The organism is Pseudohongiella sp., assembly GCF_011050365.1.
Lineage (GTDB): Bacteria > Pseudomonadota > Gammaproteobacteria > Pseudomonadales > Pseudohongiellaceae > Pseudohongiella.
The window spans coordinates 230,317-287,457 of the sequence record NZ_DRFV01000015.1 but is presented as its reverse complement, the minus strand read 5'-3'; the positions used below and the strand labels follow the sequence as shown (position 1 = coordinate 287,457).

Sequence of the window (57,141 nt, the reverse complement as noted above, 5' to 3'; positions counted from 1 at the left end):
GTCTCTTCGCGCAGCGCGGGGCTTTTTTTCAGGGCGATAGCACGGTGAATGATGTCGCGCAGTTCAACCGGGCTGAGATCCAGCAAGGTCAAAAAATGTCGTGTTGCCATATCGATACGGGTTTCCCGGGGAACGTGGTCCCGGCTGCATGCAACCGGTGACGGCGCGGAGTCTGGGTTCTGTAGAAAACGCTCAGTGCTCAGCGAAAATTAAAAAAGGGCAGCGCCTGCTACCCTTCGACCAAGCTCCGTATCTTATATTACTTTACAGGATGCGGGCAATTATCGGATAGGGCGCTAATCATGTAGAATATGCCATCTTTTAGCACGGTATCCTGATCTCCCTTAACAAGCAGGGTCCCGATCAGGGTCCCGATATACCAACGCAGTTTGCACAGCACAGGAAACGGCATTATGAGTAATGAACAGTCGAGCATCGAACAGACCATTCGCGATCAGATCAGCGCCAATAGCATTCTGCTATATATGAAGGGTTCGCCGGATCAGCCCCAGTGTGGCTTTTCTGCCCAGGCTGTCCAGTGTCTGATGGGTTGCGGCAAGCGCTTTGCCTACGTGGATATCCTGGCCAATCCGGAAATCCGCTCAACCTTGCCAGTGATTGCGAATTGGCCAACATTCCCTCAGCTCTGGATAGACGGTGAGCTGGTAGGGGGCTGTGACATCATCACAGACCTGCACCAGAAGGGTGAGTTGAAAACCCTGATTGATGCCGCCGCAGAAGACGCGGCAGAGTAACTGCCACAATGCCGGACAGTCAGTCAGGGCAACAAGTTTTACCGAGACGTTAGGCAGACAGGCAGGAGGGGTGACATTTTGCCGGCAAAATGCACCCCTCCTGCCTGTCTGCCTAACTGAACAACTGTCAGTAGAAATGCCCTGACTGACTGTCCGGCATTAACGCAAGGGCCAGCCGCCGAGCTTCTGCCATTTATTAACAATGCCGCAGAACAGTTCGGCGGTTTTCTCTGCATCGTACTTCGCCGAATGTGCCTCATTGCCATCAAACTCGATGCCGGCCACTTCGCAGGCTCTTGCCAGCACCGTCTGACCGTAGGCCAGGCCGCTCAGCGTAGCGGTGTCAAAACTGGAAAAGGGATGAAACGGGTTGCGCTTCAGATCATGCCTGGCCACCGCAGCATTAATAAAACCGTGATCAAAGTGAGCATTGTGCGCAACCAGAATTGCCCGTTTGCAGCCATTGGCCTTCATTGCCGAGCGAATTACCTTGAACAGATCCTGAAATACATCGCGCTCACCTCGCGCTACACGCAGGGGATGCCACGGGTCGATGCCGGTAAACTTAAGTGCCGCGTCTTCAATGTTTGAGCCCTCAAAGGGGATAACACGATGGAAGTAGGTTTGCTCCACATCAAGTACAGACTTTTCGTCCATGCCCAGAATAACCGCAGAAATCTCCAGAATGGCATCAGTTTTGGCGTTGAAACCACCACATTCAATGTCCACAACAACAGGCAGATAACCGCGAAAGCGTGACGCCAATAGACTTTCCGTAGCATCGTCATCGTCATAATCGTACATCAGGCAGTGACCCCTTTGATCCGCCAGTGAATTTGTTCTCCTGCACGCAATGGCACCAGAGTGCTGTCAGCGAGTGGATAGTACGCAGGTACATTCCAGCTTTCGCGGTGCAGGGTGATGGTGTCGGTATTTCTTGGCAAACCGTAAAAGTCGGGTCCGTGAAACGAGGCAAATGCTTCGAGCTTGTCGAGCGCACCCGCCTGATCAAAGACTTCGGCATACAGTTCGAGCGCCGCGTGGGCGCTAAAACAACCAGCGCAGCCACAAGCGGTCTCCTTGTCGGGGCGGGCATGTGGCGCCGAGTCGGTACCCAGGAAGAACTTTTTATCGCCACTGGTCGCCGCGTCAATCAGGGCGCTCTGATGGGTGTTACGTTTCAGGACCGGCAGACAGTACAGGTGGGGGCGAACACCACCCACCAGCAGGTGGTTGCGGTTGTACAACAGATGTTGCGGCGTAATGGTGGCGGCAATGTTGTTACCGGCCTGGCGCACAAAGGCGACGGCATCGGCCGTTGTGATATGTTCGAGTACGATTTTCAGGGTCGGGAATCTGGCGCACAGTGGCAGCAGGGTCTGTTCAATGAAGACTTTTTCCCGATCGAAAATATCCACCTCAACGTCAGTGACTTCACCGTGAATCAGCAACGGCATGCCCAGCTCCGCCATGGTCTCAAGGGCCGGGTATGCGTTGGCAATGGCGGTAACGCCACTGTCGGAATTGGTGGTGGCACCGGCCGGATAATATTTGACCGCTTGCACATGGCCGGACTGGTGTGCCGTGTGGATCTCGTCCGCCGACAGGGTGTCTGTCAGATACAGTGTCATCAGCGGCTCAAAGTCCAGCCCCGCAGGCAGTGCATCAATAATACGCTGACGATAGGCCAGCGCCGCCTGGGTTGTGGTAACCGGCGGTTTCAGGTTGGGCATGACGATGGCACGGCGAAAAGTGCTGGCGCTGTGGGCGACCAGTTGGCTCAACACCTTGCCGTCGCGCAAATGCAGGTGCCAGTCATCGGGCCGGGTCAGGGTCAGGGTTTGTTCTGTCATGAGGCGGGTGTACCTGTTTTGTGAAATACGGATCTGTTAACTACGGGTCAGCCTGGACCGTCTGCCGGCCAGATCGTCAATGCTTCCGGGTGCGATATCGGGATAGCCTGTTGCCGGTAAAGTTTGTTGGCCAGTGGCCGACCTATATGTGTGACAGGCTTTCATCAAAGGCTCAACAAATTCTTTATTCAAGACGGAATTCAAATCCAGGAATGAAAACACGGTGTAAGTTTACCTTATCTTGGCTCTTGATGCTCTCTGTGACTGGTCTTACGCAATCAGCAGCAGGGGGCTCGGTGTCGTCGTACTATGCCGATATCGATGTGGCCGGCTGGCAAACAGATTCATCCGTCTTTGAATGCCGGCTGATGCAACAGATACCCGGGCTGGGTCAGGCGGTGTTCTATCACCAGGCCGGGGCGGCGCTGAGTTTCTATCTGCAGACCCCCGACACCCCCATGCAGGCGGGCAGGGCTCTGTTGACGTCACAACCACCGGTCTGGCGTCAGGAGCTCGGCGTACGCGACCTGGGTTACGTCGACGTGGCGATCAGCAAGCGTCCGGTGACACTGGATGCCCAGCGCAGTCGCCTGCTGATGGCCGAGCTGGAACGGGGCATGGTGCCAACGCTGATGCGTCGCGCCTGGTTCAGCGACCAGGAGTCTGTCCATGTCGGGCTGTCCCCCGTGCATTTTGGTGGCGCCTACGCTGAATACCATACCTGCACGGCATCGTTGTTGCCGGTCAATTTCGGCCAGGTTGAGCGCAGCACCGTGTTCTGGCAACCCAATCAACGTGAGCTCAACGACGAGATCACAGCCCAGCTGGATGACATCGTCACCTATGTCGAAGCCGATCCCGCAGTCTACGGTTTCGAGATCAATGGTTTCACTGATGGCGCCGGTAATCCGCGGGAGAACTTTGAACTGTCCAGGATCAGGGCGTTTGCAGTGCACCAGTACCTGGTCGATCAGGGTATCAATGAGGACATGCTTAATACCCGTTTCTTCGGATCTGCCCCCCAGTTCCGAATCGTGGAGCAGGAGCGCTCAGCCGCCGATCGCGATCGCAACCGGCGAGTCACCATCCGGCTGTTGCGCGACTGATCCGCATTTCTGTTGCCTGACCCGACTGTCACAACATTCACGGTGACATTGCGCTAGCTGTCGAATTCGCAGGGCGGAACGAGTACAATAACCGCCTTTTTACAGACTCGCAGACAGGAGCAAACATGTCGGGCATCAATAAAGTTGTGCTGGCCTATTCCGGCGGACTGGATACATCAGTCATTGCCAAATGGTTGATGGAGACTTACCAGTGTGAGGTTGTGACCTTTACCGCGGACCTGGGGCAGGGCGAGGAGCTGGAACCAGCGCGAGCCAAAGCCAGGGCCATGGGGATCAAGGAGATCTACATCGAAGACCTGCGCGAAGAATTCGTGCGTGACTTTGTCAACCCGATGTTTCGTGCCAATGCTCTGTACGAGGGCGAATACCTGCTGGGCACCTCCATCGCCCGGCCTCTGATCGCAAAGCGCCTGGTAGAAATTGCCAACGAAACCGGCGCCGATGCCATTTCCCACGGCGCCACTGGTAAAGGCAATGACCAGGTGCGTTTCGAACTGGGTGCCTATGCCCTGAAACCGGGTATTCGTGTTATTGCTCCGTGGCGCGAATGGGATCTGAATTCCCGCGACAAATTGCTGGCCTATTGTGAGCAGCATGACATTCAGGTGGAGAAGAAGCGCGGCACAAAATCGCCTTATTCCATGGATGCGAACCTGCTGCACATTTCCTATGAGGGCGATATCCTGGAAAATCCGGGTGTCGAGCCGGAAGAAGACATGTGGTTGTGGTCAGTATCGCCAGAAGCGGCACCGGATACGCCCACCTACATCGAGTTAACCTATGAGCGTGGCGATATCGTTGCCATTGACGGTGAAAAAATGTCACCGGCGACCGTGTTGGCGTACCTGAACAAAGTGGGCGGCGCCAATGGTATTGGTCGGGCCGATATTGTGGAAAATCGCTATGTCGGCATGAAGTCGCGGGGTTGTTACGAAACACCCGGTGGCACCATTATGCTGAAAGGCCACCGGGCTATCGAGTCGGTAACGCTGGATCGTGAGCTGGCACACCTCAAGGATGAACTGATGCCGCGTTATGCTTCACTGGTATACAACGGTTACTGGTTCTCGCCCGAGCGCAAAGCACTGCAAACGTTGATTGACTATTCTCAGCAGTACGTCAATGGTACGGTGCGCCTGAAGCTCTACAAAGGTGGTGTGGCGGTTGTCGGGCGCGAATCTGCAGATTCCCTGTTCGATGCTTCCATTGCAACGTTTGAGGATGACGCCGGAGCCTACGACCAGGCGGATGCCGGTGGTTTTATCAAGCTCAATGCGTTGCGTCTGCGCATCGCGGCCAATAAAGGTCGCAAGATCTGATAGGTCTGACCTGATGGTTCGCTGCTGGTAAGAGAGGATCGCTGATGGACCACCAGATGATGAACATGTTTGCGGTGCCCCTGTACAGGGCGGCGCTGGGCAGAGCGTTTTCTGACGAGGAAATGCAGTTCTTCAAAGCTGAGCTCAGCGACCCGGTTGCAGCCATCACCAACTACGCCTCCCGCAACAAGAAGGTACTCGACACCGCCCCGATGCAATCCATCCGGGCGGTGTTGCAGGCGCATCTGGATCAGTTTTTTAAAATCACCTTCAATACCACCAACAATGTCAGTCTGCAGATTACACAGTCCTGGCTGACCCGTTCACAGCAAGGTGATGCGCACCATACTCACACCCATCCCAATAGTGTGGTCAGCGGCGTTCTGTACATAAATCTTGCGCCCAAAGACGGGATCAATTTCTATCGTAACGAAGATAACCTGTGGTACGAACTGATCCGGCAGGAAGACAGTTACTACAATGCTCTCCGCTACTTTGTCCAAACCGGCATCGGCGATATCATACTTTTCCCCTCCAACATCCGGCATGGCGTCAATGCGGTCACGGAAAACATCGACCGTGTCAGTCTGTCGTTCAATACTTTCTTTTCCGGTGAGCTGGGCCGTGAGGAATTCTCGAACCAGCTCAATATCCGCCTGCTTTAGATCCGGCTTAACGCGCGAAGCCGTGCCTGGCATCCGTTCTCAGGCAAGTCCGCTCAGTCGTCGCTCTGTTTGCGGCGTCAACAACCCCACGCTGTTCATATTTAACATCAGTTGCCGGAACAGGTCATGACGAGGTTGGGGCTGCCTGATCCGGTTTTGCCTGAGATGGAAACGCAGTGCCCGCACGTCCCAGTCAAACTCGTTGGCGATTCGGGTATAGATGTTCATGGCATCGGCCAGGCCGAGCAGGTGATCGACGACAAAATCGCTACGAGTCTGCAGCTCGCTGGCGTTGAGCGACGCCAGGTGACGGCGCAGGATCTCCGTGCCGAACTTGACGTGCCGGGCCTCATCAGCGCTGATAAAGTCGATGGCATGGGCAAGTACGGGCACCAGGGTGGCGCGACGTATATCCTGCAGACGCGCCAGTGCCAGACTTTCGATCAATATCTGGCAGGCTATGAATTTATAGTCCCAGCGCGGATCATTGACCATCGCCTTGATCAACGCGGCAACAGCATCGCTTGGCGGGTGTACATCACCAACGACCTCAAGCAGGTAACGGGAAAAGAATTCGACATGCCTTGCTTCGTCCGATACCTGCGAACTGGCAAACAGCTTGGCTTCAATATCCGGCATACACGACACCAGCTGTGAGGATACCAACAGGGCACCTTGCTCACCATGCAGGATGTCACTGATTTCCAGTCCATGGCGATACCAGCTACAGTCAATCCTGCGCGACGAGGGTAGCGCATCAAACGGTGCGAAGCCTGCCAGGGGTTCAAACTGGTGTCGACTGGGTGGCAGGCTATGATCCACGAGCGCCTCCCAGGGAGCCTCGCTGGTCTTCCAGACTTTACTTTTTGCCAGTTCATAAAGACTGTAGACCCGGGTTTTTTCCTCGCGGTAATCCCAGCGAATCTGGCCGTGCAACTGAGTATCAATGGTACTGACGGTGGCTGTCATGTCATCGGTCCTTGATGGGGTAGTCGGTGCCGTCGTAACTGCAACGGTGTCTGAACCGGAAATCCTGTTCCTGTCAGAAGAACCTGATTTTTACATCATCTGGTGCCTTGGCGCGCGTTTTTTTCTGATTATTGCAATCCGTGTGTTTGGGTTGTGCGCCGGCTCACAGATTGGTTCTCGTTTTGCGCAATGTGACGCCAGAGCCACGCCTGACGACTAAAGTAATGATGGACACGCCAGGCATACCATTAGAGGACGGTGATACCATGGACGGTACGTTGCTGGACCTGTTGGAACAAAACGCGGCCCTGAACGCTGACAGGCCGCTGTATTCGTTTCTGGACAGGCAATCACAGATCAGTTGTACCCTAAGCTTCAGGGCTCTGTATGAGCAGGCGAAACGGTTTGCCGGTGTTTTGCAAAACCGACAGTGCGGGGGCAAGCCAGTACTGGTGATGTGTCCTCACGGGCCGGAATTTCTCATCGCTTTTTTTGCCGCCATACTTGCGGGTGCCTGGCCAGTGCCGGTGACGCGGCAGAGGGCGCGATCAGGGACTGGCCTGAGGGCGTTGTTCAGGGCAAGTGGTGCAGCCACAATCATCAGCACATCGGCGCAGGCAGCTTCGTTACCAAAGAGCGCTGCCAATGTCCCACTGCAGGTGCTGCTGGTGGACAAACCCGCCATTGACAGCAATCCCTATCTACGTCCCGCCATCGCGGAATCTGATACGGCGTTTATTCAATATACTTCGGGCTCCACTTCGTCCCCGAAAGGGGTAGTGATAAGTCATGCCAATGTCTTGCACAACGCTGAGCAGATCAGACGTGTGTTTGCCTGCACGAAATCAGATATTGGTGTTTCCTGGTTGCCTTTCCATCATGACATGGGGCTGATCGGCCATGTCATAGCGCCGCTGTATGTGGGGCTGCATAACTACTTTCTGAATCCGGTAAATTTCATGGCCAGACCTGCCCGGTGGCTGCAGGCGATATCGGCTGTGGGCGGCACGCTCAGCGGCGGACCTGATTTCGCGTTTGCGATGGCAACAGAAAAGGTGTCTGAGCAGGACGCGGCAGTTTTGTCGTTGCAGCAGTGGCGGCTGGCGTATTGCGGGGCAGAGAAAATCAGACCCGGTACGCTGGCGCGATTTGCGCACCGGTTTTCAGTGTCTGGATTCCGGCGTCGTTCACTGTTCCCATGCTACGGTCTGGCTGAGTCGACACTGTTTGTCAGTGGTCAGCACGGGCTCATTACGCGATCATTTCCTGGCCTGAACGTGAACAGGCCGGTGGTGTGTCTGGGGCAACCGGCGCCCGGCAGTTCTGTCATTGTGGTAGATGCTGACTCCGGAAGCAGACTCGCTGCAGGCAATATAGGCGAGGTCTGCGTCAGTTCTGCCTCGGTGGCCGAGTGCTACTTTCACGACCCGGCTGCCAGTAGTCATGTCTTCAACGGCGTGCATGACAATGGCAAGCAATTTTGCCGAACAGGAGACAGGGGGATTTTATATCAGGACCGGCTGTTTTTGCTTGGGCGATATAAAAATGTCATCAAGTGCCGCGGCTGTAGCTATCACGCGGAGGACCTGGAAGCAGGCATCCGGGAGGGCCTGGTTCAATATGGGGTAACAAGATGCGCGGCTTTTGCATTCACTGACCGTGACTCGGAAAAGCTTGTGATTTTGCTCGAAAGAGGTCGCGGAACTGAAAGCAATGGCAAAGTCTCAGACCAGAACAGGATTGACCGGGCGGCTGCGCTCATTGTAGAGGAATTTGGCATCGTACCTGATGATATTCGGGTTCTGCCGGTGCACGGTTTGCCGCTGACCAGCAGCGGCAAGATTTGCAGGGGCCAGTGCCCCGACGTATATCAACAGCTAATCGGGGGACATAATGACAGAGTTGGCAGACAAGGTATGGCATCAGGTGTCGCATGAAATAGCCCGGGCGCGGGGCGAAGCCGGTACGCCAGTACGGCAGGCGCTACAAACGCCGTTGAGTGAGCTCGGCCTGGATTCGCTGAAGCTGATTGAAATTGTTTACGAGCTGGAAACATTTTATCAGTTGGATGTTGATGAAGAGAAACTGGCGGAGCTGACTAACGTGGGTGATCTGATTGAACTTTTTGTTGACGATATGGCTGTGCGTGCCAATGGAGCCGGTGATGAATAAGCGCCTTATGCCAGCTTACAAGTCTTCGGTGCAGAAAGCTGAAGGCGACGCTTGTGAATCAGGCAGTCGCGTAGACAAAGTGGCAACGTTCTCCGGGCTCTGCAGGACATTTGAGGCCATATTGGCGTCGCGCTCAGAATCAGTGGCGGGAGAGGCGCTGCGATGCCTGCCGGTTCCGGTTCAGGGCGTGAGGGTAGTACGCAGCGAGCATGGTCTTAAAGTCATCGAACTGGGCAACGCTGATACCCGTGAAATATCCGTGGCGCTGGCGAGTTTTATAGTGCATTTTGCTGAGCGCCTGCCTCGTTTGTCATGGGCTGAATGTTTTGAGGTGTGGGCGCGCAAGCGGGCGCAGCAATGCATGAAAGGCGAGTCCGTCTTGCGCAACAAGCGCCGATGGCTTTGGGTACTCAGCAGCCTGCAGCTCCGGTTTCAGCAGTGGCAACCAGCAAACAAAAAATGGCTGCAAAATCAGCACCTGTTTTTATCCTGTTTATTGCATGAGCCGCAGGCCCGGATTGAAGAAATGTGGCGTGAGCACTTGTTCTGGTTCTACTACAATTACGCCAGACGTCTGCTGCACCTGCATAACCGTCCGGAGAGCACCGGTTACCTGGCCAACTTTGTGTGGCCGGAGAAAAACGACTACCGTCGGCTGACACACAACAGCGATGCCTCCCGGGTGGTGGTCAGTATTCATATGGGGGATTTTTTTGGCGCATTCAGGGCGCTTTCGGGTCTGTCGGACTTTGGCAGACAAGTGATTTCCCTGCGCCGGGACACCATTGCCGATCACGGCATGCAACACTTTTCGGCAGACCGGATCAACCACCGCGTAGTCTTTCATCATCAGCTTCAGCCATCTGCCATCGTCAGTGCATTGCGACGTGGGGGCAGTACGCTGGCAACGCTCTTTGACCTGCGAGAAGATTTCGGCCGTACAGTGGCTGTCGATTTTTTTGGCCATCGTGCCCGTTTCGTCAAGGGACCGGCGCAACTGGCGATCATGGGCAGAAGTCCGATTTTTGCATTCGTCTGTTATGAGCGTCAGGGGCGTAACTGCATCGAAATGGCGCCGGCAATTGACACCCGGCTTAATCCCGGCGAGAGCCTGCAGCAGGCAACGGTGAGAGTAACGCAGGCGTTGGTTAAGCTCGCCGAATGCTGGATCAGAAGATGGCCGGCGCAATGGAAATATTTGACCACCTTGCCAGCTTACTTTGAGGCAGTGTCCTGATATGAGTACCGGCTTGTTTCGACCGCAGGTACTGACAGCGCAACATGGTGTGCGATTTGGTCAACGCATTTTCTATCAGCCGTTAACTGTGCGTCTGATGGTGCTGATGCTGCTTGTCCTGTTTGCCTGCCTGCTCACGTTTGCTGCCAATGCGGAGATCAAACAGACAAAGCGGGTGCGTGGTCACCTGGTGCCGGCCGGTGGCGAAGTCAAGGTATATGCTGGCAGCCCCGGCGTGTTGACTGAAATATTTGTCAGCAACGGCGAATTTGTGCAGGCGGGAACCGTGTTGGCGACGGTGTCTGATCCTCAGTACAACCAGCAGGGACAGGCCTTTGCGGATCTGGCTCTGCAACAGATTGATACTCAGCTGCAGCAGTTGCTACGCCGGCAACGTGTCGTGAAGACACGCTTCAACGCACAGGCGTCGCTGATCCGTCGTCAACTGTCCGGTATGCAGGCGGCGCTGGTTCTGCTCAGAGAAGAACAGGACATTCTGCAGCGCCGGGTCGCACTGTCAGAACAGGATCATGAGGCCAGCAACAAGTTGTATCGGCGCAGCACTATCTCGCAACGCGAATTCAGACAATCAGCATCCGCGCTGTATCTGCTGCAACAGCAGGAAAAATCCAAGGCGCTGGCCATTGCCCGACATTTGCAGGCCATATCGGAAACCGAACAGCAACTAGGCATGCAGCCTCTGCTTGCGCAGGAAGAAAGACTGGTGCTGGATAATGCACAGTCACAATTATTGGCGCGGAAACAGGAAATTGAGGTCCGGCGCCGTTCTACCATTATCGCTTCGCGCGACGGTACAGTGAGTAATCTGCTTCTGCGGGAAGGTGACGTGGTTGATCCCGGCGAACCGGTGCTGACGCTATCGCAGATCGGGGAAGAGTTGGAGGCATGGTTGTATCTACCGTCCAGTGCCCTGGCCAAGGTCGGCAAAGGCGTGGACGTCATGATCTCCTACGATGCGTACCCGGCCCAGACCTATGGCAGTTTCCCGGCACAGATCCTGAACGTAGCTGATTCCGTGATGGACCCTCGTGAATATCTGTTCCTCGTGGATGTGCGCGAACCGGTTTATCTGGTCAGGGCACGTGTAGCTGATCAGCGCCCGATCGGGCAGGAGGGTAGCCGTTTCAGGCCCGGCATGCAGTTTTTTGCCGACATTGTGACCGGGGAGCAAACAGTGTTGCAGAAACTTCTTGCGCCGCTTAGCGGCCTTGGGAGGCGCATGTAATGTACGAGTTGTTTGCCAGGGGTAACCGGTTACCCGCGATATTGCAGGCGGAACGGACAGAGTGCGGACTGGCTTGTGTTGCCATGGTGGCCGGGTATTTTGGCTACAAAATCGACCTGAACTGTTTGCGTCGTGAGTTTCCGGTATCGGCCCGCGGAGCAAGCCTGTCGGACGTCATGACGACCGCCCAGAGTCTGCAACTCACCACGAGACCTCTGAAGCTCGAGCTGGAAGACCTGCAAAGTCTGCAGCTCCCGGCGATACTGCACTGGGATATGACACATTTTGTGGTGCTCAAAAGTGTCGGACGCAAACGTATTGTTATTCATGATCCTGCTGTGGGAGCCCGGCGCTATTCAATGGCAGAGTGCAGTCGGCATTTCACCGGTGTTGCTCTGGAACTGACGCCGGGCCTTGAGTTCAGCTCACGATCCGGTACACGAAGGTCGCGACTGGCTGATCTGTTTCGTACATACCCGGGATTTTATCTCGCAATCGGGCAGCTATTTGTTTTGTCGCTGTTTCTGCAACTGGCTTCTATCGGTAGCGCGTTCTACATGCAACTGGTGATTGATGAGGGCCTTGCCAAGCAGGATCGCGATATCATCGGCGTTCTCGCGATCGGTTTTTTGCTGCTGGCCCTGGGCAATGTGGCAATGACCTTTGCGCGCTCTACCGTGCAGTTGTATTTTTCCAATCAACTCGGGTTCCAGATGGCGGGCAATGTGTTTCAGCATTTGCTGAGTTTGCCCGTTGATTTTTTCGCTAAACGTCACGTGGGTGACCTGGTATCGCGATTTGGCTCCATACGTGAAATTAGGCGCATCATCACCGAGGACCTGGTGACAGTCGTGCTTGATGGTGTTTTTGCCCTGATCACGTTGGCGGTGATGTTCTATTTCAGTGTCCTGCTGGCGTTTGTGGTGCTCGGGTTTGTCGCTCTGGTCACTGTCCTGAAACTGGCATTGATACCAAAAATTCAAACCATGCAGGAGCAGATTATTGTTGCTGAAGCCAAGACCAGCACCGGACTGATGGAGAACATGCGAACCATTGAGATCATCAAATTTTATTGTCGCGAGCTTCAGCGTCTGGCCCTGTGGCGTAACCTGTATGCTGAACAGATTAATACCCAGGTGGCGTTGACGCGGTTTACCATGAATCTGGATGCAATCTACGGTCTGCTGTTTGCGCTGGAGAATATCCTGGTGATCTATCTTGCAGCGCTGCTGGTGCTGGACGGTGAGATCACTCTGGGTTTTCTCACCGCATTCATTGCACTGAGGAGTAATTTTTCAGCCTCCATCCGCTCATTTGTGGAAAAGCTGGTGCAGATCCGACTGGTAAAGCTGCAGCTGGAACGGGTGTCGGATATCACTTGTGCGGAAAAGGAAACCGACACCTTGCAATTACCGGTGATTCGCAAACCGGTGGCCGGTCGACTGAGACTGGCGCAAGTGAGTTATGTCTACCCGGGGATGAACGATGCCGTTTTGCGCAATATCAGTGTCGATATTCGTCCGGGCGAACTGATTGCCATCGCAGGTCCGTCCGGCTGTGGCAAGTCGACCCTGATGAAACTCATGGCCGGTCTGTTGCCTGCCACCAGCGGATCGGTGTACCTCGGTGACACGGACATCAGGCATTTCGGTCTGCGCCAGTTTCGGGACGGCTGCGCGGGAGTGCTGCAAGGGGACCAATTGCTGTCAGGCACTATCCTCGACAATATTACCCTGTTTGCTGATGACGTTGATCACAAGCTGTTGCAGCAGGTTGCCGGGATGGCACAAATTGCTGATTTTGTCAGTCGTCTGCCCATGGGGTTCAATAGTCTGATCGGTGACATGGGGTCGATCATGTCTGCCGGGCAGGGTCAGCGCATATTGCTTGCAAGGGCGTTTTACAAACAGACCCGTTTTGTTTTCCTTGACGAAGCCACTGCTAATCTGGATCCTGACACCGAGGCGAAAATACTCAGTCAGCTTCGTGATCTGAACGCTACCGTTGTGTTTGTCACCCATCGGCCAGCGCCGTTGGAGATGGCCGACCGGGTAATCCGCCTTGCCTGAGCAAAACAATACCAACGCCTCTGAAAGAGACCCCGATACCGTGAAACGCATAAATGAAAACCTCACCATCCGACCGGCACTTGCCAGCGATGTGCCCGTCATTCTGAAGTTTGTCCGTGAGCTGGCGATCTACGAAAAATTGCTGCATGAAGTCGTAGCGACCGAAGCGTTGTTTACCGAATATCTGTTCGGTCGACACCCCGTGGCTGAGGTTATTATTGCTGAATGGGAGCATAAACCCGTGGGCTTTGCTCTGTTTTTTCATAATTTCTCCACATTTCTCGGTCGCCCCGGTATCTATCTGGAAGATCTCTTTGTACTCACTGAGATGCGCGGCAGAGGCATCGGCAAGGCACTGCTGTCCTATCTCGCTGCGCTCACCCGGGAACGTCATTGTGGCCGCCTGGAATGGTCGGTACTGGACTGGAATGAGCCTGCGATCCGGTTCTACCGCTCAATCGGTGCGGTACCGATGGATGAATGGACCGTGCAGCGCCTGACCGGTGAAGCCCTGGAGGCACTGGCTCAACAGTCAGCATGATGGCATCTGGCCGATGACTGAGCTACGATGGCTTTGACATATTCGTCGCGTGTTGGTCACTGCCGGTTTCGCCGGGGATCGCATGCGGACAATGGAAACGTTAAACAATGGAGCAGACATATGGACAATAAACACAAACCAGTAAGATCGCGGATTATGGCCGGCCTGTTAGGGCTTGGTATTGCCGGTCTGGTCTCGCTGGCACCGGCCAGTCCTGCATCCGCGCAAAGCGCCGAAAATCAGGGCGCGATGCCGATGCCGGAATTTACCATCTACCATCTTGAGGGACGCCGGTCAGAGCGCCTGGTATGGCTGATGGAAGAGCTCGGTCTGCCATATACCCTGGCCTTTGAACGCGGTGATCTAATGGCGTCGATGGCTGCCATTCGCGCTATCAATCCGAGCATGCCGGTCGCACCAACGGTCACCTACGGGGATCAGGTGCTGGTTGAGTCAGGCGCCATCATTGAGATGATTCTGGCGCGCCATGGCGAGGGTGAGCTGGTGCCGCCTCTGACGTCGCCGGATTTTGCCACCCACCTTCTGTGGATGCATTACTCTGAAGGTTCACTGGCAGCGCGCGCAATCGCTGACTATCGGGTCTGGCAGATCCAGCCGCCAACACAGCGCTCGCCATTGGTTGACTCCGAACAGGTTGTTCAGTTTGCAGAAAATTTTCTGTCGGAAAAGCCATGGTTTGGCGGTGATGAGTTTTCGGCGGCAGATATCATGATGTTATTTCCACTGAACTTTGCCTTCCAGCTCAACATTGTGGATGCGAGTCTGTTCCCTCAGCTCAGTGCCTGGATGGAGAAAGTACAGGCGCGCCCGGCATATCAACGCATGCTGGCGAAGGCACGACCAGACGGCATGGTAGGGTCGTTGCCGGCATTGCCGGCGCATGCCCCGTCAGGTCCGCGAAACCGCTAATACGCGGTTAGCGCGTCAGTCGACAGGTGTTTTCTGTCGGTATTCGCATAAATCATAAATCACGCAAGCTGCGCAACGCGGCTTGCGTGATATACAGATATACCTGCCATGCAGTATCAACCAATGATGTGCATCCAGCAGATAGTCTGCGGGCACCATGCGCATCAGTCTTTTTTCTACTTCCAGGACATTTTTGCCGGGTGCAATGCCGGTTCGGTTTGAGACTCTGAAAATATGAGTGTCAACCGCCATGGCCGCCTGCCGAAAAGCGGTGTTGAGCACTACATTGGCGGTCTTGCGTCCGACGCCGGGCAGTGCTTCCAATGCTTCGCGCGTATCCGGCACTACCGAATCGTGTCGTTCAATCAGTGCCGCGCAGGTTTTGATAATATTTTCCGCCTTGGTGTTAAACAGGCCGATACTCTTGATGTAGGACTTCAGGCCATCCACGCCCAGCGCCAGAATCGCCGCTGGCGTATTGGCATCCCGGTAAAGCTTGCGGGTAGCCTTGTTAACGCCCACGTCGGTAGCCTGTGCTGACAGGATAACTGAAATCAGAAGCTCAAATGTTGAACTGTATTCGAGCTCTGTCACCGGATTAGGGTTCTCCGCGTGCAGTCGTCTGAAAATCTCCAGACGTTTTTCCCTGTTCATGAGATTTTACCCGTCACCCGCACACGTATGTCGGGATCAATACTGTTGTTGACTGGAGGAGAAATTTTCCTGGCGGCAATCAGGCGATACCCGGCTAACAGGGTGCCCGCCATGATAAACGTCAACGGTATTAACACCATTATCAGATCGCCAGACAAGGCAGTCATTGTGCATTCTCCTGCTGCTGTTTTGGTTTTCGCGCTGGCCTGAGAATATGATCCAGTGCCGGCACCGCCGCGTTCATCAGCAGCCCTGCTGCGGCAACGGCAACGGGGTAGGTCAGCCATGTGCCAAGGGCCACGCTGATAGTGGCTATCATTAGTCCGAACACCAGTTTGCCGGTTCGGGTGCCAGGTGAAGTTACCGGATCAGTGGCCAGGAAAAATGCGGCAAGCATGGCGACACTGCCGCTCAGTGCCAGGTCGAACACATAAGATAGCAGGCCCGTTGCCAACAGCATTGTGGCCGGGATGTGCCAGCTTATGATGCCTCGCAATAACAGATATACGCCGCCCGCCAGAAGCGCGAAGGTCAAGGCGTACAGATGAAATAGCGCGCTGTCGGACATTGAACTGATATCATTGCCCATGTGATCCGCGAACAGCACCGATAGTCCCAGGTATGCCAGTAATACCGGATTGAACAGGTTCTGTCCCAGGCCGCCGTAAATATGTTTGCCCACGACAACCGCCAGGGCGATACCGGATGCAGTGAGCCACCATGGCGCCCAGATTGGCAAGAAAAGCGATAACAACACTGCGGTCACCAGCACACTGCCATCCTGCAAATGATACCCGACCGGGCGACCACGAAGACGCAGAGCCACAGCCTCCAGCAGCAGCGCCAGCGCGCAACTCATACTCAGTGTCAGCGCCCAGGCTGCGCCGGCAAACCAAAGCTGCAGGGCGACGGCGGGCGTCAACGCAATCAGGGTCGTTACCATGATGCCGGCTGTACTGAGACTGCGTGTCGCCGTTGGTTTGGGGGCCATGACCGTGCTCAAGACTTTTTCTCCGGTGACTCATTCTGCTTTTGCAGTGCGGCCTTGCGGGCACGTGTCCGCGCGACGGCAGCGGCTATCTCAGCCTGGATTTGCTCCGGAGTTTTGGCGTTTACCGGTGTTGTATCGGGGTCAGCTTGCTGAACCGGCCTGGAGATGGCTTTGCCAGCAGCCAAATCGTTGCCCTTGGCCTGCAATTTCTGCAATTTGCGCTCCTGCTGGGCTATGGCCTCATGCTGGTTTCGAGCCTGGTGGCGCTGGAAGCGTTGTTGCCAGTGTGTGGCTTCCGCATCGGCCTGTTCTTGCGCGTGCAATGCGGTTTTCTCCGCGCGAAAAAGATCCAGCAATGGCAAATGACTCGGGCAGACGGTTTCGCAGGCGCCACATTCCGAACACTGCAGCAGGTCAAACTGTTTTGCCTGTTCATGTTGCTGAAACCGGCTGAAGGCATAGAGTTGTTGCGGCTGCAGTTGCTCCGGACACACGGCAGCGCAGAAGTCGCAGCGAATGCAGTCACGCACTGGGTTGCTCATGACGGCCTCCAGGTCAGGGGCTGGAAGGTGGCCGGCGCCGGCAACATGTCAATGCAGTCGACCGGGCAGGGCGCCACGCATAAATCACATCCGGTACAGTCTCGCTCGATCACCGTATGCATACGTTTTGGCGCGCCGATGATGGCGTCTACCGGACAAGCCTGAATACATTTGGTGCAACCAATGCACTCTGCCTCACGGATAAACGCCACCTTGCGGGGAGTTTCACTGCCATGACGCGAGTCCAGCGGCAGTTCCCGTTGCTCCAGCAGGCTTGCCAACCGCGTGATGGTATCGGCGCCACCGGGCGGACAGCGATTGATGGCGACGCCAGTGGCTATCGCTTCGGCGTATGGACGACAGCCGGGGTAGCCGCACTGCCCACACTGAGTCTGTGGTAGCACTGCGTTAATTCGCTCCACCAGTATCTGCTGACTGTTGTCACTGTCTGGTGTGACTGCGAGTCGAATGCGCAACACCAGACATACTGAGGCGAGCAGGGCCACACATGTGGCCACGATGGTGATAGCCAACGCCGTCATATCATGGCCCCGACAGGACTGAGTAACGCCAGTGCCAGAATACCGGCGGTCACCAGTTCCTGTGGCAGTCCCCGCCATGCTGCAGGCGCATCGGACACTGCCATTCGCAAGCGCAGACCTCCGAAAATCGTTATCATGAGGATAAGACCGGCGCCAGCGCAAAGTGACCATAGCAGTGTTGCGCCGAGTCCGGAGTCGGGGTGGGCGAGGATCAGCAGACTGGTCAATATGGCACATTCAGCCCCGGCAACAGGCAACAGGAGCCTTAAGCGGCGACCGGGTTGCGGATATCGACGACCAATCCAGGTGGTCAGCGGTAACAACATCAGCGCTGTGCTGATAAAGCCGAGGGTGACGATCAGCAGCGGGGGCATGCTGAGCCCGGTGACCATCGCTGTCATGGTCAGGGTACCGGCGGTGAACAGGGTATTGGCGACCAGCAACGCGGCCATGCTGACGGTAAATACCGTCACTGCGCCCGGATTACTGACAGAGGGGCGCCATTGGCCGGGACGTCCTGACCAACTGGCAGGGCCGGTGAGACGACTGAGACTGATGCAATTGACCAGTGAGATTGTTACCAGCACCACATAGAATTCTTTCACGCGTTGATCGCTTTAAGCCGTTTAGCAGGGGAAGCGCGCAGTTTAGCACGGACAGGGCTTTTGCCCATAACAGCCCACTTAAAGTATCATCTGCCCCCGATACCCGTATGTGGGTAACCAGAGACCGATTAACAGCAGGATTGACGCGACAACATGAAAAAATGGCAGTGTATTGTATGTGGTTTGATATATGACGAAGCCGAAGGCTGGCCGGATGATGGTATTGCGCCCGGAACCGTCTGGGAAGACGTGCCTGAGGACTGGATGTGTCCGGAGTGCGGCGTCGGTAAAGAAGATTTTGAAATGGTTGAATTGGCCTGAGCACTGCAACGCCCGGCTGCGATAAAAGGAAACTACTCTGTGTCAAAACGTAAAATTCTGGTCACCAGTGCCTTGCCCTATGCCAATGGCCCGATTCATCTGGGTCACGTCCTGGAGGCGGTGCAGACCGATATCTGGGTGCGCTTTCAGAAACTGCGGGGTGTGGACTGTGTTTACGTCTGCGCTGATGATGCCCACGGTACGGCAATCATGTTGCGCGCGGAAGATGAAGGCATTACACCAGAACAGTTGATTGACCGGGTACGATCCGAGCACAAGGCTGACTATGATGGGTTTCTGATCGGCTTCGACAATTATCATTCGACACACTCACCTGAGAATCGCCAGTACTCGGAATCCATTTATACAGCGCTGCGTGCCAACAATCGGATCAATGTCCGCACCATCAAACAACTGTTTGATCCCGAAAAGGAATTGTTTCTCGCCGATCGTTTTGTTAAGGGCTGTTGCCCCAAGTGCCGTGCGCCTGATCAATACGGCGACAACTGTGAGGCTTGCGGGGCTACTTACAGCCCGGCGGAGCTGATTGACCCGCGCTCTACCTTGTCCGGTGCGACGCCGGTGGAGCGTGAGTCCGAGCATTATTTCTTCCGGTTGCCTGAATTCACCGATATGCTCAAGGCCTGGACGCGAAGTGGCAGCCTGCAACCACAGGTGGCCAACAAACTCAGTGAATGGCTTGATGCCGGCCTGCAGGAGTGGGATATCAGCCGGGATGCACCGTATTTCGGTTTCGAGATCCCGGACGCGCCGGGCAAGTACTTTTATGTCTGGCTGGATGCGCCTATCGGATACATGGCAAGTTTCCAGAATCTGTGTGATCGCAGCGATTACAGGTTCGACGATTACTGGAAACCGGGCACTGATACCGAGCTGTATCATTTCATCGGCAAGGACATTATCAACTTTCACGCGCTGTTCTGGCCGGCCATGCTCAGCGATGCCGGCTATCGAACCCCGTCAGCCGTGTTCGCCCATGGCTTCATGACGGTCAATGGCAAAAAGATGTCCAAATCGCGCGGCACTTTCATCAATGCCGGTACCTATCTGCAACATCTTGACCCGGAATACCTGCGATATTTCCTGGCCTCACGCCTGGGTTCAGGCGTGGATGATCTGGACTTGAGCTTTGCCGAGTTCAGCCAGAAAGTAAATGCGGACCTGGTTGGCAAAGTAGTCAACATCGCCAGCCGCTGTGCCGGCTTCGTTGTCCGCGGCTTTGATGGTCAGCTCGCGGAGCAGCCGTCGAATCCGGCGCTGTTGGCGGAGTGCCGGGAGGCTGCTGACGAGATTGGCAACGCCTTTGAGCAACGGGAATACAGCAAAGCCATTCGCCAGATCATGGCGCTGGCTGACAAGGGCAATCAGTATATTGCCGAGCAGCAACCCTGGGTGCTGGCGAAACAGAATCCGCAGGATCCTGCCGTGCAGGCGATCTGCACCACCGGTATCAATCTGTTCCGGTTACTGATGGTTTACCTGAAACCGGTAGTGCCGGCGATGGCAGCAAAAGCGGAAGCGTTTCTCAATGCGGGTGAATTGACCTGGTCGGATAGCCGCAATTTACTGTTGTCGCACCGGATCAATGCGTTTTCACCCATAATGACACGCGTCGACCCGGCCAGTATTGACGCTTTGCTTGCTGCGAGCCAGGCCGAAGTAAAACAGGCGGTCAGCAGCCCTGAGCCCGCAAACAGCCCTGAGCCCGCAAGTAGCCCTGAGCCCGTAAGCAGCCCTGAATCTGAGGCAAGCCCGGTTAGCAAAGAACCCATTGCTGATGAAATCGAATTTTCCGACTTTGTCAAAGTTGACCTTCGTATTGCCCGTATCGCTGCTGCAGCATACGTCGACGGGGCTGACAAGCTTCTGCAGCTCACCTTGGATCTGGGCCTGGGTGCTGATGGACAGCCGTTTCAGCGCAATGTTTTCTCGGGCATTCGCTCGGCTTACAAACCGGAAGAGCTGGAGGGCCGATTGACCGTGGTGGTGGCAAACCTCAAGCCGCGCAAAATGAAATTCGGACTCTCCGAGGGCATGGTGCTGGCAGCAGGCCCAGGCGGCACTGATATCTGGTTACTCAGTCCTGATCAGGGCGCCGAGCCCGGAATGCGTATTTTGTAAAAGCATTTGACGACAGAGCAATTTTTCAGGTTTACTCGGTCTTCTGTCCGAGACCTAATAACACGAAGTAGATAAGGGGACACTTGATGGTTGCAGCAGGCTTTGCCGTTACGCGTTGGCGGTATTCACTGTTTGCTGCGCTGGCTTTTTGCGGAGTGCTGACGTTCAGCAGCGCAGCCAGTGCGCAGATCACCGAAGAAATCCGTGAAATCGAAAGCTCGATTGTCAAAATTTACACAACCTCCGCTGCGCCCGATTACTTCACCCCCTGGCGGTTGATGACACCGTCGCAGAGTAGTGGCTCCGGTGCTGTCGTTGCTGGCAACCGTATTCTGACCAACGCGCATGTTGTGGCGAATGCCAGCTACGTTCAGGTGCAGAAGCACAATGATCCGGAACGCTATCTGGCGCAGGTCCACTTTATTTCCCATGCCTCAGACCTGGCCCTGCTTGAAATCGAAGATCCTGCCTTCTTTGACGATACGCCCGCGCTGGCTATCGGTGATTTGCCCGAACCCAATACTGAGGTGTTTGTATTCGGGTATCCCGTTGGCGGCAGGACGCTGAGTGTTACCAAGGGCATTCTGTCGCGGGTCGAACAACAGGTTTACGCGCATTCCGGCGAATATCTGCTGGCGGGTCAGATTGACGCTGCCATCAATCCGGGTAATAGCGGCGGTCCGGTGATTGTTGACGGCAAGATTGCCGGTGTGGTCATGCAATCAGTGGCGGGCGGACGTACTGAAGCGCTGGGTTATTTTGTACCGCCGGATATATTGCGCCATATGCTGACCGATGCCAGCGATGGTAGTTATGACGGATTTCCGGATCTGGGATTTCGCAGTCAGGACCTGGAAAGCCCGGCAGCCAAGGCGGCCTACGGTCTTCAGGAAGAGCAAAGTGGTGTGTTGGTAATAAAGGTATTCAGCAATTCGCCGGCCGACGGCATATTGCAGGAAAACGATGTTGTGTTGAGTATTGATGGTGTCCCGATCGCCGGTGACAGTACCATCAGTCTGAGTCGGACGCTGCAGACAAACTACAAGCACGCCATTGATCTCAAACAGATTGGTGACGAGGTCACGTTGACGTTGTCGCGCCATGGTGAGGTTCGCACGGTGACGCTGACCGCACGGCGCCGGCAGGAGAACTACAGCCTGGTGCGCGGCGAGGAATTCGATGCCATCCCGGAGTACTACATCTACGGCGGTATTTTGTTTGTTCCCCTGAATATGAACCTTATCAAGCGCTGGGGTGCGGACTGGACCCGTAGCGCTCCGGTAAACCTGCTGCATGCGCGCGGTGAATGGAGTTCGCCAGAGCGGCGTGAAATGGTGGTTGCCCTTCAGGTACTGGCAGCCGACGTCAATCTGGGGTATCACGACGTGCGCAACTGGATTGTAGATACGGTCAATGGTCACCCGGTGCGCGATTTTTATGACTTCGTCCGGCAACTGCGTGACAACCAGGACGAATTTGTCGTATTCCGTGGTGATTCCGGGTTTCAGCTCGTAGTGGATCATGATCAGGCCCTGAGTAGCGAAACTGATATATTGCAGCGCTATCGAATTCCCGCGAGCTATTCGGAAGGTCTGTTTCAACAACCCAGGCTGGTTGCACAATAAACCACCCACCTGGCAGTAGTGACAGGCAGGTATCCCACTGATAGTGAACTGAGGCGCGATACATCGTATGATGCGCGCTTCAGTTTTTTTATGGTTAAACATCGTTCTTTGGCGGCCAGCGGATTCTGGCAGAGCCATCAGAGCACAGGCAGGCGGAGACAGGCACTATATGAGTATCAAGTCTGACAGATGGATTCGTGAAATGGCGCAGAAACACGGCATGATAGAGCCGTTCGAGCCCGGACAGGTACGCTATATTGATGGCAATAAAGTGATTTCGTACGGCACCTCCAGTTATGGCTACGATGTCAGGTGTGCCACGGAGTTCAAGATATTTACCAATGTTCACACCACCAGCGTGGTGGATCCGAAGAACTTCGATGAAAGCAGTTTTGTCAGTATCGATGAGCCCTATTGCATCATTCCGCCAAATTCCTTTGCGCTGGCTCGCACTGTTGAGTACTTTCGCATCCCCAGTGATGTGCTCACTGTCTGCCTCGGCAAGTCGACCTACGCCCGTTGCGGCATCATTGTCAATGTGACGCCACTCGAGCCGGAGTGGGAAGGGCATGTCACCCTGGAGTTCTCCAATACCACCACGTTACCAGCAAAAATATACGCCAATGAAGGCGTTGCGCAGATGCTGTTTTATCAGTCTGACGAGCAGTGCGAAGTGACTTACAAACAGCGCGGTGGCAAATACATGGGCCAGACGGGCGTCACCACACCCAGAGTTTAACCTTGCCGGGCCGCGTCAATGAATCGTCCAGCGACCGCGCCCAGCGGTCAATTATTTGACCTTGCTCGCGGGCTGAATCCGTAAGTTACTGATATATATAGCCAACCATAAGTGGCATAGACATTGCTTTCTCCATCCTGATACCAGATTAATCATAATCGACAGGATCAGGCAGTAATGGCGCTTTCCCGACTACAGTCCGTTCAACAGATTTCCGACGCCCGCCGCGACAACGACGGTGGCAAGGCGCTTGAGCTTGCGTTCAAGGCGTTCAATGAAATTTCCGGCGAATTGTCGCACAGCTATCAGGTACTGGAAGATCGCGTGCGGGATCTCACCCGTGAGCTGGAAGCGGCCAATATGCAAAGGCTGCGCGAATTGTCAGAGAAAGAGCGCATTGCCCGCCGCCTGCAAAATTTGCTGCAACTATTGCCGGGCGGTGTACTGGTGCTTAATGGTAAGGGCGTGGTCACCGAGTGCAATGAGGCCGCAAGGGCCCTGCTGGGCGAGCCCCTGACCGGACTGCCCTGGGTTAATATCATCCGCGACCGGTTCGCGCCACGCAAAGACGACGGCCATGAGATTTCTCTGAGCAATGGCAAGCGTGTCAGTCTGTTGTCGCGATCACTGGAGGAAGAACCCGGCCAGATCATCCTGATTACCGATCAGACCGAAACCCGCCGCCTGCAGCAACACCTCAGTCGTCATCAGCGTTTGCTGGAAATGGGGAAAATGGTGTCGTCGTTGGCACACCAGATTCGCACCCCACTGTCGGCTGCCATGTTGTATGCCGGCAATCTGGCTTCCTCGCTGGAAGGCAATCAGAGCCGCAACATCCGCACTCACGAGCGTTTGATGTCCAGACTGCACAACATGGAGCGTCAGGTGCGTGACATGCTGATTTTTGCCCGGGGTGAAGCAGTGCTCGATGAAACGCTGTCGGTGCATCAGATTCTGGATGAGGCTTGTGTCGCGGCAGATGTCATGCTGTGTCCGGATTCCCGTCAGGACGCATTGAGCTGCGAGTGGCTAAACACCATCAGCGAGTGCCAGTTGTCATGCAATAAAGAGTCCCTCATAGGTGCCTTGCTGAATCTGCTGGAAAACGCGATTCAAAACGCGGGTCCCAGTGTAAAGCTGCAGGTTCGGGCAGACCGCGCCGATGAGCCGGGGTCGATTCGACTGTATGTTCAGGACAACGGCCCGGGCATCGACCCGGCGGTTATCGATCAGGTGACCGAGGCATTTTATACCACGCGTGCGCAGGGCACCGGCCTTGGTCTGGCAGTTGCCCAGGTCGTGGCGCGTGCGCATGGTGGTCGTTTCTTTATCGAAAACCTGGCGGACACAAAGTCCGGTTCTGACACCGATCGTAATTCAGTCACCGACACCTCAGTCACCGGCAACACCGGCGTGCGGGCAGGCTTTATCCTGCCCTGTGTTCACCAACGCGCCCACACTTCAGCAACAGGGAGCAGCAAATGAGCAAGGCGAGTATTCTGGTCGTAGAAGATAACTGGGAGCTGCGTGAAGCACTGAGCGATACGCTGGAGTATGCCGGCTATCAGGTTCTGGTAGCCGAGTCTGGCGAGTCGGCGCTGCAAGTGCTGGCGCAGTCCCGCGTTGACATGGTGGTGTCTGATATCAATATGGATGGCATGGATGGTCACGAATTGCTGCAGCAGCTCAGGGCCAGATTCCCGGTCATGCCGGTGGTGTTGATTACCGCTTTCGGCAGTATTGGCAGTTCAGTACGTGCGATGCGCGAAGGCGCAGTTGACTACCTGTTGAAACCGTTTAAACCCGAACAGCTGCTGGCAACGGTGGAGAAATATCTGACACAAAAGGTCACTGGCCATACGCAGCCGATCGCTATTGAACCATCCAGTCAGCAATTGCTGGGATTGGCGAAAAAAGTGGCACAATCCGATGCCACTGTGTTGATATCGGGCGAAAGCGGCACCGGTAAAGAAGTATTGGCGCAATATATTCATCAACAATCGAAACGCGCCAACGGTCCTTTTGTTGCGATCAATTGTGCCGCGATTCCCGAGAACATGCTGGAAGCCACTTTGTTCGGGCATGAGAAAGGTTCGTTTACCGGTGCCTATCAAAGCAGTCCGGGAAAATTCGAACAGGCCGACGGTGGCACCATACTGCTGGATGAAATTTCGGAAATGGACATCGGTTTGCAGGCAAAGATCCTGCGCATACTTCAGGAACGTGAAGTAGAGCGACTGGGCAGTCGCAAGACCCTGCAACTTGATGTGCGCGTGATTGCCACCACCAACCGTGATCTGCGTGCCTGTGTGCGTGACGGCCGTTTTCGCGAAGATCTGTTCTATCGCCTGAGTGTATTTCCTCTGGCATGGCAGCCGTTGCGTCAACGTCGACAGGACATTGTGCCGTTGGCCGAACGCCTGCTGCAGCAACATGCGGCGCGCATGGGCAGAGGCGTGACCACGCTGAATGAACGTGCGAAACAGGATTTAATGGGTTACGACTGGCCGGGCAATGTACGGGAGCTGGACAACGTGCTGCAGCGAGCGTTGATCATTCAGGATGGCAACGTGATAACGGCAGCCAGTCTCGCCCTGGTCGCTGACAGGCACGATGATATTCCGTTGGTTACCGAAGCGCAGCAGGGTTCCGGGCAGCCGCCGGCCTATCACAGTACGGCTGATTCCTGGACAGCCACGGCAGGCGTCACGTCATCCGAAAACGACTCCGATAATCAGGTATTGGGCAATGACCTGAAGCAACGCGAATTTGAAATCATTCTGCAGACTTTGAAGAAACAGCGCGGTCGCCGCAAGGAGACTGCCGAGGCTTTGGGCGTCAGCGCGCGGACCTTGCGCTACAAGCTGGCTCGCATGCGGGACCTGGGCATAAATATTGATTCGCTGGTAAGCGCGTAATAATAGGGAGATAAGCGAATGAATGGTGTAACAGATCGGGTAGATATCAATCAACTGCTGACTCAGATGCGCGATATCCGCGGACAAATGCAAACGCCTAATATTCAGGCTCCGGACCTCAGCAATGCCGTCAGCGAAGGCCGGGGCGTTGACGGTGCGCAGTCGTCTGACCGCGTTGGGTTTGCCGACATGCTCAAGAACGCGGTGGATTCGGTCAATGAAACCCAGATGCAGTCTAGCTCCCTGCAACGCGCCTTTGAAATGGGTGATCCGGAAGTGGATATCACGCAGGTTATGATCCAGATGCAAAAAGCCAGCGTGTCATTCGAAGCCATGACGCAAGTTCGCAATCGCCTGGTCAGTGCGTACCAGGACATCATGAATATGCCTATCTGATCTCCGTCAACTGGCAGCTTTAACTAGCAGGGTAACAACATGGCAACAGCAGAGTCGGCGCAACCGCAAAACGCACTTGTCCCTTCATCAGGCGGTGAGGGGTCCGCGTACAGCAGTAATTTCATGAAAGGCTTTAACCGGCTCAACCTGGCGCGACAGGCCGGGCTTATGATTGCGCTGGCGGCAAGTATAGCGTTGGGGTTTTCGGTCGTGCTGTGGTCGCAAAAAGAAAGCTATCAGCCCCTTTATCCCAGCATGCAGGGCTTTGATACCTCGGAGTTGGTGCAGGTGATGGATACCGCCGGTATATCTTACCGTATTGATCCGGCGTCAGGTGTGCTGCTGGTGCCGTCCAACTCGGTAGATTCAGTGCGCCTGCAGGTGGCCAGCGCGGGTGTCACGCGTGACAACGGGTACGGATACGAATTTCTGGACCAGGAACAAAGCCTGGGCACCAGCCAGTTTATGGAAGAGAATCGCTACAAGCGCAGCATGGAAGGCGAACTGCAGCGCACCATCACCAGTTTCCGATATGTCCAGTCAGCGCGTGTGCATCTGGCGACGCCGGAGCGTTCGGTATTTGTTCGCAACAGTCGCAAGCCAACGGCATCGGTTTTCCTGGCACTGCATTCCGGTCGTCAACTTTCTGACACCCAGGTGCAGGCCATTGCCAACCTGGTCGCATCCAGTGTGCCGGAGATGATGCCCGAAGATGTCACCGTAGTGGATCAGCAGGGCAACCTGCTGTCCCGTACCGGTGAGAATGAAGAAATGATGATGGCATCCGAGCAGTTTGCGTATGTGCGTCGATACGAGGAAACCCTGGTCGGCCGTGTTAATCGTATTCTGCACCCGTTACTGGGGGCAGGTAAATTTACCGCTGAGGTGGCGGCCGATGTTGATTTTACGCGGACCGAGCAAGCGGCAGAGACCTACAACCCGGAAGGCAGTTCTGTGCGCAGTGAACAGTCGTTGAATGAGCGACGTGCCACGGGCGATGTAATCGCTGGTATTCCCGGAGCATTGTCCAATCAACCACCGGGGGCGGCCAATGCGCCGGAAACTCTTGAGGGCGTTGACGGTGGAGCGCCCGCTGCGGAGCCGACCAACATCCGCAATCAGGAGACACGTAACTACGAGCTTGACAGAACCATCAGCTATACCAACTATGACCCGGTGTCTGTGCGACGCCTGTCTGTTGCGGTGGTGATTGACGAGCCTGTCGGCGAAGCTGCACAAGGCTGGAGTGCCGAAGATATGGAGCGGATCAGCGCTCTGGTGCGTGACGCCGTTGGTTACAATGCGGAGCGCGGCGATAGCGTCACCGTGATCAATAAAGCCTTTGCCCAGGTTGAGGAACTGGCCGGCGACGCGCTGCCGTTCTGGCAGGCGTCCTGGTTCGCACCCGCGTTGCGCCAGGCGGCAGCGGCACTGTTTGTGCTGATTCTGGTATTTGGGGTACTGATGCCGTCACTCAAGCGTCTGACTGTGGCAGGTAGCAGTGGCCGCAGCGCCAGCGGCAGCGGTGAGGCTTCGAGTGAAGTCGGTTATGCCGATATCAAGGCTGAGCACAAGATGAAAGAGGATTCGGTCACTTTGAGTGGCGGCGATGATATTCTGCTGGCAGGTCCGGCAGAGAGCTACGAACGGCAATTGGAGGCGATAAAAGGCCTGGTTGCAGAAGACCCTGCGCGCGCGGCGCAGGTGGTGAAAAACTGGATTTCCAACGATGGCTGAGAATAAAGCAATGGAAAATACGGCGGGCAATATCAGTTCACTTGAGCGCGCAGCCATCCTGTTAATGAGTATGGGCGAAAAGGACGCTGCCGAGATACTCAAGCAGATGGGGCCCAAGGAGGTGCAGAAAGTCGGCGCTGCCATGTCTGCACTTAAATCTGTGTCACAGGATACAGTATCGTCAGTGCTGAATTCATTCCTGTCTGAATGTGGCGCACAAAGCGGTTTGGGTGTCGGCTCGGAAAACTATATCCGTAACATGTTAACAGAAGCGCTGGGTGAGGAGCGTGCCCGCGGTTTTCTCGACCGGATACTGCTCGGTGGCTCAAGCTCGGGTATCAACAGCCTGAAATGGATGGATCCGCGCTCGGTGGCCGATGTCATCCGGCAGGAGCACCCACAGATTCAGGCTGTTGTGCTGAGCTATCTGGAGCCTGACCAGTCCGCCAATATTCTTGGCAACTTTCCGGAGAAGGTGAGGCTGGAAATCATGATGCGCATAGCATCATTGGAAAGTGTCCAGCCGGAAGCCCTGAAAGAACTGAACCTGATTCTGGAGAAACAGTTTTCAGGTAAAGGGTCCAACCCATCGACATCGATCGGTGGCAGGAAAACAGCAGCTGAAATCATGAATAATCTGGATGGCGCTGTTGAGCAGGAGCTGATGCAATCGATCAAAGACGTCGATGAGGATATGGGAAATCAGATCCAGGACCTGATGTTCGTGTTCGACAATCTGCGTGAAGTTGAAGACCGCGGTATTCAGGCACTGTTGCGTGAGGTATCGTCAGAGGTGCTGATTCTGGCTCTGAAGGGCGCAGACGATTATCTGAAAGAGAAGTTTTTTGCCAATATGTCCAAGCGGGCCGCCGAGCTGTTGCGTGATGACCTTGAAGCCAAAGGGCCGGTCCGAATCGTTGAAGTGGAAGCGGCGCAAAAAGAAATTCTGGTGGTGGCGCGGCGCATGGCTGATGCCGGTGAGATTCAACTCGGCGGCGGTGGCGAGGCCATGATCTGATGAGGGCACAGTAATGCAGCGACATGTATTTGATGGCACGACACGCGTCAGCCTTAAAAATCTGGAAGAGCTTCCGGTCATGCGCTGGGTACCACCGACCATTGGCGCCGGCGGTAAACTTATTCAGGCTGAACCTCGCGCAGAGTCTCCGCTGCGCCAGGCTGTGGGGCAAACCACGGGCCGCAGTGAAGAAACCGACGCCGGCGCCGGCCAGCCGAAACCGGCACCGGCGTCGACCGCCGACAGTATGCGGTCCTATGACGAGGCCCGTGAAGAGGGGCTGCTGTCAGGGCGTCAGGAAGGTCTCGAAAAGGGTCTCGAAGAGGGCCGCCGGCAAGGCCATGAGCGCGGGTTGCAACAGGGTCTGGAGGAAGGGCGTCGGCAGGGCAACGAGAAAGGTTATAAAGAGGGATTGCAAAAGACGGACGCCGAACTGCGTCTGACTTTGAAAACTCTCAATGGCATGATGACCAAGCTTAGCCATGCCATCAATGAACAGGATTACCAGTTGGAGAAAGCGCTGCTGGACCTGAGCCGGGAAATTGCCCGCAATGTGGTGCAGCGTGAATTGCTGATCGACAGCAGTCATATCATGAAAATAGTCAGGCAGGCGCTGATGACGCTGCCACCCAGCCGGGACAATGTCCGTATTCTGGTGAATCCGGCAGATCAAGCGTTGGTGCAACAGGCGGCCGAAGAGGGTGGCGAGAACTGGCGTGTCGTGGCCAATCAACATATCGAGCGGGGCGGCTGTCGGGTGGAAACCGATCAGAGTGCGGTTGATTTCACAACCAGTGAACGCTTTGCCCAGGTTATCGAGCAGATTGTTCAACGTCAGCTCGACGGCAATGATGCAGCGCTTGAGGCGCCTGCAGCAGAGGCCTTTGAAGAGGCGCCAGAGCCTGTCGTGAAAGCTTCGCGCGAAACCAGACCCGCGGTTACCAGGCCCTCTCTGGCGGACGAAGCGGCAGCGCTTGCCGGTGATGAGGCGGAGTCATCTCAGGACCTTTCAAAAAATCAAGGTAAACCATGAAGCCCAGACAGAGTCTCGCGCAACGGTTGCGCCGCTATCAGCCAACCGGTGACCTGCAGGTCAAGCCTGTCATTGTGGGTAAACTGACGCGTGTTGTCGGGCTGACACTGGAAGCTGTCGGCTGCAACGTGTCTCTGGGTAGCCGGTGTCTGGTCAGTCACAGCAATGGCAAGGAAATCGAAGCGGAAGTGGTCGGTTTTGATGGCCCCCGGATATTTCTGATGCCATTGTACAGTGTTGAAGGCCTGCAGCCGGGTGCACGGGTAGTGCCAGCGCCGAACGTTCAGCGCTTGTGGGTAGGTGATGGTCTGCTGGGAAGGGTGCTTGACGGGTTCGGTGAACCCATTGACGGCAAGGGACCGATTGCGGTGCAGAATTGCCGTGAAGCGCAACCGGTGAGGGCGATCAATCCCCTCAAGCGCCAGCCTATCCGAGAAACACTGGACGTGGGCATTTCTGCAATTAACGGTTTATTGACGGTTGGCCGCGGCCAACGTATCGGTCTGTTTGCCGGCAGTGGTGTTGGTAAGAGTGTATTGCTGGGCATGATGACGCGGTTTACCGAAGCAGATGTCATTGTGGTAGGTCTGATTGGTGAACGGGGCCGGGAGGTCAAGGAGTTCATTGATGAAATTCTGGCCGAAGAAGGACTGGCAAGATCCGTGGTCGTCGCCTCACCTGCTGATGACTCACCCTTGATGCGTCTGCGGGCGGCGATGATTACCACCCGCATTGCCGAAGGTTTTCGTGACCAGGGCAAAGACGTGCTGATGCTGATGGATTCGTTGACCCGTTATGCCATGGCGCAACGGGAAATTGCCTTGGCAATCGGTGAACCGCCGGCGACCAAAGGTTACCCGCCGTCCGTGTTTGCCAAGATACCTCAACTGGTAGAACGTGCGGGTAATGCCGACAGCGGCGAAGGTACAATCACCGCATTTTATACGGTGCTGACTGAAGGTGATGATCAGCAGGACCCGGTTGCTGATTCGGCGCGTGCGATTCTTGATGGTCACGTCGTATTGTCACGCACATTGGCCGAACAGGGTCACTATCCGGCGATAGATATCGAAGCGTCTATCAGCCGAGTGATGCCAGCGGTGGTCAACGCCGACCATCTGGCCAAGGCGCAGCTATTCAAACGGGTGTATTCACGCTATCAGCAGAACAGAGATCTGATCAGCGTTGGTGCCTATACCATGGGTTCGGACAAGGATATCGATTTTTCTATCGAACGAATGCCGCATCTGCGCCAGTTTTTGCAGCAGGGGCTGACCGAAAACGTAAGCATGGCCGACGCTGTTCAGCGGCTGGGCAAAGCCATTTCGCCGGCACCCGGACGCACCATGCCCGGCGCAGGCGCTGCCAGTCCCGGTAATGTTACCCAGCTGCAGCCCAGAACAACGCTGGGAGGCAGCGAGCGCGGCGCGCCAACAGATAAACAGTCGGGTAGTGCTTCGTGAACCGGGTAAAACGTATGCAACCGGTGATACGTCTCGCCGAGCTGGAGGCAGACAAAGCGGGCCAGGCGCTGGCGATGCTTCAACAACGGATACAGGCGGAGGACAACAAGCTTTCCCAGCTGCAGTCCTATCAGCAGGATTACCGCCAACAGATGCAGGTGTCGGGTAAGGCTGGCATGACGGTGGATCGCTTGCGCCTGTTTGACGGTTTTCATCAACAACTGGATCGTGCTATCAACCATCAGCTTGAACTCATCAGACACATGCAACAGGATCAGGAGCGGGTACGTGATCACTGGCGCAAGCTCGATATTCGTCACAAAAGCCTGGAGAAAATGATAGAGCGGCTGAAGCGTGATGCCGAGGTTGTGCAGGCCCGTAACGAACAGCGCAACCATGATGAATTTGCCCGCCGCCGCCCTGAGGGGTCCGGCTGGTCCTGAATTGGCAAGTTTCTTGCTATTTCCTCTGTGAGCACCCGTAGTGCCACCGTTCATTGCCGCACCGGCAGTGCGCAATGGCAATCAAGCAGAGGACTGTAAACATGCTGGTACCTGTAGATCTGATGTCAATTGTTAGTGCCGGATCCTCATCCGCACAGGCCCGCGACGCCGGCAACATCGACGTTGGCGGAGCCGCCTCCTGGCTGCTGGCGGCCGATGCCGACGCATCCTCTGCGTCTGGTAAGGACGTGATAAACAGCCTGTTCAGGTCGTATGCCAATGATGGGGAGGCCAATCCGGCAGCCCGCTTTGCGGCGGACCTGAAAGCGTTGTTGAGTGCTCATGGTGTCTCCTTGACGTCGGATCAGGCCTTGCTGCCAGCCGGCGCTGGCTTGATCGCAGACCCGCTAAGCGGAGAGATTGGGGATCTGCCATGGAGCGTTGATGAGCTTCTGCAAATGGCCACAGGGCCGCTGCCGGGCGGAAATGATTTGCCTCTGGACGACCAAACCTTGCCGTCTGTGCTGAGCAACTGGTTGGCGGCATTGTCTGCACCGGCTGCCGAAGCCACCGCGAGTGTTGAGGCGACACCGACATCTGTGGGTAACGCAGCGGCTGCGGGCAACGCGGCGGCACTGTTACTTGGTGGCAGTGGAACTACTGGTGACACGGCAGCAAGCCAGTCTGCAACGGGGATATCTGCATTGATGCCGACTGGCGGCGCGGCACCGTCCGCTGGTCCAGGTCTGGCCGATGTGCTGGGCCGCAGCGCGGGTAGTGGTGAGCTGAGGACGACCGTCGGTGCGACAACTGTGGGGGGCTCTGCCCGTGCACAGGCAGATTCCGGCGTGCTCTTATCGGATGCGGCGGCTACCAGGGCACCTGACGCAGGGCTGGCAGGTGCCAGTGCAGCAATGACGTTGCAGTCTCCACTGCCAACCGACGTAACCCGGCAGGCAACAGAGTCCACCCAGGTTAATCCTGGCAGCCAGAAAATTGCCTCCGATGCTGCCAATGCCAGTGCTTTCCGTTCGATTCAGTTCAACCAGCCGGCCTCCGGCGACAGTGGTAGCGCGGCAGACGGTACATCCGTCATTCAGTCAGAGCTGAGCAGGACCAGTGCGCCACTGGAGCGCAACCAGGCGATCGCCAGCCAACTGACCGCATCCGTGGCGACAGGCGCTACGGCTGACGGTCCGGCTGCCACCAGCACATCCCAACTGTTCAATCCGGCAGATGGCAGTGCCGTCATGAACCGGGCAGAGCAACGCATGTTCGCTACCGAAAGCGCACAACAGGCGCAAGCACAGGCCGCGCAACAGACCGCTAACCGCACCGGCGAAGGTTTACCCAGGTTTGCCATGGATACAGCCTTTGGTCAGCAAGGTTGGTCCGACAGTCTGGGGCGGCAGTTGCTCGTAATGAGCAGTCAGGGGGTCAGTTCGGCGCAGATCCGCCTGGATCCGCCGGAGCTTGGCAGTCTGACGGTGAAGATTCAGGTGTCGGCCGATCAGCAGACCAATGTCAGCTTTGTCAGTCAACATGCCGTAGTGCGGGAGGCGCTGGAACAACAACTCAACCGTTTACAGGATCTGTTCCGGGATCAGGGTCTCAACCTGCAGGACGTATCAGTATCGGACCAGTCGCCACAACAGCGTGACGGCGAAGGTGGAGGCCAGCACGGCGGCAACGGCGGGTCAGGCAGGGACGAGCAGGATCCGGGTGTTGGTGAGCCGGTCATGGTGCGCTCCGAGTCTCTTATCGATTTTTACGCCTGATCCGAACCCTGCCCGTGACTCGCTGACAGCGCAGATATCACGGGCAGGGCGTCAAACCCCCGTCTCATTTTGCCCGCCTGATTTGCTGACAGCGTCACTTAATTGGCGAGTGTCTTTTTTTCCAATCCCTATATAATTGATTACTAATAAGTTATCGACTTATTGTGAGAGTGGCACAAGCCTTGCTTCTGCCATAATGACAAACATCTCAACCCTGTGGTTGAAATCGGGAAAGTTTTGTATGGCTGACGAAGATGAAGTTCCAGTAGCAGGCAGCAAAAAGTGGCTGCTTATCGGCGTGATCGCTGTGGTTGTGTTGGCGTTAGCGGGCGGCGGCGCCTGGTTTTTCCTGCTGGGTGGCACCGACGACGTTGTTGTCGACGAAGGCGCAGCGGAAACCGTTGTCGCCCGTGAGCCGGTGCAATACCTTGAGTTGTCACCCGCGTTTATTGTGAATTTTCCGCATCAGGGACGCCAGCGCTTCATGCAGGCGACTGTGACGCTGATGTCACGCGATGCGGAAGCGCTGGAAGCTGTTCAACGACACATGCCCGCCATCAGACACAATCTGATCAACCTGCTGAGTGCACAATTGATTCTGGTATTTGAAGATCCCGCCGGCATCGAGGATCTGCGACAGATGGCCACCGATGAAGTCAATCAGGTACTGCAACGCGAGATCGGCCACGACGGTATAGAACAACTGCTGTTTACCAACTTTGTTATGCAATAAGACAGTGGAGAAGCACTGATGCAGGATTTGTTATCACAAGACGAAATTGATGCGCTGTTACATGGTGTTGATGACGGTGCTGTTGATATGGACCTGGATGATGATCCGACGTCGGTGCGCTCGTATGACCTGACCAGCCAGGATCGGATTGTCCGCGGTCGTATGCCTACGCTGGAAATGATCAATGAGCGTTTTGCGCGTTATACACGCATCAGTCTGTTCAATCTGTTGCGCCGGACGGCCGATGTTTCCCTCGGCGGTGTGCAGATCACCAAATTTGGTGAATACCTGCATACACTCTATGTACCAACCAGCCTTAACCTGGTGAAGTTCCGGCCACTGCGGGGTACCGCTCTTATCGTACTTGACGCCAAACTGGTGTTTAAGCTTGTGGACAATTATTTTGGTGGCGATGGTCGGCATGCAAAAATCGAAGGTCGCGAGTTCACACCGACTGAGTTGCGCGTGGTGCAGATGGTACTGCATCAGATTTTCACTGATCTGGGCGAGGCATGGCGCAATGTCTACAAACTTGAATTCGACCATTTGCGCTCGGAAGTAAACCCGTCGATGGCCAATATTGTCAGTCCCAGCGAAGTGGTTGTGGTCAGTAGTTTTCACATTGAACTGGACGGTGGCGGTGGTGATATACATGTAACACAGCCTTACTCCATGATCGAACCGATCCGTGATTTGCTGGATGCAGGCATGCAAAGCGATGTGGATGAGCACGATGAACGTTGGGGTAAAGCACTCAAGGAGCAGATCAAGGATGCTACCGTTGAGTTCAGCTGTCATCTGTTTGACCGCAAAATTACCCTGCGTGATGTCGTCGATCTGGAGGCCGGGGATGTTATTCCCGTAGAAATGCCGGAGACCGTTGTGCTTAAGGCAAACGGAATCCCGATGTTTGAAACCCGAATAGGAACATCCAATGGCAACCTGGCATTACGAATAGAAGGCGTGCATCGCGAGCGCGAAGCGTAAATGATCTAACACACGATACAACGTGCGGAGGCAAACAAGGTGAGTAAAGACGATCAGGCAATGGCGGACGAGTGGGCCGCCGCAATGGACGAAGACAAACAGCCGTCGAAGGATGTCGCCGGCACCGGTGCCGGCAAAGGCGAGAGCAAGGCAGGGTCGCCGGATCTGGATGTCATTCTCGACATCCCGGTCAGGATTTCCATGGAGGTGGGTAGCACCGCGATCACCATTCGTAACCTGCTGCAGCTGAACCAGGGTTCGGTCATCGAGCTGGATCGTCTGGCTGGCGAGCCCTTGGATGTACTGGTCAACGGTACGCTTATTGCGCATGGCGAAGTGGTTGTCGTGAACGACAAATTCGGCATCCGGATGACAGACGTCATCAGTCCGTCAGAGCGCATCAAAAAGCTTCGCTAAACTTCACATTTACCACTGCGTTTGTCTTAACGCCTGGAAAACAACATGGCTGAATCAGCTACATTGGTCGATACTGCCCGGCAAAGCGCCGAAACCGGCGCGGGTCAGGGCGCCATTTTTGCCGGCGGTTCGGATGCGATGCTGCAGACTGCGATATGGCTGCTGGTAATCGTTGGCATGATTCTGGTTCTGGCATGGGCTGTGCGTCGATTCACCAATATTGGTCCCAGAAGTGTCGGCGCCATGCGCGTGCTCAGCGCGCTGCCGGTTGGCAATCGGGAGCGCATTGCACTGGTTCAGGTGGGTGACAAACAATTGCTGATCGGTGTCGCCCCCGGCCATGTCAGTACACTGCATGTGTTTGACGAGAATATTGTATCGGCGCAACCAGCAAGCACCGCGTTTTCCCGGCCTGCTGATTCTTCGTCGCGCAATTTTGGTCAGGTTTTGCGTAACACGTTGCGATCTTCATCCGGCACCGCGGGTGCCAGGGATTCAAATTGATGCAGCGTGCTCTGCTATTAACCGTATTCATGCTATTGGGTCAACTTAGCCTGCTGACGCCAGCGATTGCACAGCAAGATGACAGTCCACAAACCATGACGCTGCAGGAGAGCCTGCTGGGCAACGAAAACCTGAGCAGTGGTATTCCTGCGATGTCAGTGACCACGGATGCCGATGGTAATCAGCGATACTCGGTAACCATCCAGATCCTTGCCATCATGACGGCGCTGACATTGCTGCCGGCACTGGCCATGATGATGACCTCGTTTACGCGAATCATAGTGGTGTTTGCGATACTGCGGCAGGCACTGGGGTTGCAGCAAACGCCTTCCAATCAAATCCTGTTGGGGCTGGCGTTGTTTCTGTCTATTTTTATCATGACGCCGGTGTTTCAGCAGGTCAACGAGAACGCCCTGCAACCCTACATCAATGAAGAAATCAGCGTACAGGAAGCACTGGATCAGGCTGAAGGCCCGTTTCGCACGTTCATGGCGGCGCAGACCCGTGAATCCGATCTGCAGCTGTTTCTGGACCTGGCTGACGCCGGGCCAGTCAATGGCATAGAAGACGTTCCGATGACGGTTTTGATACCAGCATTTGTAACCAGTGAGTTAAAAACAGCATTTCAGATTGGCTTTCTGCTGTTTATACCCTTCCTGGTCATCGACCTGGTGGTGGCCAGTGTTCTGATGGCCATGGGCATGATGATGCTGTCACCCATCATCATCTCATTGCCATTCAAGATAATGCTATTTGTTCTGGTGGACGGCTGGGCCATGATTATTGGCACGCTGGCCATGAGTTTCGGAGTCTGACCTTATGACACCTGATGTGGCCGTAAATATCTGGCGCGAAGCGATGTGGTTGATAGTGCTGCTGGTAGCCGTGATTGTCATGCCCAGCTTGTTGGTTGGCCTGGTAATCAGTACGTTTCAGGCAGCGACACAGATTAACGAGCAGACCCTGAGTTTTCTGCCACGACTGTTGATTACACTGGTCGTTATCATCATTACCGGTCCCTGGCTGCTGCGTCGCATCATGGAGTTCACCGAGCAGTTGGTGCTCAGCATTCCGATGCTGGTCGGGTAAAGACGTGCTTGAATTTACCGATGCAGAAATAGGCGGCATGGTTGGTAGCTTTTTGTGGCCGTTGTTCCGGATCATGGGGTTTTTCCTTGCGGCGCCGGTGTTGGGCTCCAATTTTGTTCCTATCCGCGTGCGATTGATTCTGGCGTTGGCGGTTTCGCTTCTGGTAGCACCGACTTTACCGCCGGTCCCGGCGTTTGATGGATTATCACTGACCGTGATGATTATAGTTGTGCAGCAGATTCTGATAGGTGTGGCGCTGGGTTTTTTTCTGCAGATGCTGTTTCAGATTTTTGTGTTGCTGGGCCAGATGATTGCCATGCAGATGGGTCTGGGTTTTGCGTCCATGGTTGACCCCGCCAACGGCGTCAATGTCGCTATCGTCAGTACATTTTATCTGATGTTTGTGACGATGCTGTTTATCACATTTGACGGCCACCTGATCATGATTGAAGTAATTGCCGACAGTTTCGAGCAGGTGCCGATCGCAACCACGGGTCTGGGTGTTGATGTGTACTATCAATTGATCAGCACCATCAGTTGGGTATTCTCCAGTGCCGTGGTGTTGGCTCTGCCCGCGTTAACTGCGTTGCTGATGACCAACTTCGCGTTCGGCATCATGACCCGGGCGGCGCCACAAATGAATATTTTTGCACTGGGTTTTCCGGTTGCCCTGATGTTCGGATTGTTTGTGATCTGGCTGAGCATGGGGTTTTTCCTGGATGCTGCGGCCGCTATTTTTAACGAGATGTTCATCCGGCTAAGAGCCTTGCTGGACTGATAAACTTACAGCTTAATTCAGCAATTGCTGATCAGAGAGTGTGATGGCAGAACAGGACTCGTCCTCGGAAAAAACCCAGGAACCGACCGCGAAACGGCTTGAAAAAGCGCGTGAGGATGGCGACACCGTTCGTTCGAAAGAACTCAATACCATGGCCATCCTGATTGCCGGTTCAGCTGCGCTGTTAATGTTCGGCGGGTTCATGATTCAGGCCCTGGCAGGTCTGATGAGTCACAACTTCGTCCTTGAACGCGAACAGGTGTTTGATACCAGCGCCATGCTAAGCCACCTCGATGTCTCGGCCATGCAGGGTCTGCGCTCACTGCTGCCGGTGTTCGGCGTGTTGCTGGTAGCGGCAATACTGGGTCCGATTGGTCTGGGTGGCTGGAACGTGAGTATGAAGGCCGTTATGCCCAAAGCCAATCGTATGAACCCGATGTCCGGACTGGGCCGCATGTTCGGACCCAAGGCATTCATAGAACTGGCGAAGGCAGCCGGCAAAGTAGTGGTGGTTGCTGCCATTGCCCTGGTAATCATGGCATTTTACCGGGAACAGATTCTGAGCATCATGACCGAACCCCTGTTGCCGGCGATGAGGCATACACTGATTATTCTTGGCTGGTCGGTGCTCGCCATGTCCTGCGCCATGATACTGATCACTATCGTTGATATTCCGTTTCAGATTCACTCCCACACCGAGAAACTGAAGATGACCTTTCAGGAGGTCAAGGATGAAATGAAAGACACGGAAGGCAAACCTGAGGTCAAACAGAAGATCCGGCAGTTGCAGTATCAGATGACACAAAACAGAATGTTGTCGAATCTGCCTGAGGCTGATGTGATCGTTACCAACCCGCAACATTATGCGGTTGCATTGAAGTATCAGCAGGGCGGCAGCGCGGCACCGGTCATGATCGGTAAAGGTATCGATTTTATGGCGCTGCGTATTCGTGAAGTAGCTAAAGAACACGACATCCCCATTGTTGAGTCGCCGGTTCTGGCCCGGGCCATCTACTACAATACCGATCTGGATGAAGAAATACCTGAGGGCCTGTACAAGGCAGTGGCTCAGGTACTGGCCTACGTTTTCCAGTTGCGTCAATACCGGCATAAAGGCGGACGGCGACCGGTGCTGGCCGATAACCTGCCGGTTCCGGATGATCTGCAGCACGATTAAATAGCGGGCGACGCAAAAAAAAGATCCGGTTCCTGCAAAGTGAGCACGACTCTTGCAACACCCTCCCGGTAGGACATAAAAAGGTGCAGTTTCAACTTGATTCGCTGGTAAAGCGTCAAGATTTTGGACAAAGCGCCTGTTCACTGACGGCAGTCGACTGTCAGCGATATTGACCTCACTGAATTTTGACTACCACACCGGGCTGGTAAGTAATCTATGTTGAATTTTAGCGGCAATCTGAACAGAAATACGTTGGCGACCAATGCCCGTAATCTGACAGAAGGTAATCTCGGGATACCGATTTTGCTGCTGGTGATTCTGGCAATGATGACATTGCCGATTCCACCGATTCTGCTCGACGTGTTCTTCACCTTCAACATAACCATCGCCCTGGTGGTTTTGTGTGTGGCGGTGTACGCCATGCGGCCGCTGGACTTTGCGGTGTTCCCAACCATTCTGCTGATTTCAACCCTGCTACGTCTGGCGCTCAACGTCGCCTCCACCCGGGTCGTGCTGCTGAATGGTCATGAAGGCGGTGCGGCGGCAGGGCGGGTCATTGAGTCATTCGGTGAAGTCGTGATCGGCGGCAACTATGCCGTGGGTCTGATCGTTTTCCTGATTCTGATAATCATCAACTTTGTGGTGGTGACCAAAGGCGCCGGTCGAATCGCTGAGGTCAGCGCACGGTTTACGCTGGACGCAATGCCGGGCAAACAGATGGCTGTTGATGCCGATCTGAACGCGGGCATAATCGACCAGGAGCAGGCCCGGGTGCGGCGCCAGGACATCACTCAGGAAGCCGACTTTTACGGCGCCATGGACGGTGCCAGTAAATTCGTTAAAGGCGATGCGATTGCCGGTATTCTGATTCTGGTCATTAATATGGTGGGCGGCCTTGCTATCGGCATGATGCAGCACAGTCTGGATTTCGCCACCGCGACCGAGCGTTATGCGCTACTGACCATCGGTGATGGTCTGGTCGCCCAGATTCCGGCTTTGGTGCTGTCAACGGCGGCCGCCATTATGGTGACCCGCAACAACAATTCGGAAATGATGGGCTCCCAGGTTATCAGCCAGATGTTCGCTACGCCCCGGTCTCTGGGCATTGCGGGAATGGTGCTGTTTGTCATGGGTATTGTACCCGGCATGCCACACCTGGCGTTTCTGTCGCTGGCACTGGCCGCCGCCGCCGGCTCTGTCACCATTTACCTCCGGCAGCAGCGCGAAGCGACGGCCGTTGATGACGCCGCAACTGCCGACAAAACTGCGAAGGAAGAAAAAACCGCCACCGAGCAGCAGGAACTGGGGTGGGGTGATGTGACACCGGTTGATGTGGTCGGGCTTGAGGTTGGTTATCGACTGATCCCGCTGGTAGACAAAAATCAGGGTGGCCAGTTACTGGCCCGCATCAAGGGCATTCGCAAAAAGCTGTCTCAGGAGCTCGGTTTTCTGGTGCCGTCAGTACACATTCGCGACAACCTTGACCTGCAGCCTAATGAATATCGCATCCATCTGATGGGTGTCAATATCGGTGGCGCCGAGATTTATCCGGAACGCGAAATGGCGATAAATCCGGGCCAGGTCTATGGCAAAGCCCAGGGCATTGCCACCAAGGATCCGGCATTCGGGCTGGAGGCTCTGTGGATTGAGCCGCCGCAGCGGGATCAGGTTCAGTCTCTGGGCTACACCGTGGTCGATGCCAGCACAGTTGTCGCTACCCACATGAATACGCTGTTGCATAAACACGCGCACGAGTTGCTGGGTCATGATGAAGTTCATGAGTTGCTGGGTATTCTGGGCAAGTCATCGAAAAGACTGGCCGAGGAGTTGCCTGGTCAACTCAATGGCAACATTCTGCGCAAGGTGCTGCAGAACCTGTTGCAGGAAGGCATCCCCGTCAAAGATATGCGCAGTATCGGCGAAGCATTGGCGTCTGCTGCCAGCAGGAGTCAAGATCCCGTCGCTCTGACTGCGGCCGTGCGTGTCGCGCTGGCTCGCGTGATAGTCCAGGGCATCTACGGTACCAAGGCTGAACTGCCGGTTATCACTCTGGATCCAACACTGGAACAGATATTGCTTAAAGCAGTACAGCAAAGTGGCAAACAGCACGATGGGGATTTGGTTGATGACAGCGTGGTTATTGAGCCTGGTATCGCTGAGCGCTTGCAGCAGTCATTAATGCAGGCGGCACAGCGGCAGGAAATTGCCGGTAATCCGGCAGTCCTGCTGGTCGGTGCGCCGCTGCGGCCATTATTGGCACGGTTTGTCAGATTTACCCTGTCGGGCGTGAAGGTCCTTTCTTATCAGGAAATACCGGACAACAAGCAGATTACGATAGTGGCAACGATTGGACAGTAACGGTCGTTGATCGGAACAACAGTAAACGAGATGTGAGGAGCAAAAATGCAGCTTAAAAAGATCCTGGCCAAAGACATGCGCCACGCGCTACTTCAGGTCCGAGAGGAACTCGGGGATGACGCTGCCATTTTATCAACGCGCAGTCTTGCAACCGGTGGCGTCGAAGTTATAGCGACGTTAAGTCCGGCGCCGGTTGTCAACAAGGGGCCGGTGCCGGGTGATACGCCACCGCCCTCTGCCAGTAAGGCCGAGATAGGCGCCATGCGTAATGAGCTGCACAGTATCCGCACCTTGCTGCAGCAACGTCTCAACGGTTTGGCATGGGAACAGTTCAGCAGCCATTCGCCATTGCAGGCGGTGGTCTGGGAGCGTCTGTCTGCCATGGGTGTGCCCGGATTCCTGAGCCGACGCTTGTTAGCGACCGTAAAGCCGGGCAAAACGCTTGATCAGGTCTGGAAGCAGGTATTGGGAAGTCTGGTAAAAGCCCTACCGGTGCTGGGTCACGACCCAATAGAGCAGGGCGGTGTGTTTGCGTTTCTGGGCCCTACCGGTGCCGGAAAAACCACAACCATCGCCAAGCTTGCAACCCGTTATGTGTTGCAACATGGTCCGCAGGATGTCGCGTTGGTGACCACGGACAGTTTTCGTCTGGCCGCGCACGAGCAGTTGCGCACCCTGGGCCGGATACTGGGCGTCAGCGTGAGGATTGTGGAGAACCAGCAGTCGCTGGACGAGACACTTGATAGCCTGGGACATAAAAAACTGGTGCTGATTGATACGGCAGGTTTGCCGTCTCATCATCCGGAGCAGCAGCGGCAGTTGACTTTGTTGCGTGATCAGCCGCAAGTCCGTAAATGGCTGGTGCTGCCAACGACAAGTCAGGCGCAGGTTTTGCGTGCGGCGTGGAAAACCTGTTCGACGGCAGAAGTTTCTGCGTGTATTCTCACTCATCTGGACGAGGCGTGTGTGCTGGGTGATGCTCTGGCATTGACGATCGAGCGCAACTTGCCGGTTGTTTATGAAACCTTCGGGCAGGCGATTCCTGATGATATTGCGCAGGCGCAGGCTCAGGTCCTGGTCAAGCGCGCTGTTGCGTTGGGTCGACGTCAGGCGTCGGTACCGGTTGAGAAAGAACGGCTGATGACCGAATATGGCAGTCAGTCACCGGAAGAGTTGCGTGTTGCTGGGTTAAACTAGCGAATTGGCGGCACAGGCCGGATATAACCAGTTGGGGAGAAAACAGGGGATGCATCCCATTCAAGTGCTTGCGGTCACCGGAGGTAAAGGTGGCGTAGGGAAAACAAGTATTTCGGTCAATCTCAGCCTGGCGTTGGCACAACTGGACAAACGCGTGGTGCTGATGGATGCTGACCTGGGTCTGGCCAATGTTGATATTTTGCTGGGTATCAAAGCCCAGCGGACCATCGCAGATGTGCTGTCAGGTGAGTGCGGGCTGCGCGACATCATGGTGGCCTCTCACGGTATCAATGTCATACCGGCTTCGTCTGGTGTGCAGACCCTGGTGACTATGGGTCCCAATCAGCATGCCGGCATCGTGCATGCTTTCAGTGAACTGGCGGATGAGCTGGATGTGTTGGTGATTGATACAGCCGCAGGAATCTCGGATTCTGTAGTGAGTTTCGTGCGCGCCGCGCAAGAGGTATTGGTGGTGGTTTGTGACGAACCTTCGTCAATGACCGATGCCTACGCACTGATCAAGCTGCTGCACCGGGACTGTCATTTGCAGGATTTCAGGATCGTCGCCAACATGACACGATCCGCTGACGAAGGTCGGAACATGTTTAACCGATTTGCGGGTGTTGCCGGGCGGTTCCTCGACGTGAATCTGCGTTATGCCGGCGATATACCTTATGATGAGACACTTCGTAAAGCGGTGCAGCGACAACGGCCAACTCTGGACGCCTATCCGGGCAGCAAGGCTGCCGGCGCGTACCGCCGGTTGGCCAAAGAAGTCAGCCAGTGGCCGGTAAGAACACAGGCCAGCGGTCAAATTGAGTTTTTTGTAGAACGACTCGTGCAAGGTATGTCCTGAAAAGGGCTCAACGGGATTGTTTATGACATCACCTACAGGCGCTTCAGTTTACCAGGACGTCCAGACTGGCAACATGAACGAACTGGTCACGCAACACGCGCCGCTGGTGAAGCGAATCGCGCATCATTTGCTGATGCGGATGCCATCCAGTGTGCAACTGGATGACCTGATACAGTCAGGCATGATCGGTTTGCTGGAAGCGGCTCGCAAATACGATGTCTCCAAAGGCGCCAGCTTCGAGACGTATGCCGGTATTCGTATCCGTGGCGCCATGCTTGACGAGATCCGCCGGGGAGACTGGGCGCCACGCTCGGTGCATCGAAAGTCCCGTGAAGTGGCTGCAGCGGTAAAGTCGGTGGAAATGCGCACCGGCAGTGACGCCAAGGATCACGAAGTAGCAAAAGAGCTGGGTATCGACCTTGAAACGTATTACACCATCCTGCAGGATGCGTCCGGCAGTCGACTGTTCAGCTTTGATGACCTGACAGAAGGTGGCGATGATTCTGCGCTGGAAGCGGTTTCAGGCGAAATGTCCGGGCCCGCAGAGGAGCTGCAGGATGAAGACTTCCGTTCACACCTGGCCGTGGCCATCGAAGGGTTGCCGGAGCGCGAAAAGCTGGTTTTGGCACTTTATTATGATGAAGAGCTCAATCTGAAAGAGATTGGAGAAGTGCTGGGCGTCAGTGAGTCCCGCATCAGTCAGATCCATAGCCAGGCCGCTCTGCGCCTGCGTTCCAGGCTTCAGGAGTGGCGTTGAATCCTGGTGTCATCGCTCCCCAATTGATATCTTCACTGAGCTATAATGCTCACCATCTGAATTTATTTCCTGATTAATGCTAAATTTTTTTACCTTTCAAGCGATAACCTGTCAGGGAGATACCGTGCCGGGTGGCGCATCTCACCAGGTTGAGCTCATGACGTGGAGGCGGTTTTGGACAAGAACATGAAAATACTCATTGTTGATGATTTCTCAACAATGCGTCGGATTATCAAGAATCTGTTACGGGATCTGGGGTTTACCAATACCGCTGAGGCAGATGATGGTAGCTCCGCCTTGCCGATGCTGGAGAACGGGCAATTCGACTTTCTGATCACGGACTGGAATATGCCGGGTATGACTGGCATTGACCTGTTGAAGGCGTGCCGGTCCAGCGAAAAGCTGAAAACCTTGCCTATTTTGATGGTGACGGCAGAAGCCAAGAGAGATCAGATAATTGCAGCGGCCCAGGCCGGTGTGAATGGGTATGTGGTCAAGCCTTTCACGGCCGCGGCTCTGCAGGAGAAGATCGAAAAGATCTTTGAACGCATCGATGCCAGTCGCTGAGGAAAATATCCTATGTCAGACAATCAGGACAACCCGCTGTCAAAAGCGGCCAAAGGCCCCTCGAATGCAGAAACGGCAGCCTTGGCAGCAGCAGGGGCAAAGAGCTTTAATGATGCGCTGAACCTGCACAAGCAGGCATTGCTGGAGTCTCTGCAAGACGATGACATGGCAGCGGCTGCTGATCATATTCATCAGATCAATCAGGCCCGGGATGAAACCCTTTATTGTGAGGTCGGTCGACTGACCCGTGCTCTGCACAATGCCCTGCGAGACTTTCATCTGGAGATTGGCTTGCATGGCAATTCCGAAGTCAAGCACGAACTACTGGAAATGGCGGATGCGCGCAGTCGTTTGAATTATGTCATCGCGATGACCGAAGACGCAGCCAACAAGACCATGGATAGTGTTGATGAAGCCGCTCCCATGGTGCAGGCACTTGTTGCTGAAAGCGAAGCCATGCACAAGGACTGGCAGACGTTTCAGGAACAAAGCCGCGAATCAGGCGCTTCTTCAACGGCGTTATTTGACCGTGTTGAGCAGTTTCTGCAGCGGATCAGCAGCGATGGGCACAGTATCCATACGCGCCTGACCGATATTCTGATGGCGCAGGGATATCAGGATCTGAGTGGTCAGGTGATCAAGCGTGTCATAGAACTGGTCAGTGATGTTGAACAAAGCCTGGTGCGTCTGGTCAAGCTGGCAAGCAATGTTGAAGAGGTAGCCGGAATCAAGCCTGCAGCTGGTGAGCACAAGGCTGAGAAAGACGAGAAGCAACGTATTCGCGCTGAAGGACCTCAGATCAATCAGCAGGATAATCAGGACGTGGTGTCAGGCCAGGACGATGTGGATGATTTATTGTCCAGCCTCGGTTTTTGACTCACGCAACAGCGCGAGGCTGATGAAGGTGAATCGCAGAGGGACAGCAACATGAGTTTTTTTGATGACGAAGAGATTCTGGAGGATTTCCTGGTTGAGGCCGGGGAGATTCTGGAACAGCTCTCCGAACAGCTTGTGCAGCTGGAAAAACAGCCAGACGACAAGAATTTGCTGAATGCCATCTTCCGTGGCTTCCACACCGTCAAAGGTGGTGCCGGGTTCCTGCAACTGACGCCGATGGTGGACTGTTGTCACGTCACCGAAAACCTGTTTGACAACCTGCGTAACGGCAAGCGTCAGGTCACGTCTGAATTGATGGACATCGTGCTGCAGGCGCTTGATGCGGTCAACAACATGTTTGCGCAGATCAAGGAGCGGATTCCGCCGGAACCCGCGTCTGACGAATTACTGCAGGCGTTGCAGGTGCTGGCGAACGGCGACGACCTTGGTTCCGTCCCGGCTGACCCGAATGTCAGCGAAACAGCTTCTGCGGCGCGCGGCGCGGCAGACGTCGCCATAGTGGCTGCGGATGGCAGTGCCAGCGATGACATGACAGATGAGGAATTTGATCAGTTGTTGGCGGCACTTGATTCTGCCGACTTCGAAGCAGAAGCGGAAAACCGGGCCAGCGAGCCGCCGGCAACGCCGGCCGCCGGCGACGCAGAAGAAATCAGTGATGATGAGTTCGAGGCGCTGCTGGATCAGTTACAGGGCGCACCGGCAGAGCCGTCAGCGGAGAAAGAGCCGTCAGCTAACAAAGAGCCCTCAGCTAACAAAGAGCCCTCAGCGGAGAAAGAGCCCTCAGCTAACAAAGAGCCCTCAGCGAGCAAAGAGCCTTCAGCGAGCAAAGAGCCTTCAGCGAATAAAAAGCCCTCAGCGAACGAAAAGCCCTCAGCGCAACAAAACAGTGACGAAATCACCGACGACGAATTCGAAGCTCTGCTTGATCAACTGCAAGACGGCAGCAGCTCTGATGCGCCGCCCGCAGCGGCACCTGCTGAGACATCAAAAGCCCGCCCGGTCCTGAAAGCAGTGCCCGACTCTGCTGCCGCGCAAACGCCACCACCTGGCGCCAAACCCGAACCCAAACCGGAAGTTAGAGCAGCTGCAGCAGATCAGGCGCCCGTTGCTGAAACCACGGTACGGGTTGATACACGCCGACTGGATGACATCATGAACATGGTGGGCGAGCTGGTGCTGGTCAGAAACCGACTGGTTCGGATTGGTTCCACGGCCGCCGATGAAATGTTGTCCAAGGCGGTTGCCAATCTGGACGTCGTCACTGCCGATTTGCAAACCTCGGTAATGAAAACCCGGATGCAGCCAATCAAGAAAGTGTTCGGTCGTTTCCCCCGCGTTGTGAGAGACCTGGCACGAAGCCTGAAAAAAGATGTTGTACTCGAATTGCTCGGCGAAGAAACCGACCTGGACAAGAATCTGGTAGAAGCACTGGCCGATCCTCTGGTCCACCTGGTCAGAAATGCCGTCGATCACGGTATCGAATTGCCGGACAAGCGACAGGCTGCCGGAAAACCACGTCAGGGTACCATTCTGCTGTCGGCAGAGCAGGAAGGCGACCACATACTGTTGACTATCAACGATGATGGCAATGGCATGGATCCGGATATGTTGCGCGGCAAGGCGGTCGAGAAAGGCATCATGGATAAAGATGCGGCGGACCGACTCAGCAATAGCGAGTGTTTTGATCTGATTTTTGCCCCCGGTTTCTCCACCAAGACCGAGGTGTCGGATGTGTCCGGCCGCGGCGTGGGTATGGATGTAGTGAAAACCAAGATCACCCAGTTGAACGGCTCGGTTTTTATTGATTCCAAGCCCGGTCGGGGCACGCGCATTGAGATCAAGGTGCCATTGACGTTGGCTATCATGCCGACATTGATGATCCTGGTGGGCGAGCAGGCGTTTGCGCTGCCGTTGGCCAGTGTCAGTGAAATCTTTAATCTCGATCTCAATGGTACCCACGTTGTTGATGGCCAGCAGGTGGTCACCGTCCGGGACAAGGCGCTACCCTTGTTCCATTTGCGGCGTTGGCTGACGCAGGATGCCCAGCGTGGCGATGCCGAGCGCAAAACCGACGCCAATGTGGTGATTGTCACCGTGGGGGCACAGCGGGTTGGTTTTGTGGTGGATACGCTGATAGGTCAGGAAGAAGTAGTGATCAAACCACTCGGACGAATGCTGCATGGCACACCGGGTATGGCAGGCGCAACGATAACCGGTGACGGCCGTATCGCGGTCATTCTTGACGTGCCCGGTCTGCTTAAACGGTATGCTGCTTAAGTCGCAGAAAACATAAAAATGAAAGCTCAGTGCGGAATCTGAAACCGCAGGCGGCGCCGACAGGTAAGATGGACAATGACAATTAGAGTATTGGTGGTTGATGATTCAGGGTTCTTCCGGCGCCGCCTGACAGAGTTGATCAATGCGGATGCCAGAATGCAGGTCATCGGCACCGCCAGTAATGGCCAGGAAGCCATTGACGAGGCGACTCGTCTGCGGCCCGACGTCATCACCATGGATTATGAAATGCCGGTGATGGATGGCATCACATCGTTGCGGCAAATTCACCGCAAATTGGGCATCCCGGTGTTGATGTTTTCGTCACTGACCTATGAAGGCGCCCGTGTCACGCTTGACGCACTCGAGGCCGGTGCAGTTGACTTTCTGCCGAAGAACTTTGACGAGATATCACGGCAACCGGACGAAATACAAAAAGTTCTGTGTGACCGTATTATTCTGGTGTCAGGCAGCAGGAGCGCCCCGGGGCGGGATGCGACAGCGGCATCGGTAGCGAAAACGACTGAACCGGCAGCGCCCGCCCGCCGGGCAAGTCTGCGCGGCACCCAACTGGTTGTCATTGGCGCATCGACCGGAGGCCCCATGGCGTTGCAGGAGGTTCTGACAGGCTTGCCCGCAAACTTCCGTTTGCCCATACTGTTGGTACAACATATGCCAGGCACATTTACCAAAGCCTTTGCGGAGCGTCTGGACCGGATATGCCAAATCAGCGTCAGCGAGGCCAGCGATGGTGACGTGCTCAGGGCAGGGCATGCGTATCTGGCCCCTGGCGGCAAACAGATGTTGCTCGATGGCCGCATGCCGATGCGCCTAAGGGTCATCGATGGTGATGAGCGACTCAATTACAAGCCGTCACTGGACGTCACCTTTGGATCGGTCGCCCGTGACCTGGGCAGCAAGGTGCTTGGCGTGGTCCTGACGGGGATGGGGGCAGATGGTCGCGATGGGGCCCGCTTGCTGAAAGCGGAAGGGGCCACGATCTGGGCCCAGGATGAAGCCAGTTGCGTGATCTACGGCATGCCAATGGCCGTGGCGAAGGCGGGGCTGGTCGACGAGGTATTGGATTTGCGGCGTGTGGCGCCGCGGTTATGCGAAGAAATTAACTGAAAGCGAGCTTGCGTAAGCAGCGAGGCCTGGTGACATGAGAGTCTGGTCGGTAGCCAATCAAAAAGGGGGTGTTGGTAAAACCACAACAACCGTTGCCCTTGGCTGTCTGTTAGCCGACCAGGGCAAACGTGTGTTGATGCTTGATCTGGACCCGCAGGGGTCGCTGGGCAGTTATTTTGGCCATTCGCCCGAAGCGCCGGCTCACAGCAGTTTTGACTGGTTTGCGCCAATGGGCAAACTGGATGATTCGATCCTGGATGCAAGCATTAAGGAAACTGACGCACAGGGATTATTTCTGGTTCCCGGTAATACAGCGTTGGCGACACTTGAGCGCAATGCGGTATCGCAAGAGGGCATGGGTCTGGCAGTGTCACGCGCACTGACCCGCCTTTGGGATCGCTTTGATTATGTCATCATCGATAGCCCACCTACGCTGGGCGTGCTGCTGGTCAACGCTCTGGCGGCATCCGAGCAGGTGATTGTGCCCGTGCAAACCGAATTTCTGGCGATCAAGGGTGTTGAGCGGATGCTCAATACATTGCAGATGATCAATCGCTCGCGACGTCAGCCGCTGCCTTATCTATTGGTGCCAACCCTGTTCGATCGCCGCACCCAGGCTGGTGTCAGCAGTTTCCGGCATATGCGCCGAACCTGGCCTGAGCATGTCTGGAACTCTGCGATCCCGGTGGATACGCGTTTGCGGGATGCCAGTTCGCGGGGCATGACACCGTTGGCTCTGGATCCGGGCAGTCGTGGTATTCAGGCTTACGGATCACTGCTTAAAACCTTGCTGAAAACACACTCAGGAGTGGCCCCCGCGGCGGCAGGAGCGTTAGCGCATGGTTAATGGACAGACATCAGCGCGAACCACCCAGGCGACAGCATCACATGGCGTGGTGCAGGATTATCTGGACGTATTGCTGCGCAACGTCCTGCCTGACGATGTGGTCGAACCGGAACCTGATCCGGAGCGAGAATCCGCGCAGACAACGACGTGGGCTGATGACCCGGTTTGTGAACCGCCTGCTACCCTGGCCGCCGCGCCCATCCTGCAGCAGGCTGCAGTGCCGGACATCCCGGATATGGAGACGCTGGTCGCTGATGTTATCGACACCCCGGCCGCAGAGCCGGAAATTGCAATCGCGTCTGCTGCGTCTGAACAGGTCAGGGAAACGGCGCCCTGGGCCGACAAAGCTTTTGCCAGTTTGCTGTTTGACGTCATGGGTTTGAAGCTGGCGGCGCCATTGCACGAGCTGGGTGGCATCATGCCGCTGGCTGACAAATTGCAGCCGATGGCCGCACAGGCAGACTGGTTCATGGGGCTTATCCGCTGGAATGGCCGAACCATACGGGTAGTCGACACGGCAAGATTCGTCATGCCCGAGCGTATCGGGCAGGACCAGGTTATTGATTACCATAGCCTTGTGGTGCTTGGCGACAGTCACTGGGCGCTTGCGGTTAACAATGCAGACCAGTCTGTGCATTTGCAGCCTGCTGATATTCGCTGGCGCAAAACCCTGGGCAAGCGCCCCTGGTTAGCCGGTACGGTGCTGGAGCATTTGTGCGCGCTGCTGGATGTCGATGTGCTGATAGCCATGCTGAACGACAGTGACACGGCAAAACAGGTCAAGGCTGATCTGGCCAAACAAGGGCAATAAACCAGGTCAGACCGGCGGCCCGACACGGGCAATGTTTTGGGTTAAATGGTGGCACAGAACCTGCATCTTGTTAAACAGATGCCTGTTTTGTCTTCTTAAATGCTGGAAAATTGACGCTTTAAAAATTGACACGAACCTTCGAGGAAGCCCATGGCTGAGGTAAAAAAACAGGAAAACGATCAGGTACTGCAGTGGGTGACATTCCAGCTGGAGAATGAGACCTACGGTGTAGACGTCATGGTCGTCAAGGAAGTCCTTAAGTTTCAGGATATTGCGCCGGTACCAGGTGCGCCTGGCTACGTCATGGGTATCATCAATATCCGCGGTACTGTGATTTCAGTGATCAATACTCGTTGCCGATTCGGCTTGCCGGATCGCGACCCCGATGACAATACCCGTATTGTGATCATAGAAATTGGTCAGCATATTGTCGGTATCGTAGTCGATAGTGTTGCCGAAGTTGTGTATCTGAAGCGTTCGGAAATCGAGACGCCGCCACAAGTGAATAAGGATGAATCGGCCCGTTTCATTCAGGGCGTTTGTCACCGGGATGACCAGCTACTGATTCTGGTTGAACTGGACAAATTGCTGACTGAAGAAGAACTGGCTGAGCTCGACCATTAATTGTAAACCCTGCCGGGAGTCTGATGATGTTGATGATAATGAGCTCGCCGATAATGCTGGTGCTGCTGCTGGGTCTGACCCTGATGCTTACCCTGGCTCTGGGCGTTTTACAGATCATTAATACTCGTAAAATCAGTGGTCTGCACAAGGCGCTTGATGAAGATTCGGCGCGCCAGGAAGCGCTGCTACGCGCCAACAGTGGTGCTGTTCTCAAGTTGGGCGGCAGCCTGCAGGCACTTGAGCAGCGGGTGACTCTGACCTCGCGCCGACAGCAGGAACTGGAGAACAAAGACGCCGGCAGCCTGACCTATGATCAGGCCAGCAAGCTGATTCAGATGGGCGCAACGCCTGAAGATCTGGTTAAAACCTGCGGACTGTCGCAGGCGGAGGCTAAACTGGTGTCGCTGATGGCGGTCCGGGGCGTCGGCAGGCCTGCCTGATAGCGTCCCCGACAACAAGATTTCCTGTCATTTTGCGGTTATAATCGGCGCTCTTTTCCAGCCGCCGAAGCTTATAGCCGTATTATTCGTATTATGACTCCTGATCACACCCCGATTTCGTCCACGACCGACGCCACACCGGCAGCAGATTCCCTGTTACAGGTACATTCGTTGTTTTGCGAGCGCGACGAACGGATACTGTTTTCCGGGCTGAGTTTTTCTGTCAGCGCCGGGCAACTGATACAGGTGCTGGGGAGTAACGGTAGCGGCAAAACCACCTTGTTACGCATTATCTGTGGCCTCAACGATAGTTACGAAGGCGATATTCTCTGGTGTGGCATCCCGGTCCGGGAGCAACGCGAAGCTTTTCTTGCCTCCCTGCTTTATATCGGACATCGGGTCGGCGTAAACCGTATCCTGACACCCCGTGAAAACCTGCGCTGGAGTGCTTCTCTGCACACGCCGGTCGATGATCACCGCATTGACGCGGCGCTGGCCCGGGTGGGACTCAAAGCCTATGAGGACATCCCGTGTCGAAACCTGTCCGCCGGTCAGAATCAACGTGTGTCGCTGGCGCGATTGTTGATAAGTCCTGCCAGACTTTGGATACTTGATGAACCGTTCACCACACTGGACGTGTACGGTGTTCGCGAGTTGGAGCTCCTGCTGGGCGAGCATATCGCGGAGGGTGGCTCGGCACTGGTGACGACGCACCATCGGCTTAACGTACCGTGTGCGGTAGAACGTCTGAATCTTGATGGCGTGGAGCAACCACTATGAATACGGTGTCCACACCTGAAGTCAGTACCTGGGGGGCTTTTCTTGCTACGCTGAGACGTGATCTGCTGGTTGCTTTCAAGCGCCGCAATGACTTGCTCAACCCCATTATGTTTTTCCTGATTGTGGTGACTTTGTTTCCTCTCGGCGTCAGCCCTGATCCGGCGGAGCTGACACGGATAGCGGCGGGTGTGGTGTGGGTGTCGGCGCTGCTGGCATCAATGCTGTCACTGGATAACCTGTATCGCGCCGACTATGAGGATGGCTCACTGGAGCAGTTGTTATTGTCACCGCAACCGCTATTTTTCCTGGTACTGGCGAAGAATATTGCCCATTGGCTGATAAGTGGCTTACCGGTTGTGGTGTTGTCGCCGTTGCTGGCGTATATGCTGTATTTGCCCACGGAAGCATACTGGACGCTGGTGCTGACCCTGCTCATAGGAACCCCGGTACTGAGTCTGTTCGGGTCGATCGGGGTTGCGCTGACAGTGGGGCTGGGCAGCCGGGGGTTGATACTGGCGGTGATTGTTTTGCCGTTAACGATGCCGGTGCTTATAATCGGCGCCAAAGCCGTCACCGATGTCATGTTTGGCTTACCGGTGGGCAGCCATTTTGCTTTGCTGGGCGCTATGCTGGCAGTGGCATTGAGTATCGCGCCGCTGGCCTCCGCTGCGGCCTTGCGTATCAGTGTCAGCTAACCCGCGAAGTTGCTGTTTGATGCGGTGTTACAAAGCGTAACAGGGGTGTCTTTGATGTCATGTTACAGTCTGATTATCAGTGGCTTAGGGTTGGCCTACGACAAGGAAAAAATCAACTATGTGGGTATGGTTTGCGAAATTGGGCTCGCCACGCTGGTTCTACGAACTGTCTGGTAAATGGTTGCCGTGGCTGTATGCCGCCATGACCCTGTTGATGTTGGTGGGGCTGACCTGGGCGCTGTTGTTTGTCCCGGAAGACTACCAGCAGGGGCACACTATCCGGATCATGTATGTGCACGTGCCCGTGGCAAGTATCTCGCTGGCCTGTTTCCCCCTGATGGCCGTTGCCGGGGCCATCACGCTGGTCTGGAAAATGAAGCTGGCTGATATGGTTGCCAAGTGCGTAGCGCCGATCGGATTATGGTTTACCGGGTTGGCGTTGGCCACTGGTGCCATCTGGGGGCAGCCTATCTGGGGTACCTGGTGGGCCTGGGATGCACGGTTAACATCGATGCTGATACAGTTCTTTCTGTTTGTCGGTGTCATCGCACTGCGCTCTGCCATTGAAAGTACGGACGCAGCGGCCAAAGCCTGCGCGGTACTGGCAATTGTGGGTGCCATTAACGTGCCCATCATCAAGTATTCAGTGGAGTGGTGGAACACTCTCCATCAGCCGGCGAGCAGTATCTCGTTTGATTCCGCAGCGCCCAATCCGCCGGAAGTCTGGGTGCCGCTTTTGATTATGATTGGCGCGGTGTATCTGTTGTTTATCATTTCGTTGATATTACGGACCCGTAATGAAATTCTGATACGTGAACGCCGGTCGCAATGGGTGACCGACTTGATCACACGAAGCCAGTCCTGATGTGCAGGCCACACGCTATTGACACGTTAACCATGCCGTATCCGGGGAGTCAGTAACACCATGCCAACATTGCAGTTTTCCAGCTTGAGCGAATTTGTCCAGATGGGGACCTACAGCTTCCATGTGTGGGTTGTTTATCTGCTGTTTGTATTATTCGTCGGTTACAATCTGATATTGCCGGGCGTGCAGCGTAAACAGTTCATTCGCCAACAGAAGCGTCGTGTCGCCCGCGATGCCGAGCTGGCCACTCAGGCCGCCAGTCGGCAAGGTCTGAACAACAGGAGTGCAGAATGAAATCGCATCGCAAGAAGACGCTTGGCATCATCCTATTCATCGCTGCCGGCCTTAGTGTGGCCATCGGTTTGTCTCTGTACGCCCTGAGTTCGAATATCGACCTGTTTTATACACCAACGCAGGTCGCTGCCGGAGAGGTGACACCGGGGCAACGTATTCGTGTAGGTGGCATGGTCAAGGAAGGCTCGGTGAAGCACAGCGAAGAGCAGCTGCAGGTTAACTTTATCACGACGGATTATGCCCATGATGTCGATGTGCAGTATAGCGGCATCCTTCCCGACCTGTTTCGCGAAGGGCAGGGTATTGTTGCTGAGGGCAGTATGACCCCAGAGGGACAATTTGTTGCTTCGAGAGTACTGGCCAAGCATGATGAAAATTACATGTCCGTAGAAGTAAAAGCCGCGATGGATGCGGCCGAGCGACAGCGTGTAATGGGCCAGATTCAAGAACAAGGGCAGAGCCAAGGAAATTACCAATGATCCCCGAACTGGGTAATTTTTCGCTAATTCTGGCTTTTGGCCTCAGCATCTTACTGGGTGTAATACCCATGATAGGGGCGGCCCGGGACAACCTGTTGTGGATGAGACTGGCGCGTCCGCTCACCGCCGGTATTTTTGTGTTTCTGAGTATCAGCCTGCTGATACTGGGTTACAGCTTTGTGACGGATGATTTTTCGGTGGCCTTTGTCGCCAACCACTCCAATTCGGCACTGCCCATTCAATACAAAATGACTGCCGTCTGGGGCGGCCACGAAGGCTCGTTCCTGTTCTGGACCTGGATGCTGTCTGGCTGGATGTTGGCGGTAACGGTATTCAGCAAGGCCATGCCGGATAATTTCGTCGCCAGGGTGTTGGCGATTATGGGTTTGATCTGTGTCGGCTACACGTTGTTCATGCTGGCAACATCCAACCCGTTCGATCGGGTATTGCCATTGCCGCCAGCCGATGGCGCGGATTTGAACGCGGCATTGCAGGATTTTGCCTTCATTATTCATCCGCCCTCGCTGTACATGGGCTATGTCGGGTTCTCCGTAGTATTCGCTTTTGCCATCGCAGCGTTGATCAGTGGCCGGCTGGATGCGGCTTGGGCACGCTGGTGTCGTCCATGGGCAAATGCCGCCTGGGCAATCCTGACCCTGGGCCTGTCGCTGGGTTCCTGGTGGGCTTATTACGAATTGGGCTGGGGCGGCTGGTGGGCCTGGGACCCGGTGGAAAATCCACCGCTGATTACCTGGTTGCTCGGCGCCGCCTTGATTCACTCCCTGGCTGCCACCGAGAAACGTGGCGTGTTCAAAAGCTGGACGGTGCTGCTGGCGATCATGGCCTTCGCATCCAGTTTGCTCGGCACCTTCATTACCCGTTCCGGTTTGCTGACCTCGGTGCACGCATTTGCCACTGATCCTACCCGGGGTGTTTATATTCTGGGTTTCCTGGGCCTTATTATCGGCGGCTCGCTGGTGTTGTACGCAATACGGGCGCCGGCTTTAAAAAGTGAGTTCGGGTTTGGTTCCTGGTCAAGAGAAGTATTCCTGCTTGCCAACAACATGATTCTGGTAGTGGCCAGTGCCGCGATATTGCTGGGCACGCTGTATCCGATGGTTTATCAGGCCATCTCCGGCGGTGATCTGATTTCAGTCGGACCGCCTTATTTTAATACCATTTTTGTGCCATTGATGGGCATCCTGGTGGTGCTGATGGCAATAGGGCCAATCAGTCGCTGGAAGAAGACATCCGCTACCTATCTGCGCCAACAACTGACCAGGGTGGCTATTGCCGCGGTGGTGCTCGGGGTTGCGATACCGGTGGTGCTGACGCTTGAAGTACCGATCGCAGCTATCGGCACAGCGGTGTTGGCGCTATGGGTGACCTTTGCCATGGCCAGTGATCTTTGGACCAAGTCCGGCAACAAGAGCACGCGTCTGGCGGGCCTTAAGAGCCTGTCACTGAGTTACTGGGGCATGCAGCTGGCGCATTTCGGTTTTATCATGACCATGGCCGGGGCTTGCCTTACCAGCATTTACAGTATCGAGCGCAGCGTGTTGTTGCAGGCCGGGCAGAGCGCTGAGCTGGGCAACTACACGTTTGTGTTTAATGGTACGGAACCGTATCAGGGGCCGAATTTTATCGCCGATGAAGCCTCGATTAGTGTGATTCGAGATGAAGAGTTTCTATTCAACCTGTACGCACAAAAACGTTTGTACACGGCCAGCGGAACACCGGCGACACACATGGGCATA

Annotated in this window: 61 protein-coding genes (2 of these 61 cut by a window edge); 51 read left to right on the top strand and 10 right to left on the bottom strand. The window is 55.3% G+C overall.

Annotated features, from left to right (window positions below; genetic code table 11):
- Positions 1-110 carry the beginning of an ornithine carbamoyltransferase gene (argF, locus tag ENH71_RS13025; RefSeq protein WP_294136532.1) on the bottom strand. The gene continues 793 nt to the left of window position 1, outside the view, so only the first 110 of its 903 coding nucleotides appear in the window; it begins with the start codon at positions 108-110; its stop codon lies beyond the left edge, outside the window.
- A gap of 303 nt (positions 111-413) precedes the next feature.
- On the opposite strand from argF, the gene grxD reads away from it, so the two are divergent.
- A complete protein-coding gene (gene grxD, locus ENH71_RS13020) occupies positions 414-755 on the top strand; it encodes a Grx4 family monothiol glutaredoxin (RefSeq protein ID WP_294136534.1) in 342 nt (113 codons plus the stop codon).
- 159 nt (positions 756-914) lie between these two features.
- Here grxD and rnt read toward each other — a convergent pair whose 3' ends face one another.
- A complete protein-coding gene (rnt, locus tag ENH71_RS13015) occupies positions 915-1,559 on the bottom strand; it encodes a ribonuclease T (RefSeq protein ID WP_294136536.1) in 645 nt (214 codons plus the stop codon).
- Positions 1,559-2,608, bottom strand: a complete 1,050-nt coding sequence (gene pyrC, locus ENH71_RS13010; RefSeq protein WP_294136538.1) for a dihydroorotase — start codon at positions 2,606-2,608, stop codon at positions 1,559-1,561. The genes rnt and pyrC overlap by 1 nt, the downstream gene beginning before the upstream one ends.
- 296 nt (positions 2,609-2,904) lie before the next feature.
- On the opposite strand from pyrC, the gene ENH71_RS13005 reads away from it, so the two are divergent.
- The 3 genes from ENH71_RS13005 (at position 2,905) to ENH71_RS12995 (ending at position 5,719) form a co-directional block, all read left to right on the top strand.
- Complete coding sequence (locus tag ENH71_RS13005; protein WP_294136540.1) at positions 2,905-3,714, top strand: flagellar protein MotY; 810 nt, start codon at positions 2,905-2,907, stop codon at positions 3,712-3,714.
- Between the two features lie 125 nt (positions 3,715-3,839).
- Complete coding sequence (locus ENH71_RS13000; RefSeq protein WP_294136541.1) at positions 3,840-5,054, top strand: argininosuccinate synthase; 1,215 nt, start codon at positions 3,840-3,842, stop codon at positions 5,052-5,054.
- A gap of 44 nt (positions 5,055-5,098) precedes the next feature.
- Entirely contained in the window at positions 5,099-5,719 is a 621-nt protein-coding gene (locus tag ENH71_RS12995; RefSeq protein WP_294136543.1) for a putative 2OG-Fe(II) oxygenase, read from the top strand.
- Between the two features lie 39 nt (positions 5,720-5,758).
- Here the strand turns inward: ENH71_RS12995 and ENH71_RS12990 are convergent, their stop codons facing one another.
- Positions 5,759-6,688 carry a ferritin-like domain-containing protein gene (locus ENH71_RS12990; protein ID WP_294136544.1) on the bottom strand — a complete coding sequence of 310 codons (930 nt, stop codon included), beginning with the start codon at positions 6,686-6,688 and terminating at the stop codon, positions 5,759-5,761.
- On the opposite strand from ENH71_RS12990, the gene ENH71_RS12985 reads away from it, so the two are divergent.
- The 8 genes from ENH71_RS12985 to ENH71_RS12950 all read left to right on the top strand — a co-directional run bounded on the left by ENH71_RS12985 (position 6,687) and on the right by ENH71_RS12950 (position 14,883).
- Positions 6,687-6,908, top strand: a complete 222-nt coding sequence (locus tag ENH71_RS12985; RefSeq protein ID WP_294136545.1) for a hypothetical protein — start codon at positions 6,687-6,689, stop codon at positions 6,906-6,908. The genes ENH71_RS12990 and ENH71_RS12985 overlap by 2 nt on opposite strands.
- A gap of 4 nt (positions 6,909-6,912) precedes the next feature.
- On the top strand, positions 6,913-8,625 hold the full coding sequence (locus ENH71_RS12980) for a fatty acyl-AMP ligase (protein ID WP_294136546.1): 1,713 nt from the start codon (positions 6,913-6,915) through the stop codon (positions 8,623-8,625).
- A complete protein-coding gene (locus ENH71_RS12975; RefSeq protein WP_294136548.1) occupies positions 8,582-8,860 on the top strand; it encodes a phosphopantetheine-binding protein in 279 nt (92 codons plus the stop codon). The genes ENH71_RS12980 and ENH71_RS12975 overlap by 44 nt, the downstream gene beginning before the upstream one ends.
- Positions 8,853-10,097: an LpxL/LpxP family acyltransferase gene (locus ENH71_RS12970; RefSeq protein ID WP_294137859.1), complete on the top strand. Its 1,245-nt coding sequence runs from the start codon at positions 8,853-8,855 to the stop codon at positions 10,095-10,097. The genes ENH71_RS12975 and ENH71_RS12970 overlap by 8 nt, the downstream gene beginning before the upstream one ends.
- A gap of 1 nt (position 10,098) precedes the next feature.
- Entirely contained in the window at positions 10,099-11,343 is a 1,245-nt protein-coding gene (locus ENH71_RS12965; RefSeq protein WP_294135104.1) for an HlyD family secretion protein, read from the top strand.
- Positions 11,343-13,412: a peptidase domain-containing ABC transporter gene (locus tag ENH71_RS12960; RefSeq protein ID WP_294135101.1), complete on the top strand. Its 2,070-nt coding sequence runs from the start codon at positions 11,343-11,345 to the stop codon at positions 13,410-13,412. Before ENH71_RS12965 ends, ENH71_RS12960 begins: the two co-directional genes overlap by 1 nt.
- Positions 13,413-13,452: 40 nt before the next feature.
- The gene (locus ENH71_RS12955; RefSeq protein ID WP_317622402.1) at positions 13,453-13,953 is read left to right on the top strand and encodes a GNAT family N-acetyltransferase; all 501 of its coding nucleotides are present in this window, start codon (positions 13,453-13,455) and stop codon (positions 13,951-13,953) included.
- Positions 13,954-14,073: 120 nt separating this feature from the next.
- On the top strand, positions 14,074-14,883 hold the full coding sequence (locus ENH71_RS12950) for a glutathione S-transferase family protein (RefSeq protein WP_294135099.1): 810 nt from the start codon (positions 14,074-14,076) through the stop codon (positions 14,881-14,883).
- Between the two features lie 15 nt (positions 14,884-14,898).
- Here ENH71_RS12950 and nth read toward each other — a convergent pair whose 3' ends face one another.
- From nth to ENH71_RS12920, 6 genes are read right to left on the bottom strand one after another with little or no spacing between them, the layout of a single operon-like run.
- Positions 14,899-15,537 (bottom strand): endonuclease III, encoded by a 639-nt coding sequence (gene nth, locus ENH71_RS12945; protein ID WP_294135098.1) that lies wholly within the window; start codon positions 15,535-15,537, stop codon positions 14,899-14,901.
- Positions 15,534-15,704, bottom strand: a complete 171-nt coding sequence (locus tag ENH71_RS12940) for a hypothetical protein (protein WP_294135096.1) — start codon at positions 15,702-15,704, stop codon at positions 15,534-15,536. The genes nth and ENH71_RS12940 overlap by 4 nt, the downstream gene beginning before the upstream one ends.
- Entirely contained in the window at positions 15,701-16,528 is an 828-nt protein-coding gene (locus tag ENH71_RS12935) for an RnfABCDGE type electron transport complex subunit D (RefSeq protein WP_294135092.1), read from the bottom strand. The genes ENH71_RS12940 and ENH71_RS12935 overlap by 4 nt, the downstream gene beginning before the upstream one ends.
- Before the next feature lie 8 nt (positions 16,529-16,536).
- The gene (locus ENH71_RS12930) at positions 16,537-17,070 is read right to left on the bottom strand and encodes a 4Fe-4S dicluster domain-containing protein (protein ID WP_294135087.1); all 534 of its coding nucleotides are present in this window, start codon (positions 17,068-17,070) and stop codon (positions 16,537-16,539) included.
- The gene (rsxB, locus tag ENH71_RS12925; protein ID WP_414704712.1) at positions 17,067-17,597 is read right to left on the bottom strand and encodes an electron transport complex subunit RsxB; all 531 of its coding nucleotides are present in this window, start codon (positions 17,595-17,597) and stop codon (positions 17,067-17,069) included. Before rsxB ends, ENH71_RS12930 begins: the two co-directional genes overlap by 4 nt.
- Positions 17,598-17,608: 11 nt before the next feature.
- Positions 17,609-18,217, bottom strand: a complete 609-nt coding sequence (locus tag ENH71_RS12920; protein ID WP_294135081.1) for a hypothetical protein — start codon at positions 18,215-18,217, stop codon at positions 17,609-17,611.
- A 153-nt stretch (positions 18,218-18,370) separates the two neighbouring features.
- On the opposite strand from ENH71_RS12920, the gene ENH71_RS12915 reads away from it, so the two are divergent.
- From ENH71_RS12915 to ENH71_RS12725, 39 genes are all read left to right on the top strand, one after another.
- On the top strand, positions 18,371-18,538 hold the full coding sequence (locus ENH71_RS12915) for a rubredoxin (protein ID WP_294135078.1): 168 nt from the start codon (positions 18,371-18,373) through the stop codon (positions 18,536-18,538).
- A gap of 21 nt (positions 18,539-18,559) precedes the next feature.
- Positions 18,560-20,680, top strand: a complete 2,121-nt coding sequence (gene metG, locus ENH71_RS12910) for a methionine--tRNA ligase (protein WP_524538476.1) — start codon at positions 18,560-18,562, stop codon at positions 20,678-20,680.
- 86 nt (positions 20,681-20,766) lie between these two features.
- Positions 20,767-22,305, top strand: coding sequence for a S1C family serine protease (locus ENH71_RS12905; RefSeq protein ID WP_294135067.1), 1,539 nt, complete (start codon positions 20,767-20,769; stop codon positions 22,303-22,305).
- A 169-nt stretch (positions 22,306-22,474) separates the two neighbouring features.
- Positions 22,475-23,044, top strand: coding sequence for a dCTP deaminase (gene dcd / locus ENH71_RS12900; RefSeq protein ID WP_294135064.1), 570 nt, complete (start codon positions 22,475-22,477; stop codon positions 23,042-23,044).
- Between the two features lie 177 nt (positions 23,045-23,221).
- The gene (locus ENH71_RS12895) at positions 23,222-24,529 is read left to right on the top strand and encodes a sensor histidine kinase (RefSeq protein WP_294135061.1); all 1,308 of its coding nucleotides are present in this window, start codon (positions 23,222-23,224) and stop codon (positions 24,527-24,529) included.
- Positions 24,526-25,962 carry a sigma-54-dependent transcriptional regulator gene (locus tag ENH71_RS12890; RefSeq protein WP_294135058.1) on the top strand — a complete coding sequence of 479 codons (1,437 nt, stop codon included), beginning with the start codon at positions 24,526-24,528 and terminating at the stop codon, positions 25,960-25,962. Before ENH71_RS12895 ends, ENH71_RS12890 begins: the two co-directional genes overlap by 4 nt.
- 18 nt (positions 25,963-25,980) lie before the next feature.
- A complete protein-coding gene (fliE, locus tag ENH71_RS12885) occupies positions 25,981-26,358 on the top strand; it encodes a flagellar hook-basal body complex protein FliE (protein WP_294135054.1) in 378 nt (125 codons plus the stop codon).
- A gap of 39 nt (positions 26,359-26,397) precedes the next feature.
- Positions 26,398-28,095, top strand: a complete 1,698-nt coding sequence (fliF, locus tag ENH71_RS12880; protein ID WP_294135052.1) for a flagellar basal-body MS-ring/collar protein FliF — start codon at positions 26,398-26,400, stop codon at positions 28,093-28,095.
- Positions 28,088-29,113: a flagellar motor switch protein FliG gene (fliG, locus tag ENH71_RS12875; protein WP_294135049.1), complete on the top strand. Its 1,026-nt coding sequence runs from the start codon at positions 28,088-28,090 to the stop codon at positions 29,111-29,113. Before fliF ends, fliG begins: the two co-directional genes overlap by 8 nt.
- 13 nt (positions 29,114-29,126) lie before the next feature.
- Positions 29,127-30,146 carry a flagellar assembly protein FliH gene (locus tag ENH71_RS12870; protein ID WP_294135043.1) on the top strand — a complete coding sequence of 340 codons (1,020 nt, stop codon included), beginning with the start codon at positions 29,127-29,129 and terminating at the stop codon, positions 30,144-30,146.
- Entirely contained in the window at positions 30,143-31,609 is a 1,467-nt protein-coding gene (fliI, locus tag ENH71_RS12865; protein ID WP_294135040.1) for a flagellar protein export ATPase FliI, read from the top strand. The genes ENH71_RS12870 and fliI overlap by 4 nt, the downstream gene beginning before the upstream one ends.
- Positions 31,606-32,052: a flagellar export protein FliJ gene (gene fliJ, locus ENH71_RS12860; RefSeq protein ID WP_294135037.1), complete on the top strand. Its 447-nt coding sequence runs from the start codon at positions 31,606-31,608 to the stop codon at positions 32,050-32,052. Before fliI ends, fliJ begins: the two co-directional genes overlap by 4 nt.
- Before the next feature lie 101 nt (positions 32,053-32,153).
- Complete coding sequence (locus ENH71_RS12855) at positions 32,154-33,830, top strand: flagellar hook-length control protein FliK (protein WP_294137856.1); 1,677 nt, start codon at positions 32,154-32,156, stop codon at positions 33,828-33,830.
- A 241-nt stretch (positions 33,831-34,071) separates the two neighbouring features.
- The gene (locus tag ENH71_RS12850) at positions 34,072-34,563 is read left to right on the top strand and encodes a flagellar basal body-associated FliL family protein (RefSeq protein WP_294136551.1); all 492 of its coding nucleotides are present in this window, start codon (positions 34,072-34,074) and stop codon (positions 34,561-34,563) included.
- A gap of 18 nt (positions 34,564-34,581) precedes the next feature.
- Complete coding sequence (fliM, locus tag ENH71_RS12845) at positions 34,582-35,550, top strand: flagellar motor switch protein FliM (RefSeq protein ID WP_294136553.1); 969 nt, start codon at positions 34,582-34,584, stop codon at positions 35,548-35,550.
- 60 nt (positions 35,551-35,610) lie between these two features.
- Positions 35,611-35,967: a flagellar motor switch protein FliN gene (fliN, locus tag ENH71_RS12840; protein ID WP_294136569.1), complete on the top strand. Its 357-nt coding sequence runs from the start codon at positions 35,611-35,613 to the stop codon at positions 35,965-35,967.
- A gap of 45 nt (positions 35,968-36,012) precedes the next feature.
- Complete coding sequence (gene fliO, locus ENH71_RS12835) at positions 36,013-36,471, top strand: flagellar biosynthetic protein FliO (RefSeq protein WP_294136556.1); 459 nt, start codon at positions 36,013-36,015, stop codon at positions 36,469-36,471.
- 95 nt (positions 36,472-36,566) lie between these two features.
- Positions 36,567-37,286, top strand: coding sequence for a flagellar type III secretion system pore protein FliP (gene fliP / locus ENH71_RS12830; protein ID WP_414704722.1), 720 nt, complete (start codon positions 36,567-36,569; stop codon positions 37,284-37,286).
- A 4-nt stretch (positions 37,287-37,290) separates the two neighbouring features.
- Entirely contained in the window at positions 37,291-37,560 is a 270-nt protein-coding gene (fliQ, locus tag ENH71_RS12825) for a flagellar biosynthesis protein FliQ (protein ID WP_294136560.1), read from the top strand.
- 4 nt (positions 37,561-37,564) lie between these two features.
- A complete protein-coding gene (fliR, locus tag ENH71_RS12820; protein ID WP_294136563.1) occupies positions 37,565-38,338 on the top strand; it encodes a flagellar biosynthetic protein FliR in 774 nt (257 codons plus the stop codon).
- 43 nt (positions 38,339-38,381) lie between these two features.
- A complete protein-coding gene (flhB, locus tag ENH71_RS12815; protein ID WP_294136565.1) occupies positions 38,382-39,515 on the top strand; it encodes a flagellar biosynthesis protein FlhB in 1,134 nt (377 codons plus the stop codon).
- Positions 39,516-39,752: 237 nt separating this feature from the next.
- Positions 39,753-41,873, top strand: a complete 2,121-nt coding sequence (flhA, locus tag ENH71_RS12810; RefSeq protein WP_414704920.1) for a flagellar biosynthesis protein FlhA — start codon at positions 39,753-39,755, stop codon at positions 41,871-41,873.
- Positions 41,874-41,918: 45 nt separating this feature from the next.
- On the top strand, positions 41,919-43,070 hold the full coding sequence (flhF, locus tag ENH71_RS12805) for a flagellar biosynthesis GTPase FlhF (protein ID WP_294134925.1): 1,152 nt from the start codon (positions 41,919-41,921) through the stop codon (positions 43,068-43,070).
- Between the two features lie 49 nt (positions 43,071-43,119).
- Positions 43,120-43,926, top strand: coding sequence for a MinD/ParA family protein (locus tag ENH71_RS12800; protein ID WP_294134923.1), 807 nt, complete (start codon positions 43,120-43,122; stop codon positions 43,924-43,926).
- Positions 43,927-43,948: 22 nt separating this feature from the next.
- Complete coding sequence (locus tag ENH71_RS12795; RefSeq protein WP_294134921.1) at positions 43,949-44,683, top strand: RNA polymerase sigma factor FliA; 735 nt, start codon at positions 43,949-43,951, stop codon at positions 44,681-44,683.
- 186 nt (positions 44,684-44,869) lie between these two features.
- A complete protein-coding gene (locus ENH71_RS12790) occupies positions 44,870-45,250 on the top strand; it encodes a chemotaxis response regulator CheY (RefSeq protein WP_317622399.1) in 381 nt (126 codons plus the stop codon).
- A 12-nt stretch (positions 45,251-45,262) separates the two neighbouring features.
- Positions 45,263-46,126, top strand: coding sequence for a protein phosphatase CheZ (locus ENH71_RS12785; protein ID WP_294134917.1), 864 nt, complete (start codon positions 45,263-45,265; stop codon positions 46,124-46,126).
- A gap of 51 nt (positions 46,127-46,177) precedes the next feature.
- Positions 46,178-48,424, top strand: coding sequence for a chemotaxis protein CheA (locus ENH71_RS12780; RefSeq protein ID WP_294134915.1), 2,247 nt, complete (start codon positions 46,178-46,180; stop codon positions 48,422-48,424).
- Between the two features lie 75 nt (positions 48,425-48,499).
- Positions 48,500-49,549, top strand: a complete 1,050-nt coding sequence (gene cheB / locus ENH71_RS12775) for a protein-glutamate methylesterase/protein-glutamine glutaminase (protein ID WP_294134912.1) — start codon at positions 48,500-48,502, stop codon at positions 49,547-49,549.
- 34 nt (positions 49,550-49,583) lie between these two features.
- Positions 49,584-50,396, top strand: a complete 813-nt coding sequence (locus ENH71_RS12770; RefSeq protein ID WP_294134907.1) for a ParA family protein — start codon at positions 49,584-49,586, stop codon at positions 50,394-50,396.
- Positions 50,389-51,207 carry a chemotaxis protein CheW gene (locus tag ENH71_RS12765; RefSeq protein WP_294134899.1) on the top strand — a complete coding sequence of 273 codons (819 nt, stop codon included), beginning with the start codon at positions 50,389-50,391 and terminating at the stop codon, positions 51,205-51,207. Before ENH71_RS12770 ends, ENH71_RS12765 begins: the two co-directional genes overlap by 8 nt.
- A 150-nt stretch (positions 51,208-51,357) precedes the next feature.
- The gene (locus ENH71_RS12760; protein ID WP_294134896.1) at positions 51,358-51,831 is read left to right on the top strand and encodes a chemotaxis protein CheW; all 474 of its coding nucleotides are present in this window, start codon (positions 51,358-51,360) and stop codon (positions 51,829-51,831) included.
- A gap of 23 nt (positions 51,832-51,854) precedes the next feature.
- A complete protein-coding gene (locus ENH71_RS12755) occupies positions 51,855-52,271 on the top strand; it encodes a DUF2802 domain-containing protein (protein ID WP_294134894.1) in 417 nt (138 codons plus the stop codon).
- 93 nt (positions 52,272-52,364) lie between these two features.
- Positions 52,365-53,051: a cytochrome c biogenesis heme-transporting ATPase CcmA gene (gene ccmA / locus ENH71_RS12750; RefSeq protein ID WP_294134890.1), complete on the top strand. Its 687-nt coding sequence runs from the start codon at positions 52,365-52,367 to the stop codon at positions 53,049-53,051.
- On the top strand, positions 53,048-53,746 hold the full coding sequence (gene ccmB / locus ENH71_RS12745; RefSeq protein WP_294134888.1) for a heme exporter protein CcmB: 699 nt from the start codon (positions 53,048-53,050) through the stop codon (positions 53,744-53,746). Before ccmA ends, ccmB begins: the two co-directional genes overlap by 4 nt.
- 118 nt (positions 53,747-53,864) lie before the next feature.
- On the top strand, positions 53,865-54,611 hold the full coding sequence (gene ccmC, locus ENH71_RS12740; protein WP_294134883.1) for a heme ABC transporter permease CcmC: 747 nt from the start codon (positions 53,865-53,867) through the stop codon (positions 54,609-54,611).
- A gap of 60 nt (positions 54,612-54,671) precedes the next feature.
- Positions 54,672-54,905 carry a heme exporter protein CcmD gene (gene ccmD, locus ENH71_RS12735; RefSeq protein ID WP_294134880.1) on the top strand — a complete coding sequence of 78 codons (234 nt, stop codon included), beginning with the start codon at positions 54,672-54,674 and terminating at the stop codon, positions 54,903-54,905.
- Complete coding sequence (gene ccmE, locus ENH71_RS12730; RefSeq protein ID WP_294134878.1) at positions 54,902-55,384, top strand: cytochrome c maturation protein CcmE; 483 nt, start codon at positions 54,902-54,904, stop codon at positions 55,382-55,384. Before ccmD ends, ccmE begins: the two co-directional genes overlap by 4 nt.
- Positions 55,381-57,141, top strand: partial view of a heme lyase CcmF/NrfE family subunit gene (locus ENH71_RS12725; protein ID WP_294134875.1) — the 5' portion only. Its footprint extends 264 nt past the window's final position; 1,761 of the gene's 2,025 nt are visible here — the first part of the coding sequence; the start codon lies at positions 55,381-55,383; the stop codon falls past the right edge of the window. Before ccmE ends, ENH71_RS12725 begins: the two co-directional genes overlap by 4 nt.

Bases quoted from the DNA above. Each gene is read 5' to 3' on its own strand.
- ENH71_RS12975 (WP_294136548.1), top strand. From the start codon at position 8,582: ATGACAGAGTTGGCAGACAAGGTATGGCATCAGGTGTCGCATGAAATA.
- ENH71_RS12985 (WP_294136545.1), top strand. From the start codon at position 6,687: ATGTCATCGGTCCTTGATGGGGTAGTCGGTGCCGTCGTAACTGCAACG.
- grxD (WP_294136534.1), top strand. From the start codon at position 414: ATGAGTAATGAACAGTCGAGCATCGAACAGACCATTCGCGATCAGATC.
- fliG (WP_294135049.1), top strand. From the start codon at position 28,088: ATGGCTGAGAATAAAGCAATGGAAAATACGGCGGGCAATATCAGTTCA.
- nth (WP_294135098.1), bottom strand. From the start codon at position 15,537: ATGAACAGGGAAAAACGTCTGGAGATTTTCAGACGACTGCACGCGGAG.
- ENH71_RS13000 (WP_294136541.1), top strand. From the start codon at position 3,840: ATGTCGGGCATCAATAAAGTTGTGCTGGCCTATTCCGGCGGACTGGAT.
- ENH71_RS12755 (WP_294134894.1), top strand. From the start codon at position 51,855: ATGATGTTGATGATAATGAGCTCGCCGATAATGCTGGTGCTGCTGCTG.
- cheB (WP_294134912.1), top strand. From the start codon at position 48,500: ATGACAATTAGAGTATTGGTGGTTGATGATTCAGGGTTCTTCCGGCGC.
- ENH71_RS12915 (WP_294135078.1), top strand. From the start codon at position 18,371: ATGAAAAAATGGCAGTGTATTGTATGTGGTTTGATATATGACGAAGCC.
- ENH71_RS12795 (WP_294134921.1), top strand. From the start codon at position 43,949: ATGACATCACCTACAGGCGCTTCAGTTTACCAGGACGTCCAGACTGGC.
- ENH71_RS12855 (WP_294137856.1), top strand. From the start codon at position 32,154: ATGCTGGTACCTGTAGATCTGATGTCAATTGTTAGTGCCGGATCCTCA.
- ENH71_RS12890 (WP_294135058.1), top strand. From the start codon at position 24,526: ATGAGCAAGGCGAGTATTCTGGTCGTAGAAGATAACTGGGAGCTGCGT.
- ENH71_RS12990 (WP_294136544.1), bottom strand. From the start codon at position 6,688: ATGACAGCCACCGTCAGTACCATTGATACTCAGTTGCACGGCCAGATT.
- ENH71_RS12905 (WP_294135067.1), top strand. From the start codon at position 20,767: ATGGTTGCAGCAGGCTTTGCCGTTACGCGTTGGCGGTATTCACTGTTT.
- ENH71_RS12780 (WP_294134915.1), top strand. From the start codon at position 46,178: ATGAGTTTTTTTGATGACGAAGAGATTCTGGAGGATTTCCTGGTTGAG.
- rnt (WP_294136536.1), bottom strand. From the start codon at position 1,559: ATGTACGATTATGACGATGACGATGCTACGGAAAGTCTATTGGCGTCA.
- ENH71_RS12760 (WP_294134896.1), top strand. From the start codon at position 51,358: ATGGCTGAGGTAAAAAAACAGGAAAACGATCAGGTACTGCAGTGGGTG.
- flhF (WP_294134925.1), top strand. From the start codon at position 41,919: ATGCAGCTTAAAAAGATCCTGGCCAAAGACATGCGCCACGCGCTACTT.
- ENH71_RS12870 (WP_294135043.1), top strand. From the start codon at position 29,127: ATGCAGCGACATGTATTTGATGGCACGACACGCGTCAGCCTTAAAAAT.
- fliF (WP_294135052.1), top strand. From the start codon at position 26,398: ATGGCAACAGCAGAGTCGGCGCAACCGCAAAACGCACTTGTCCCTTCA.
- ccmE (WP_294134878.1), top strand. From the start codon at position 54,902: ATGAAATCGCATCGCAAGAAGACGCTTGGCATCATCCTATTCATCGCT.
- fliQ (WP_294136560.1), top strand. From the start codon at position 37,291: ATGACACCTGATGTGGCCGTAAATATCTGGCGCGAAGCGATGTGGTTG.
- fliN (WP_294136569.1), top strand. From the start codon at position 35,611: ATGGCGGACGAGTGGGCCGCCGCAATGGACGAAGACAAACAGCCGTCG.
- ENH71_RS12850 (WP_294136551.1), top strand. From the start codon at position 34,072: ATGGCTGACGAAGATGAAGTTCCAGTAGCAGGCAGCAAAAAGTGGCTG.
- ENH71_RS12785 (WP_294134917.1), top strand. From the start codon at position 45,263: ATGTCAGACAATCAGGACAACCCGCTGTCAAAAGCGGCCAAAGGCCCC.
- fliO (WP_294136556.1), top strand. From the start codon at position 36,013: ATGGCTGAATCAGCTACATTGGTCGATACTGCCCGGCAAAGCGCCGAA.
- ENH71_RS12895 (WP_294135061.1), top strand. From the start codon at position 23,222: ATGGCGCTTTCCCGACTACAGTCCGTTCAACAGATTTCCGACGCCCGC.
- pyrC (WP_294136538.1), bottom strand. From the start codon at position 2,608: ATGACAGAACAAACCCTGACCCTGACCCGGCCCGATGACTGGCACCTG.
- ENH71_RS12965 (WP_294135104.1), top strand. From the start codon at position 10,099: ATGAGTACCGGCTTGTTTCGACCGCAGGTACTGACAGCGCAACATGGT.
- fliM (WP_294136553.1), top strand. From the start codon at position 34,582: ATGCAGGATTTGTTATCACAAGACGAAATTGATGCGCTGTTACATGGT.
- ENH71_RS12930 (WP_294135087.1), bottom strand. From the start codon at position 17,070: ATGAGCAACCCAGTGCGTGACTGCATTCGCTGCGACTTCTGCGCTGCC.
- ENH71_RS12790 (WP_317622399.1), top strand. From the start codon at position 44,870: ATGAAAATACTCATTGTTGATGATTTCTCAACAATGCGTCGGATTATC.
- ENH71_RS12770 (WP_294134907.1), top strand. From the start codon at position 49,584: ATGAGAGTCTGGTCGGTAGCCAATCAAAAAGGGGGTGTTGGTAAAACC.
- ENH71_RS12765 (WP_294134899.1), top strand. From the start codon at position 50,389: ATGGTTAATGGACAGACATCAGCGCGAACCACCCAGGCGACAGCATCA.
- ENH71_RS12950 (WP_294135099.1), top strand. From the start codon at position 14,074: ATGGACAATAAACACAAACCAGTAAGATCGCGGATTATGGCCGGCCTG.
- fliE (WP_294135054.1), top strand. From the start codon at position 25,981: ATGAATGGTGTAACAGATCGGGTAGATATCAATCAACTGCTGACTCAG.
- ccmC (WP_294134883.1), top strand. From the start codon at position 53,865: ATGTGGGTATGGTTTGCGAAATTGGGCTCGCCACGCTGGTTCTACGAA.
- ENH71_RS12935 (WP_294135092.1), bottom strand. From the start codon at position 16,528: ATGGCCCCCAAACCAACGGCGACACGCAGTCTCAGTACAGCCGGCATC.
- dcd (WP_294135064.1), top strand. From the start codon at position 22,475: ATGAGTATCAAGTCTGACAGATGGATTCGTGAAATGGCGCAGAAACAC.
- ENH71_RS12940 (WP_294135096.1), bottom strand. From the start codon at position 15,704: ATGACTGCCTTGTCTGGCGATCTGATAATGGTGTTAATACCGTTGACG.
- ccmB (WP_294134888.1), top strand. From the start codon at position 53,048: ATGAATACGGTGTCCACACCTGAAGTCAGTACCTGGGGGGCTTTTCTT.
- flhB (WP_294136565.1), top strand. From the start codon at position 38,382: ATGGCAGAACAGGACTCGTCCTCGGAAAAAACCCAGGAACCGACCGCG.
- ccmD (WP_294134880.1), top strand. From the start codon at position 54,672: ATGCCAACATTGCAGTTTTCCAGCTTGAGCGAATTTGTCCAGATGGGG.
- fliI (WP_294135040.1), top strand. From the start codon at position 30,143: ATGAAGCCCAGACAGAGTCTCGCGCAACGGTTGCGCCGCTATCAGCCA.
- ENH71_RS12960 (WP_294135101.1), top strand. From the start codon at position 11,343: ATGTACGAGTTGTTTGCCAGGGGTAACCGGTTACCCGCGATATTGCAG.
- ENH71_RS12995 (WP_294136543.1), top strand. From the start codon at position 5,099: ATGGACCACCAGATGATGAACATGTTTGCGGTGCCCCTGTACAGGGCG.
- ENH71_RS12970 (WP_294137859.1), top strand. From the start codon at position 8,853: ATGAATAAGCGCCTTATGCCAGCTTACAAGTCTTCGGTGCAGAAAGCT.
- ENH71_RS12800 (WP_294134923.1), top strand. From the start codon at position 43,120: ATGCATCCCATTCAAGTGCTTGCGGTCACCGGAGGTAAAGGTGGCGTA.
- ENH71_RS12980 (WP_294136546.1), top strand. From the start codon at position 6,913: ATGATGGACACGCCAGGCATACCATTAGAGGACGGTGATACCATGGAC.
- ccmA (WP_294134890.1), top strand. From the start codon at position 52,365: ATGACTCCTGATCACACCCCGATTTCGTCCACGACCGACGCCACACCG.
- fliP (WP_414704722.1), top strand. From the start codon at position 36,567: ATGACGCTGCAGGAGAGCCTGCTGGGCAACGAAAACCTGAGCAGTGGT.